Origin of the sequence: Pseudonocardia sp. (genome assembly GCF_035305885.1) — a bacterium.
Lineage (GTDB): Bacteria > Actinomycetota > Actinomycetes > Mycobacteriales > Pseudonocardiaceae > Pseudonocardia.
Map to the genome: position 1 here is coordinate 1 of NZ_DATGOP010000135.1, position 51,912 is coordinate 51,912.

The window sequence follows — 51,912 nt, forward strand, 5'->3', positions numbered from 1 at the left end:
GGCACTGTCGGATCGCACAAGTGACGCCGGGTCGACGCGGGCGGGTTTCGTCGCTTCGGAGGGTGTCGGCTGCCACAGCCCGCGAGTCATCGTTTCGGCGTCTGGTCCTGCCACCCAGCGCGCACAGCGAGGTGCCCATGCCGCGACGTCCCCACCCCGTCGACGAGGTCCTGCCCGTCGGCAAGCTCGCCGTGTACGGGTTCCAGCACGTGCTCGCGTTCTACGCGGGCGCGGTCATCGTGCCGATCCTGCTCGCGGGCGCGATCGGCCTGTCCGACCTGGAGCTCGTCCACCTGATCAACGCCGACCTGTTCACCTGCGGGATCGCCTCGATCATCCAGGCCGCCGGGATCTGGAAGATCGGCGTGCGGCTGCCCCTGCTGCAGGGGGTCACGTTCACCGCCGTGTCGCCGATGATCGCGATCGGGCTCGCCGCGGGCGGCGGCACGGACGGGTTGCTCGTCATCTACGGCGCGGTGATCGTCGCCGGCCTGGCGACGTTCCTGATCGCGCCGTTCTTCGGGCGCCTGATCCGCTTCTTCCCGCCGGTCGTCACCGGCTCGGTGATCCTGATCATCGGCCTCGCCCTGCTGCCGGTGGCCGCCACCGACGCCGTGGGCGGCGGCTCCGACCCGCAGCCGGGCAACCCCCGCTACCTGGCCTACGCGCTCGGCACCCTGGCGCTGATCATCGCGATCCAGCGGTTCTTCCGCGGGTTCCTGGCGACCGTGGCGGTGCTGATCGGGCTCGTGGTCGGCACCCTCGTCGCGTGGCTGTTCGGTGACGCGCACTTCGACGCCGTGGCCGAGTCGCCGTGGGTCGGTGTTACCACCCCGTTCCATTTCGGGTGGCCGCAGTTCAGCTTCGCCGCGATCGTGTCCATGATCGTGGTCATGCTCATCACCGCGGTGGAGACCACCGGGGACGTCTTCGCCACCGGCGAGATCGTGGACAAGCGGGTCGGCCGCGAGGACGTCACCCGCGCGCTGCGCGCCGACGGGCTCGCGACGACCATCGGCGGCGTCTTCAACTCCTTCCCCTACACCTGCTTCGCCGAGAACGTCGGGCTGGTGCGGCTCACCCAGGTCAAGAGCCGTTGGGTCGTGGTCGCCGCGGGCGTGTTCATGATCGTGCTCGGGCTGCTGCCCAAGGCGGGCGCGATCGTGGCGGGGATCCCGCACCCGGTGCTCGGCGGCGCGGCGCTGGCCATGTTCGCGACGGTCGCCGTCGTCGGCATCCAGACGCTGTCGCGGGTCGACTTCCACGACCACCGCAACGTGGTGATCGTCGGCTCGAGCGTGGGGCTCGCCATGTTCGTCACCGCGCAGCCCGACGTGGCGACCGCCGTGCCGGGGTGGGCGCAGATCATCCTCGGCTCCGGCATCACGCTCGGCAGCCTCACCGCGATCCTGCTCAACGTCGTGTTCCACCACCTCGGCCGGGGCCGCGGGCCCGCCGTGGCGGGCACCCCCGGCGAGGGCACGGTGCGGCTGGAGGAGGTCAACCGGATGAGCCGCGACGAGTTCGTCACCACGTTCGGCCGGCTGTTCCAGGGCAACTCCCAGATCGTGGGCCGCGCCTACGACCGGCGGCCGTTCTCCGACACCGCGAGCCTGCGCGCCGCGTTCCAGGAGGCGCTGTTCTCCGCGCCGGTCGAGGAGCAGCGCGCGCTGATGGCCTCGTACCCGGACCTCGGCGCCGACGGCGTCGCCGACGGCGACGAGGGCGAGGAGTCGGCCCGCGACCAGGCGAGCGCCGGGCTCACCCGCCTCGCCGACGAGGAGCACGAGGAGCTGGCGCAGCTGACCGCGGCGTACCGGGAGCGCTTCGGCTTCCCGTTGATCGTCTGCGTGCGCGACTCCGGCTCCAGCGAGCGGGTGCTCGCCGAGGGGCGCCAGCGCCTGGCCAACTCCCCGGCGCAGGAGCACGCCGCGGCGCTCATCGAGATCGCGAAGGTGGCGAGCCACCGGTTCGCCGACCTCGTCGCCGACGCCAACCCGATCGCCACCGCGCGCACGAGGGCGTTCGGCCGATGATCCTCGAGCAGTGGAACGCCCTCGACGCGGCCGAGGCCGAGCGGGAGCTGCTGCAGGTGTGCTCGGCGCCCCGTTGGGCGCGGGAGGTCGCGGCGAGCAGGCCGCACCCGGACCTCGCGTCGCTGCAGGCCGCCGCGGAGGCCGCGCTCACCGACGCCGACCTGGACGAGGCGATGGCCGGCCACCCCCGCATCGGCGACCGCAACGCCGAAGGCGCGTCCCGGCGCGAGCAGAGCGGCGTGGCCGGCGCCGACCCGGCCGTGCTCGCCGAGCTCGCCGAGGCCAACCGCGCCTACGAGGAGCGCTTCGGCCACGTCTACCTGGTGTGCGCCACCGGCCGCAGCGCCGAGGAGCTGCTCGGCATCCTGCGGGCGCGCCTCGGCAACGACCCCGCCACCGAGCGGGCCGTCGCGCTGGCCGAGCTGGCCGCGATCAACCGGCTGCGCATCGCGCGCCTGATCAACGAGGAAGCCGCATGACCCTGTCCACGCACGTCCTCGACGCGACCCGCGGAACGCCGGCCTCCGGCGTCGCCGTCCGGCTCGCGACGACGGACGGCCACGAGCTCGCCTCCGCCGTCACCGACGCCGACGGGCGCGTCCGGGAGCTCGCCGCCGAGCTCCCGGCGGGCGACTACCGGCTCACGTTCGCCACGGGGGAGTACTTCGCGGCGAACGGGCAGCAGGGGTTCTACCCCGAGGTGGTCGTCACCTTCACCGTGTCCGACCCGGGGCAGCACCACCACGTGCCGTTGCTGCTGTCCCCCTACGCCTACTCGACATACCGCGGGAGCTGAGATGGGAATCGTGCTCGGAGCCAACCAGTACGGCAAGGCGGAGAACCGCCTCGTGCGGATCTACCGCGAGACCGCGCGGCACGAGATCCGCGACGTGACCGTGTCCACGGCGCTGCGCGGCGACTTCGCCGACGCGCACCTGCACGGCGACCAGTCCAAGGTGCTGCCCACCGACACGCAGAAGAACACCGCGTACGCGTTCGCGAAGGAGCACGGGCTGCGCGCGATCGAGGACTACGCGATCACGCTCGCCCGCCACTTCGTCGACGACGTCGAGCCGGTGCGCGGCGCGCGGATCTCGGTGGACGAGTTCGCCTGGGAGCGGGTGCCGGTCGGCGCGGAGGGGCACGACCACACGTGGGTGCGCCGCGGCCCCGAGGTGCGCACCACGGTCGTCGACGTCTCCGACGCCGGCACCGAGGTGGTGTCCGGCCTGCGCGACCTGGTGCTGCTCAAGTCCACCGGCTCGGAGTTCGCGGGCTTCCTCAAGGACCGCTACACCACCCTGGAGGAGACCCACGACCGGATCATGTCCACCTCGCTGGTGGCGCGGTGGCGGTACACCAGCCTCGAGATCGACTGGGACAAGACCTGGGGCGACGTGCGGCGGATCCTGTTGGAGCAGTTCGCCACCGTCCACTCGCTCGCCCTGCAGCAGACGCTCTGGGAGATGGGGCGTGCGGTGCTCGAGGCGCACCCGGAGGTCGCCGAGATCAGCCTGCAGGCACCGAACAAGCACCACTTCGTCGTGGACCTGTCGCCGTTCGGCCTGGAGAACCCCAACGAGGTCTTCTACGCCGCCGACCGCCCGTACGGGCTGATCGAGGCGACGGTCACCCGCGACTGACCCCGCCCCCGGCCGGGCGTCAGCGGAGGTCGGCCAGCAGGTCCTCGTGCGTCACCGTCCAGGCCGCGGGCCCGATCGGGGCGGAGAACAGCACCACCTCACCGTCGAAGCGGGGGCGCGCCCACGGCAGGACGCTGCGGGCGAGCCCCAGCATCGCCGCGTTCTCCGGCAGGATCGCGCCACGCAGCTCGGTGTAGCCGATCTGCTCGGCGAGCGCGGCGACGGCGGTGAGCAGCCGCCTGCCGACCCCGCGCCGGTGCCAGGCGTCCACCACGGCGACGGCGACGTCGGCGGTGCCGTGCCCGGGCCCGAAGACCTGCGCGATGCCGATCGGCCCCCCGCCGTCGACCTCGGCGACCACGGCGGCGTGCCGCGCCCCGTCGATGTCGACCAGGCGGGCCCGCACCGCGTCCGAGAGGTGCGGCACGGGGGCGTGGAAGCGCAGGTAGCGGCTGCGCGGGGAGAGGCCGGCGAAGACCGCGTCGACGGCGGCCTCGGCGCGGGCCCGCTCCAGCGGCTGCACGACCGGGGCGCTCATGCCGGGCGCCGGGCGGTGCGAGCGTCGGTCACGAACCGCACGGCCTCGTCGATCACGGCCGGGTCGCGCAGCAGCCTGCGGTGGCCCAGGCCCGAGGTTTCCACGAGCCGCGCCCCCGGCCACGCCTCGGCGATCGCGCGGCCGTGCTCGGGCCCGACCTCGCGGTCGCGCGCGTCGTGCACGACGAGCGTGGGCGGCACGGGGGCGAAGCGCGGCAGCGACGGCACGTGGAAGCTCTCCCAGGGCATCCCGACCCGCCGCGCGACCTGCTGCTCCAGCCCGGCCCGCACCCGCGGGCCCGCGCCGATGCCGGCCACGAAGCGGTCGAGCACCCAGCGCGGGTCGGCCGCGGGGGCGAGCAGCACGAGCGCGTCCGGGCGCAGGCCGCGGCGCACGGCGTGGGCCGCGACGGCGCCGCCCATCGAGTGGGCGATCACCGCGTGCGGCCTGCCGTGCTCGGCGACGACGGCGAGCAGCGCGTCGGCGAGCTCCGGGATCGTGGTCGAGCGCGGCCCGTGGGCGCCGCCGGGGGAGGCCCCGTGGCCGGGGCCGTCGAAGGCGATCACCCGGTGCCCCGCGGCGACGAGCGGCGCGACGAACCCGCCCAGCTGTTCGACCCGCCCGCCCCAGCCGTGCACGAGGTAGACCGGCTCGCCGCTGCCCCAGGCGAGGGCGTGCAGGGGACGGCCCGCCGGCTGCACCCGGATCGCGGTGCCCGGCGGCAGCGCGGGCAGCCGTTCGCGCGGGATCGGCCGCGGGATCGTGAACCACAGCCGGGTCGCGAGCCGGGTGGCGAGGGCGGGGGCCCACCGCTCACCCCAAGAAAAGAAACGAACGATCGTGCTTTTTTGTGGCGACACGGATGCGGTCCCTCCGGTCGGCGTGGTGTCAGGCGGTGCGGTGTCGGACGGTGCGGTGTCGGACGGGGTGGTGTCGGACGGGGCGGTGTCCGGCGGTGCTGGTCAGGTCGAGGCGGCCTCGAGGAGCCGGTCGAAGGCGGTGCGGGCGCGGTCGGCGGCGCGCGGGTCGCCGAGCAGCCGGCTCGCCACGTGGAAGGCGAGCATCACGCCCTGCAGGTCCTGGGCGAACTGCTGCGGGTCGGCGTCCGGCCGGAAGTGGCCCTCGCCGATCCCGCTGGCGAAGACCGTGGCGAGGGTCTCGGTCCAGTCGCGCTGCACGCGGACGAGGTGTTCTCGCACCGGGCCGGGCTGGTCGTCGAGCTCGAAGGAGGCGGCGGTGAGCGGGCAGCCGCCGTCGGCGGAGTCCCAGGCGAGCCACCGTTCGAACAGGTCGCGCACGCGGGGGATGCCCCGCGGTGCCTTGAGCGCGGGCCGGATGACCTCGTCGATGATCCGGTCCTTGCTGTGCTCGAGCACCTGGATCTGCAACGACTCCTTCGAGCCGAAGTGCGCGAACAGGCCGCTCTTGCTCATGCCGGTCTGGGTGGCGAGCGAGCCGATGGTGAGCCCGCCCAGGCCGACGCGGCGCGCCAGCCGGCCCGCCTCGTCGAGGATGGCCCCGCGGGTCGCCTCCCCCTTGCTCACAGGTGCCTGTTTAGCACGACCGTTCGTTCTAAGTCGACCCCCGTTCCGACGAACGGCGCGTCCGTCGCAACGACAGGGGCTCGGCGCTACAGGGACCGCAGCGCGAGGTAGACGTCCACCCGGTCGGCGAGCTGGGACAGGTCGCGGCCGGTGAGCTCCTCGACCCGCCCGATCCGGTACCGGACGGTGTTGACGTGCAGGTGCAGCCGCTGCGCCGCCCGGCTCCACGACCCGGAGCAGTCGAGGAACGCCTCGAGGGTCTCGCGCAGCCCGGCGCCGGTGCGCGCGTCGTAGTCGAGCACCGGCTCCAGCACGCGGACGGCGAACGCGCGCCGCACCTCGTCGGGCACGGCCGCGAGCAGCGCGACGTGCGAGGTGACCTCGGCGCCGGTCACGACGTGCACGGGCCCGGGGCGGCGGGCGGCGAGCTCGCGCGCGTGGCGGGCCTCCTGCAGGGCGCCGGAGAGGGCCTCGATCGGCGCGGGGCGGCTCACACCGACCGTGAGCCGGTCCGGCCGCAGCCCGGGGGCGAGCCGGCGCAGGGCCGCGTCGAGCACGGCGTCGGCCGGCGTGTCGGCGGGACCCGCGGGCATGAGCGCCACCGCGAGCCCCTCGTGCACCCCGACCGTCGGGGGCCCGACGTGGGTCACCGCGTCGACGAGGACGGAGCGGGCGGCCTGCACGCGCTCGGGCGACTCGAAGCCGGCGACCGCGATGACCAGCGGCGCGTCCGCGTCGAGCCCCGCCTGCCGCAGCCGCACGGCCACCTCGGGCCGCTGCGCCGCGCCCGCGGCGATCAGCTCGATGGCGCCCTCGGCGATCTCGCGGGCGATCCGCAGCCCCTCGCCGCGGCGGGCGCGGTCGAGCGCCGTGATCGCCACCAGCTCGCCGACGGTGTCGCCGACCTCGGTGTCCCAGGTGGTGCAGTCGCCGTCGGCGGCCACGAACCACGACGTGATCCGCTCCTCCGAGGCGGGGCCGACCGGGAACACCGAGCGTCGGGCGCCGGGGACGACGGCGGGCAGCCGGTCGGCGGTGAGGAACGTGCGCACGGCCGCGTCGAGGTCGGCGTCGCCGAGCGGGGACGGCCCGGCCACGACGGCCCGTCCCGTCGCCGACAGCACCCGGATCGCCACGCCGGTGGCGGCGGACACCTCGGCGGCCAGCTCGTCGAGCCCGAGCCCGCCCGCGACGGCCGACAGCAGCCGCCGCTGCCGGCCGAGGGTGAGCGCGAGCCGGTCCCCGCGGGCCGCCGTGAGCGCGCCGACCACGACCTCGGTGACCGCCGCGAACGACACCTCCTCCGGCACGGCGAGGAGCGGGAGGCCGTGCCGGCGGCAGGCGTCGACGAGGTCCTCGGGGATGCCGTGGAACACCGCCTCGCCCGCGGCGAGCGCGGCCGCGCCCGCATCGGCAACGGCGGCGACGAACCGCTCGCTGTCGCCCGGGTCGCGCCGCCACACCAGGCCGCTGATCACCAGCTCCCCGCCGGACAGGTAGCGGGCCGGGTCGATGAGATCGGTGGTGTAGACCCAGCGCACCGGCCGGTCGAGGGCGTCGGGGTCGCCGCCCGCGTGCAGCAGGCGCAGCCCCAGTCCGGGGTGCGCCAGCAGGTCGCGCAGCTGCATTGGAGGAACCTACAACCCATTCGGGGTCCTGGGTCGGGCGATTCGTCACGTCGGCGACTTCTGCCCGTCGCAGCGGAGGGCTGTACTTCTCGGCATGGACTTCCTCGCGCCGACGACGTGGGCCGATGCCCTTGCGGCGAAGGCCGAGCACCCGGACGCCGTGCCGGTGGCGGGCGGCACCGACGTGATGGTCGAGATCAACTTCGACCGGCGCCGGCCGCCCGCGCTGCTCGACCTCACCCGCGTGCCCGACCTGCAGGAGTGGGGCACCGAGCCGGACGGGCGGGTGCGGCTCGGGGCCGGTGTCACCTACACCCGGATCATCGAGGAGCTGGCCGACCGGCTGCCCGGGCTCGCGATGGCCGCCCGGACGGTCGGCTCGCCGCAGATCCGCAACCGGGGCACGGTCGGCGGCAACCTGGGCGCGGCCTCACCCGCGGGCGACAGCCACCCGCCCCTGCTGGCGGCCGACGCCGAGATCGAGGTCGCGTCGGTCCGCGGGGTCCGGCGCATCCGGGCGGCGGAGTTCTACACCGGCGTCAAGCGCAACGCCCTCGAGCCCGACGAGCTGATCGCGGCCGTGCTGATCGCCCCCGCGAGCGGGCCCCAGCAGTTCTGCAAGATCGGCACCCGGAACGCGATGGTGATCTCGGTGTCGGCGTTCGGGCTGGCGATGAACCCGGAGCGCCGGGTGGTGGGCACCGGGATCGGCTCGGCCGCCCCCACCCCGCGGCGGGCCGACGCCGCCGCGGAGTTCCTCGCGGGCGAGCTCGACGCGGCGGGCCTGTGGGAGTCGCGCGGGCCGTTGCCCGACTCGCTCGCGGTGGAGTTCGGGCGGAAGGTCCGCGACGCCGCCGCCCCGATCGACGACGTGCGCGGCACCGCCGCGTACCGCCTGCACTCCCTGTCGGTGATGGCGCGCCGCGCCGCCACCTGGGCCTGGGACGACTACCGGAGGGCCGCCTGATGCGCATCGAACTGACCGTGAACGGCGAGCGGCGCGAGGCCGACGACGTGTGGGAGGGCGAGAGCCTGCTCTACGTCCTGCGCGAGCGGCTCGGCCTGCCCGGCTCGAAGAACGCCTGCGAGCAGGGCGAGTGCGGCTCCTGCACCGTCTACCTCGACGGCACTCCGGCGTGCGCGTGCCTGGTCCCGGCGGGGCAGGCGGTCGACCGGGAGGTCACCACCGTCGAAGGGCTCGGCTCCGGCGAGGACCTGCACCCCGTCCAGCAGGCCTTCCTGGAGTGCGGGGCCGTGCAGTGCGGCTTCTGCACGCCCGGCCTGATCGTCTCCACCCACGACCTGCTGCAGCGCAACCCGCACCCGTCCGACCCGGAGATCCGGGAGGCGCTCGCGGGCAACCTGTGCCGGTGCACGGGCTACGAGAAGATCATGGATGCCGTGCGGACCGCCGCGGAGCGCGCGTCATGATCATCGAAGGCGCGCACGTCGTCACCGTCGCCGGTGCGGAGTACCCGGACGGGTACGTGGTCGTCGAGGGCAACCGGATCACCGCGGTGGGCCCCGGCCGGGCGCCGCAGCGCTCCGGCGAGGTCGTCGACGGCCGCGGCTGCCTGCTCACCCCCGGCTTCGTCAACCTCCACAACCACCTCTACCAGTGGGTGACCCGCGGCCTCGCCGTCGACGCGACGCTGTTCGAGTGGCTGACCACGCTCTACCCGGTGTGGGCGGGCATCGACGAGCGCGCGGTGCACGTCGGGGCGACCGGGGCGCTGGCCCAGCTCGCGCGCACCGGCTGCACCACCAGCACCGATCACCACTACGTCTTCCCGCGCGAGGGCGGCGACCTGCTGGCCGCCGAGATCGCCGCGGCCGGCGAGGTGGGGCTGCGCTTCCACCCCACGCGTGGCTCGATGGACCTCGGCAAGAGCGCGGGCGGCCTTCCGCCCGACCACGTCGTCGAGGACCGCGACGCGATCCTCGCCGCCTCCGAGGAGGCGATCGACCGCTGGCACGACCCGTCGCCCGGAGCGATGGTGCGGATCGGGCTCGCGCCGTGCTCGCCGTTCTCGGTGACCGGCGAGCTCATGCGCGAGTCCGCCGAGCTCGCCCGCCGCCACGGCGTGCGGCTGCACACCCACCTCGCCGAGACCATCGACGAGGAGGAGTTCTGCCGCGAACGCTTCGGCTGCACCCCCCTCGAGTACGTCGAGAGCCTCGGCTGGATCGGCGAGGACGTCTGGTTCGCCCACGCCATCCACCTCGACGACGCCGCCGTGAAGCGCATCGGCGACACCGGCACCGGCGTCGCCCACTGCCCGTCCTCCAACGCCCGCCTCGGTGCCGGCATCGCCCGCACCCGCGACCTGCGCGACGCGGGCGCCCGGGTCGGCCTCGGCGTCGACGGCGCGGCGAGCAACGAGGCGGGGAGCCTCCTCGAAGAGGTCCGCCACGCCGTGCTGTTCGCCCGGGCCGTGGGCGGGCCGACCGCGCTGTCGGTGCGCGACGGGCTCGAGCTCGCCACCCTCGGCGGCGCCACCGTCCTCGGGCGGGCCGACGAGCTCGGCACGATCGAGCCCGGCAAGCTCGCCGACCTCGCGCTCTGGCGGATCGACGGCCCGGCCCACGCCGACGTCGCCGATCCGGTCGCCGCGCTCGTGCTGGGCGCACCACCGCCGCTCGAGCTGCTGCTCGTGGACGGGCGCCCCGTCGTCGAGCGCGACCGGGTGCTCACCGTGGACACCGACGAGCTCGCCCGCGAGGCCCGGGCCGTCCACCGCGACCTGTTGGAGAAGGCATGACCAGCACCGAGACGGCGAGCCGCACCTCCGGCCGCATCGGCGACAGCCCGCTGCGCCCCGACGGCACGCTCAAGGTCACCGGGGAGTTCGCCTACGCCAGCGACCTGTGGCACGAGGACATGGTCTGGGGCGTGACCCTGCGCAGCCCGCACCCGCACGCCCGCATCCGCTCGATCGACGTCGCCGAGGCCCTCGCCGTGCCCGGGGTGACCGCGGTGCTGACGGCCGACGACGTGCCCGGGCAGAACGCGGTCGGGCTGGAGCACGCCGACACGCCGGTGCTCGCCTCCGGGGTGGTGCGCTACCACGGGGAGCCGGTCGCGCTGGTCGCGGCCGACCACCCGGAGACCGCGCGCCGCGCCGCGCAGCGGATCACGGTGGACTACGAGCCGCTGCCCGCGGTCACCGACCCGCGCAAGGCCCTCGACCCCGACGCGCCGCAGGTGCACCCCGGGGGCAACCTCGTGCGGCACGTGAAGGTCCGCCGCGGCGAGGACAACCCCACCGCTCCGGTCGTGGTCTCGCTCGACTTCGAGGTCGGCATGCAGGACCAGGCCTTCCTCGGGCCGGAGTCCGGGCTCGCCGTGCCGGCCGAGGACGGCGGCGTCGACCTCTACGTCGCCACCCAGTGGCTGCACGTCGACCAGCGCCAGGTCTGCCAGGCGCTCGGGATGGGGCCGGACAAGGTGCGGCTGCACCTGGCCGGGGTCGGCGGGGCGTTCGGCGGGCGCGAGGACCTGTCCATGCACGTCCACGCCTGCCTGCTCGCCCTGCACACCGGCAAGCCGGTGAAGATGAGCTACTCGCGCGAGGAGTCGTTCTTCGGGCACGTGCACCGCCACCCGGCGTGGCTGCGCTACGAGTTCGGGGCCGAGCGCGACGGCACGCTGGTCTACGCGAAGGCCGACCTGCTCTTCGACGGCGGTGCGTACGCCTCGTCGACCCCCGCGGTGGTCGGCAACGGTGGCACCCTGGGGCTGGGCCCGTACCGGATCCCGAACGTGCGCGTCGACGCCCGCGGCGTCTACACCAACAACCCGCCCTGCGGGGCCATGCGCGGGTTCGGTTGCGTGCAGGCCGCGTTCGCGCACGAGGCGCTGATGGACGAGCTCGCCGACGCCGTCGGGGTCGACCGGGTCGAGATCCGCGCCCGCAACGGCATGCGCGAGGGCGACGTCAACATCACCGGCCAGCTCATCGACTCGGCCGCTCCGGTGGCCGAGCTGATCCGCAAGGTCCGCGACCTGCCCCTGCCGCCCGAGCCGGGGCCGGAGCGGGACCTGCGCGACCTGCCGGGCGGGGTCTCCAACACCACGCACGGCGAGGGGGTCGTGCGCGGCGTCGGCTACGCGGTGACCTACAAGAACGTCGGGTTCTCCGAGGGCTTCGACGACTACTCGACCGCCCGGGTGCGGCTGCAGGTCACCGGCGGCGAGCCGGTCGCCACCGTGCAGACCGCCGCCGCCGAGGTCGGGCAGGGCCTGGTCACCGTCGAGCAGCAGATCGTGCGCACCGAGCTGGGCGTCGACCGGGTCGTCGTGGCGCCGAAGGACACGAGCGTCGGGTCCGGCGGCTCCACGTCGGCGTCGCGCCAGACCTACGTCACCGGCGGCGCGGTGAAGGCCGCCTGCGAGGCGGTGCGGGCCGCGGTGCTCGACCGCGCGGCCCGGCTGCTGGGGCGCCGCGGCCTGCGCCTCGACGGCGACAAGGTCGTCGACGCCGGTGGCGAGGTCCTCGCCGACCTCGTGGACGTGCTCGGCGACGAGGTGATCGAGGAGACCGTCGAGTGGCGCCACCGGCCCACCCACCCGGTCGACCCGGAGACCGGACAGGGCAACGCCCACGTCCAGTACGCGTTCTCCGCGCACCGGGCCGTGGTCGACGTCGATGTCGAGCTGGGCCTGGTCAAGGTCGTCGCGCTGGACACCGCGCAGGACGTCGGGAAGGCGATCAACCCCGACGCCGTGGTCGGCCAGATCCAGGGCGGCAGCGCCCAGGGCATGGGGCTCGCGCTCATGGAGGAGGTCGTGGTCTCCGACGGCATCGTCCGGAACCCGTCCTTCACCGACTACCTGATCCCGACGATCCTCGACATGCCGCCGATGAAGATCGAGGTCCTCGAGTACGCCGATCCGCACGCGCCGTACGGTGTGCGCGGGGTCGGCGAACCGCCGACGATCTCCAGCGGCCCCGCCGTCGCGGCCGCGATCCGGGCGGCGACGGGGCGCGCGCTGCGCCGTGTCCCGATCCGGCCCGAGCACATCACGGGGGTTTGAGTGCCACGCATGTTCCTGAACGGGACCGCCATGTCCGGCGGGGCCGACCACCACCTCGTGGGCGACGCCCCGCTGGTGGCCCGCACGAGGACGGCCCCGCGCTACCGGTTCCACGCCGTCGACGGGCGCTACCCGGCCCTCGAGGACGTCGGCGAGGGCGGCGCGGCCGTCGAGGGCGAGGTCTACGACCTGTCCTACGAGCAGCTGCGCGAGGTGCTGCTGCCCGGCGAGCCGGACGGGCTGGAGCTGGGCGTGGTCGAGCTCGCCGACGGCAGCGGGTCGCTCGCGATGGTCCTGCGCCGCGAGTACCCGAAGCTCCCGCCGCTGGAGGACATCTCCGAGCTGGCCAGCTGGCGGGCCTACCAGGAGCGGCGGCGGTGATCGTCTTCCGGGCGCGGCGGGCCGTCGTCGAGGGCGTCGAGCGGCCGGCCGCCGTGCTGGTGTCGGGGGAGCGGATCGAGGCCGTCCTGCCGGTCGACGCCCCCGCCGACGCGCGCGAGGTCGTCCTCGCCGACGACGAGGTGCTGCTGCCCGGGCTGGTCGACACGCACGTGCACGTCAACGAGCCGGGCCGCACCGAGTGGGAGGGGTTCGCCACCGCCACCCGGGCCGCGGCCGCGGGCGGCGTCACGACGATCGTCGACATGCCGCTCAACTCGCTGCCGCCCACGGTCGACGTGGCCGCGCTGCAGACCAAGCGGGCGGCCGCCGAGGGGCAGTGCGCCGTGGACGTCGGGTTCTGGGGCGGCGCGGTCCCGGGTAACGCGGGCGAGCTCGCGAAGCTGCACGCCGAGGGCGTCTTCGGCGTCAAGTGCTTCCTGCTCGACAGCGGGGTCCCGGAGTTCCCGCCGCTCGACGAGGGCGGCCTGCGGGCCGCGCTCGCGGCGGTGGCCGAGCACGACGGGCTGCTGATCGCCCACGCCGAGCACGCGGACGCGATCCGGCCCGTGTCGGGGCGCCGCTACGCCGACTTCGTCGCCTCCCGCCCGCCCGAGGCGGAGCGCACCGCGATCGCCACGCTCCTGCGCCTCGCCCGCGAGACCGGGGCCCGGGTGCACGTGGTGCACCTGTCGGCGGCCGCCGCGCTGCCGCAGCTCGCCGCCGCCCGCGCCGAGGGCGTCCCGGTGAGCGTCGAGACGTGCCCGCACTACCTCGCGCTCACCGCCGAGGAGGTGCCCGACGGCGACACCCGCTTCAAGTGCTGCCCGCCCGTGCGCGAGGCGGCCAACCGCGACGCGCTGTGGCAGGGGCTCGCCGACGGGGTGATCGACATGATCGTCTCCGACCACTCGCCGTCCCCGCCGGAGCTCAAGCGGCTCGAGGTCGGCGACTTCGGCGAGGCGTGGGGCGGGATCGCGTCGCTGCAGGTCGGGCTGCCGGTCGTGTGGACGGAGGCCCGCCGGCGCGGGCACGGCCTGGCCCAGGTCGTCGGGTGGATGGCCCAGGCGCCCGCGGCCCGCGTCGGCCTGCGGCGCAAGGGGCGGATCGCCCCGGGCGCCGACGCCGACCTGGTCGTCTTCGCCCCGGACGAGCCCTACACCGTGGGCGAGCTGCACCACCGGCACGCGGTCACCCCGTACGCGGGGCGCCCGCTCACCGGCGTGGTGCGCCGGACCTGGCTGCGCGGCGCCCCGGCCGACGGGACGCCGCGGGGGCGGCTGCTGCGACGGGGGGAGGACTGATGGCGGACTTCCGCGAGCTGCCGGACCTGGCGCTGCGGTCGCTGGGCGGCGCGGTCGTGTACGCCAACGACGAGGCGTTCGCCGCGAAGGAGAACCTGATCACGCCCGGCCGTCCGGTGTTCGACCCGGCTGCGTTCGGCTCGCAGGGCAAGGTCTACGACGGCTGGGAGACCCGCAGGCGGCGCGAACCGGGCCACGACGAGGCGGTCGTGCGGCTCGGGGCGCCCGGGGTGGTGCACGGCGTCGTCGTCGACACGGCCTGGTTCACGGGCAACTACCCGCCCGAGGTCGCCGTCGACGGCGCCCGCGCCGACGGCCCGGTCGTCGATCCCACCTCGCTTCCGTGGGAGGAGCTGGTGCCCCGCTCGCCGGTGGCCGGCGACAGCGAGAACGCCTTCGCCGTCGACCACCCGCGCCCGGTCACCCACGTCCGGCTGCGGATCTTCCCCGACGGCGGCGTCGCTCGGCTGCGGGTGCACGGCGAGGCCCTGCCCGACCCGGAGCTGCTGGACGCGCTCGGCACCGTCGACCTCGCCGCGCTGGAGCACGGCGGCCGCGTCGTCGCCTGCTCGAACGCCTTCTACGGCTCCCCGAACAACCTGCTGCTGCCCGGGCCCGCCCGCTCGATGGGCGAGGGCTGGGAGAACGCCCGGCGCCGCGACGACGGCAACGACTGGGTCGAGGTCGCCCTCGTCGCGGAGGCCCGGCTGGTGCTGGCCGAGCTCGACACGAGCTGGTTCCTGCACAACGCACCCGGCTGGGCGGCGCTGCACGGCCGCACCGCCGACGGCGCCGAGGTCGAGCTGCTGCCGCGCACCGCGCTGCAGCCCGACACCCGCCACCGCTTCCGCGTGCCGGACACCCCGGTCGCGCAGGTCCGGATGGACGTCTACCCCGACGGCGGCATGGCCCGCCTGCGGCTGCACGGCCGCCTCACCGAGGCCGGCCGCGCGGACCTGGCCACCCGCTGGTCCCGACCCTGATTGCAGGATGGCCACCATCACGTCACCCGATCGCAGGAAGGTGGCCGTGCTGCAACCAACCCCCACCCGGAGGTCACGTCGGTGAAATACACCGTCAACTGCTCGATCCTCTTCACCGAGCTGCCCCTGCTCGAGCGCCCGGCCGCGGCGAAGGCCGCCGGGTTCGACGCGGTCGAGTTCTGGTGGCCGTTCCCGACCGCCGCGCCCTCCGACGCGGAGGTCGACGAGTTCGTGCGCGCGATCGAGGACGCGGGCGTGCAGCTCACCGGCCTCAACCTGGCCGCGGGGGACATGCCGGGAGGGGACCGCGGGCTCGCGTCGTGGCCGGGGCGGGAGACCGAGTTCCGCGACAGCATCGACATCGCCGCCGCCATCGGCAAGCGGCTGGGCACCCGCGTGTTCAACGCCCTCTACGGCAACCGCATCGAGGGCGTCGACCCGCGCGACCAGGACGACCTCGCCGTGCAGAACCTCTCCCGCGCCGCGGCGCTGCTCGACGGCACCGTGGTCATCGAGCCGCTCTCCGGCGCCGACCGCTACCCGCTGCGCACCGCGGCCGACGCGCTCGCCGTGGCCGACCGGCTGGGCGTGCCGAACGTGGCGCTGCTGGCCGACCTGTACCACCTCACCGTCAACGGCGACGACGTCGCCGCCGTGATCCGCGACCACGGGTCGCGGATCGGGCACGTCCAGATCGCCGACGCCCCCGGTCGCCACGAGCCCGGCACCGGCGAGATCCCGTTCGACGAGCACTTCGCCGCGCTCACCGCGGCCGGCTACACCGGCTGGATCGGGCTGGAGTACGTACCGTCCACCGACAGCGACCACGCCTTCGACTGGCTCCGGAAGGAAGAGCAGCAGTGACCACGATCGCGTTCATCGGCCTGGGCATCATGGGCGCCCCCATGGCAGGCCACCTGATCGACGCCGGCCACGACGTGGTCGGCTACAACCGCTCCCGCGCGAAGGTGGACCGCCTCGTCGAGCGCGGCGGGCGCGCCGCGGCCAGCGTGGCCGACGCCGTGCGCGACGCCGAGGTCGTGATCACGATGGTCCCGGACAGCCCGGACGTCGAGTCCGTCGCGCTGGGCGACGACGGGATCTACGCGACCGCCAAGCCCGGCACCCTGCACATCGACTGCTCCACGATCCGCCCCGACGTCGCCCGCTCGCTCGCCGCGGCGGGGGCCGAGCGCGGCATCCGCGTCGTCGACGCGCCGGTCAGCGGCGGCGAGGCCGGTGCGAAGGAGGGCACGCTGTCGATCATGGTCGGCGGCGCCGCCGAGGACGTGGAGGCGGCCCGGCCGTATCTCGACATCGTCGGCGGCACCGTCGTGCACGTCGGCCCCGCCGGGGCGGGCCAGACGGTCAAGGCCGCCAACCAGCTCATCGTCGCGGGCAACATCGAGCTGCTCGCCGAGGCGCTGGTGTTCCTGGAGGCCCACGGCGTCGACACCGAGGCCGCCACCACCGTGCTCGGCGGCGGGCTCGCCGGCAGCACCGTGCTGCAGCGCAAGGCCGCGGGCATGCGGGCCCGCGAGTTCGCCCCCGGCTTCCGCATCGACCTGCACCACAAGGACCTCGGCATCGTCACCGCCGCCGCCCGCGAGGCCGGCGTCACCATCCCGCTCGGCGCGCACGTCGCCCAGCTGGTGGGCGCGCTGCGCGCCATGGGGCACGGCGACCTCGACCACAGCGCGCTGCTGCTGCTGGTCGAGAAGCTCTCGGGGAGGAGTACGCCATGACCCGGATGCGCGCCGTCGACGCCGCCGTCGCGATCCTGCGCCGCGAGGGCGTCTCGCACCTGTTCGGGGTGCCCGGCGCGGCGATCAACCCGTTCTACGACGCGGTCCGCCGCGACGGCTCCCTCCAGCACGTGCTCGCCCGGCACGTGGAGGGCGCGGCGCACATGGCCGACGGCTACAGCCGCGCGGCGGCCGGCAACATCGGGGTCTGCGTCGGCACCTCCGGCCCGGCGGGCACCGACATGGTCACCGGCCTGTACGCCGCCGCGGCCGACTCGGTGCCGCTGCTCGCGATCACCGGGCAGGCCCCGGTCGCGCGGCTGCACAAGGAGGACTTCCAGGCCGTCGACATCGCCGCGATCGCCGCCCCCGTCACCAAGTGGGCGGTGACCGTGCGCGAGCCGGGGCAGGTGCCCGGGGCGTTCGCCCAGGCGTTCCACCTGATGCGCTCCGGGCGCCCCGGCCCCGTGCTGATCGACCTGCCGCTGGATGTCCAGCTGGCCGAGATCTCGTTCGACGTCGACACCTACGCGCCGCTTCCGGTGCACCGGCCCGCCGCCACCCGCGCCCAGGCCGAGCGGGTCCTCGACCTGCTCGACGCGGCGCAGCGGCCGATCATCGTCGCGGGCGGCGGGATCATCGGCGCCGACGCCTGCGCCGAGCTCGTCGAGCTGGCCGAGCTGCTGGACGTGCCGGTCGTGCCGACGCTGATGGGCTGGGGTGCGATCCCCGACGACCACCCGCTCATGGCGGGCATGGCGGGGCTGCAGACCGCGCACCGCTACGGCAACGCCACCCTGCTCGCCTCGGACTTCGTGCTCGGCGTCGGCAACCGGTGGGCCAACCGGCACACCGGCGGCCTGGACGTCTACCGCGCCGGCCGCACGTTCGTGCACGTCGACATCGAGCCGACGCAGGTCGGGCGGGTGTTCGCCCCTGACTACGGGGTGGTCTCCGACGCCGGGGTGTTCCTGCGGGAGATGCTCGCCGCCGCGCGCGGCCGCACCCACCCGGACCGCAGCGCGTGGGTGCGCGAGTGCGCGGGCCGCAAGGGAACGATGCAGCGCCGCACCCACTTCGACGACATCCCGATCAAGCCGCAGCGGGTGTACGAGGAGTGCAACCGGGCGTTCGGGCCCGAGACCCGCTACGTCACCACGATCGGGCTGTCGCAGATCGCGGCCGCCCAGTTCCTGCACGTCCAGCGGCCCCGGCACTGGATCAACGCGGGCCAGGCGGGCCCGCTCGGCTGGACCGCCCCGGCCGCGCTCGGCGTGCGCGCCGCCGACCCGGACGCGTTCGTGGTGGCCGTCTCGGGCGACTACGACTTCCAGTTCATGATCGAGGAGCTCGCGGTCGGGGCCCAGTTCAACCTGCCCTACCTGCACCTCGTGCTCAACAACTCCTACCTCGGGCTGATCCGGCAGGCCCAGCGCGCCTTCGACATGGACTACTGCGTGCAGCTCGGCTTCGACAACGTCAACGCCCCCGGCCTGAACAAGTACGGCGTCGACCACGTCGCGGTCGCCGAGGGGCTGGGCTGCAAGGCGCTGCGGGTGACCGACCCCCGCGAGCTCGCCGGCGCGTTCGCCCGGGCGCGGCAGCTGATGGACGTGCACCGGGTGCCGGTGGTGGTCGAGGTGATCTGCGAGCGGGTCACCAACATCGCCATGGGCACCGAGATCGACGCGGTGCAGGAGTTCGAGGAGCTCGCCACCACCCGGGCCCACGCCCCGACCGCCACGGTGCCGCTCCAGACCTGAGGCGCCCGCGCCACCATCCGACGGACGGCGCGTCGGTCGGATGGGTTCCGACGAACGCGCCGCTCGTCGGGAAAGGGAGAGGCTCAGCCGGGCTCGGAGACCGGGCGGAACCAGCGCCCGGCCGCGAGCCGCTTGTCGCTCGCCCGCATGCCCCGCAGGTGGGGCGCGAGGATCGGCAGGTCGGCGAGCACGGCCGGGGTGAGCTGCGCGCCGGTGGCGGGCCGGGCGACGAAGTGGCCCTGCACGAGGTCGCAGCCCTGGCGGCGCAGCTCGTGCAGCTGCCCGGCCCGCTCCACGCCCTCCGCGACGGTGCGCAGGCCGAGGTGGCGGGCGAGGTCGAGCAGCCCGCGCAGGAACCAGCGCTGCTGCTCGTCGTGGTCGATCTGCGCCACGAAGAACCGGTCGATCTTCACCGTGTCCACCGGGGTGCGGGCGAGGCGGGCGAGCGTGGAGTAGCCGGTGCCGAAGTCGTCGAGGGCGATCCGCACGCCGAGCTCGCGCAGCCGGTGCATCACGTCGACCGCGTTGGCGGGCCGGTTGTTCACGGCCGTCTCGGTCATCTCCAGCGCGAGCTGGCCGGGGGAGATGCCGTAGCGGCGCAGCACGCTCGCCACGCGGTCGGGCAGGCCGCTGTCGCCGAACTCGGTCGGGTCGACGTTGACGGCGATGCGCAGCCGCCGGTGGGGGAGCCCCGCGTTCCACAGCCCGAGCTGGGCGCAGCCCTGCTCGAGCATGAGCGCGGTGAGCTGGCCGGACAGGCCGGCCTGCGCGCAGGCGGGGATGAACGTCGACGGGGGGACCGGCTCGCCCTCGTAGGTCCAGCGGGCGAGCACCTCCATGGCGGCGATCCGCCCGGACACCGGGTCGACCACCGGCTGGTAGATCGCCTGCACGTCGCCGCGGCGCAGCGCGTCGGCGAACGCCTCCGGCAGCGGCTTGCGGGGCCGCCGCCCCGCGTGCCGTCCGTTGCGGTCGGCGCCGTCGAGCACGGCGCCGTGCGCGGCGACGTCCCCCTTGCCGGACGCCTTCACCGTGTACATGGCGACGTCGGCGCGGTGGACGAGCGTGGCCGCGCGGGTTGCCGCGTCGGCGCCGGAGTCCTCGCCCGCCTCGACGGTGGCCACGCCGATGCTCGCCATCACCGTCACGGACCGGCCGTGCACGTGGAACGGCTCGCGCAGCGTGTCCAGCAGCCTGCGCGCGGCGGCCGTCGCGTCGTCGCCCTGCTCGACCAGCACCGCGAACTCGTCGCCGCCGAGGCGGGCGAGGGTGTCGGCGCTGCGCAGGGCGCCGCGCAGGCGGCCGGCCACCCCGACCAGCAGCGCGTCGCCCGCGGCGTGCCCGAGCGTGTCGTTGACGGCCTTGAACCCGTCCAGGTCGATGAAGGCCACCGAGACCGGCTGGCGGGTGCGCTCGGCCCGGTCGAGGGCGTGCTCGAGCCGGTCGAGGAACAGCGCGCGGTTGGCCAGGCCGGTGAGCGGGTCGTGGAAGGCGAGGTGGTGCAGCTCCACCTCGCGCTGCTGGATGGCGCGGGTGAGCTCCTGGTTCTCCCGCACCGTGAGGTACTGGCGCGCGAGCACGAGCAGCACCAGCGCGGCGATGCCCGACACCTCCACCGCATCCAGGCCCGCGCCGCTCACCGCCTCGACCGCGAGCAGCACGGCGGCGGCCGCGAGCGGCACGTAGGGCAGCGCGCTCGCCCGGGCCGACTCGGCGGCGGCGGGCGCGGGGTCGGCCTGCGCCGCGCGGTCGCCGCGCACCAGCGTCGCGGCGATCCCGATCAGGCAGAACCCGATCCGCCACCCCCAGTCGACGAGCGAGCCGGCGGCGTAGGTGCCCATCGCGACCTGGTAGGCGAACCCCGCGTCGGCGGCGGCCACCCCGAGCACGGCGACGCCGAGCAGGGCGAAGCGGGGGAGCACGTCGCGGGTCTGGGTGAGCGTGAGGACGGTGACCGTGAGCAGCACGGCGTCGGCCACGGGGTAGGCCACCGACACGGTGGCGGTGAGCAGCGACCCGTCGGAGGTGCCGATGACCGACTCGAGCACCGTCACCCACGCCAGCAGCCCGAAGGCGGAGCCGACCAGCAGCGCGTCCAGCACGCGGCGCGGCGCGGCCAGGCCGGAGTCCTGCGGGGAGAGGAAGGCCAGCCCGGCGAGCGCGGCGACCGGGAATCCCAGGTAGCCGAGGTCGGCGACGGACGGGAACGGCGTGGTGGAGCCGAGCAGGTCCTCATTGACCGTCCACACCACCTGGCCGGCGGCCCACGACCAGCAGGCGGCGGTGAGCGCGGCCCAGCCACGACGGGCGCGCCCGCAGCTGCGGCGGGCCGCGGTGAGGCCGCCCATCCCGCCTCCGACGGCGAGCAGCAGCAGGCCGAGGTTGCCCACCAGCTGCCCGGCGGTGCCGTCGAGCACCGCGTCGAGCACGCCGAGCAGCACGAGCAGCGCCGCGGCCGCAACCGCGGCGGCGGTCGCCCCGTGCGGCCGCCCCGCGCCCGGCGGTGCGCTCATCGACTCCCCTGTCTCGCGTCGGTACCGGTGACCTGTGGAGACGCCCAGTCAATCCGGCCCGCTGACGGGCTCGTCACCGGGGTCCCCCGATTCACCCGATCCCGTGACGCGCGGTGAGCGGTCGGTCACGTCCGCTGCGCGAGCAGTAACCCGATCGACTCGCTCGACAGCACCCGCTCGATGCCGAGCACGGCCGCGCCCGCGAGTCCGGCGAACTCGCCGAGCACGCTGTTGGTGAGCACCAGGTTGCGCGTGGCGAGCGGCAGGGCGCGCTGGTAGGCGACGCTGCGCACGCCGGCCAGCAGCTCGTCGCTCGCCGCGGAGAGGCCGCCGCCGATCGTCACGCGGGCCGGGTTGTAGAAGTGCACGAGCGTGGCGACGAGCTCGCCGATCAGCGCGGCCGCGTCGCGGACGGCGGCCACCGCGGCCGCGTCGCCGCGCTCGAGCAGCGCCCGGACCTCCGCGGTCGTGATCGGCCGGCCCGGTGCCCCGAGCCGCCGCGCGATCGCCCCCGCCGACGCCACCGCCTCGATGCAGCCGACGTTGCCGCAGACGCACGGCTCGTCCGGGGCGCCGCGCACGCGGACGTGCCCGATGTCGCCCGCCGCCCCGTCCGCGCCGTGGTGCAGCGTGCCCTCCCGGCTGACCAGCCCGCCGCCGATGCCGGTGCCGACCTTCACGAACAGCAGCGGGACCTGGTCCGCGGGCAGCGCCCGCGCCTCGCCGAGCGCGCGGAGGTTCACGTCGTTCTCCAGGACCGCAGGGCAGCCGAAGGTCTCCGACAGCCGGGCGGCCACCGGGTAGGCGTGCCACCCGGGCATGATCGGCGGCCGGACCGGGACGCCCTGGGTGGTGTCCACCGGCCCGGGCAGGCCGATCACGACCGCGCGCACGGGGACCTGCTCGGGCACGTTCGCGCGCAGCTGGGTGAGCTGCGTCTCGACCGTTCGGAGTACCGCGTCCGGTCCGTCGTTCATGTCGACGGGCACCTCGGTGCGGGCGAGCATCCGCTGGCTCAGGTCGACCACCGCGAGGTGCGCGCTGGTCGCGCCGACGTCGGCGAGCAGCACGTGGCCGCCGCGCGGGGAGAGCGCGAGCCGGTCGGCGGGCCGTCCGCGCCCCGCGGTGGGGCGGGTGCCGTCGACGTGGAGCAGGCCGCGGGCGAGCAGCTCGTCCACGGCGGTGCTGACGGTGGTGCGCGCGAGGCCGGCCGCGAGCGCGAGGTCGGCCTTGCTCTGGGCGGCGCCGGAGGCCACCAGCCGGGCGACCGTGCTGAGCGTGACCGCGGTGTCGGTCCGGCCGACGAGCGGGGGCGTGGCCAGCCGCAGCGGCGGCAGTGGCGAGGGGGCGAGCGAGGGGTGCATCACGGTCCGATATCGACGGAAATATGACGAAAAGAGACATTATTCCGTCGTTGTACGGCACTGGTCAATGCTCCTAGGTTCCCCCGCGGGGGAGCCGCCACGACGAGGTGCGACAACATGACTGCAGAGCCGCTGCTCGCGATGCGCGGCATCGTGAAGCAGTTCCCGGGGGTGCGCGCGCTCGACGGCGTCGACCTGGACGTCGCCGCGGGCGAGGTGCACTGCCTGCTGGGCCAGAACGGGGCGGGCAAGTCCACCCTGATCAAGGTGCTGGCCGGGGCGCACACGCCGGACGCCGGCGAGATCGTCTGGGAGGGCAGGCCGGTCTCGTTCGCCTCCCCGCAGGCCGCGCACGCCGCCGGCATCGCCACGATCTACCAGGAGCTGGACCTGGTGCCCGGCCTGTCGGTCGCGGAGAACATCGTGCTCGGCCACGAGCCGTCGCGGCTGGGCTTCAGCCGGCCGCGCGCCGCCGAGGAGCTCGCCCGGCGCCTGCTCACCCGGCTCGGGCACCCCGAGATCCCGCCCCGCCGCGAGCTGGGCCGGCTCTCGGCCGCGGGCCAGCAGGTGGTCAGCATGGCGCGCGCGCTCGCCCGCGACGCCCGGCTGATCGTGATGGACGAGCCGTCCGCGGTCCTGGACCCCGAGGAGGTCCAGAACCTGTTCCGCGTCATCCGCGAGCTCACCGCCGACGGCGTCGCGGTCGTCTACATCTCGCACCGGCTCGAGGAGATCCGCGAGATCGGCGACCGCGTGACCGTGCTCAAGGACGGCCGCACGGTCGCGCGCAACCTGCCCGCGCGCGAGACCCCGACCGCCGAGGTGATCCGGCTGATGACCGGCCGCTCCATCGAGTACGTCTTCCCGGAGCGCAACCAACCCTCCGACGAGGTCGTGCTGGAGGTCGAGGGGCTCACCCGGCCCGGCGAGTTCGCGGACGTGTCGTTCACCGTGCGCGCGGGGGAGATCGTCGGGCTCGCCGGCCTGGTCGGTTCGGGGCGCTCGGAGATCCTCGAGACCGTCTACGGGGCGCGCAAGCCGACCGCGGGCACGGTGCGGGTGCGCGGCCGGGAGATCCGCCCCGGGTCGGTGCCCGCCGCGGTCCGGGCCGGGATGGGCCTCGCGCCCGAGGAGCGCAAGAGCCAGGGCCTGCTGCTCGCCGAGCCGGTGTTCCGCAACGTCACCCTGCCGGGGATGGACCGCTACGCCCGCGGCGGGTTCCTCGGCCCGCAGGCCGACCTGGACCCGGCGGCGCGGGTCACCACCCAGCTCGACGTGCGGCCCCCGGACGCCACCCGCCCGGTCCGCACGCTCTCGGGCGGCAACCAGCAGAAGGTCGTGCTCGCGCGCTGGCTGCTGCAGGGCTGCACGGTGCTGCTGCTGGACGAGCCGACCCGCGGCGTCGACGTGGGGGCGCGCAGCGAGATCTACGGCCTCGTGCACCGGCTCGCCGCGGAGGGGGCGGCGATCCTGCTGGTGTCCAGCGAGGTGCCCGAGGTGCTCGGGCTCGCCCACCGGGTGCTCGTGGTCCGCGAGGGCCGGGTCGTGCACACCGCACCCGCGGACGAGCTCGACGAGGCCAGGGTGCTCGACCTGGTGATGGAAGGGAGCAGGACGTGAGCGAGCCGACCACCGCCCCGGCCGCCGACGAGCACGCCCGCGTCGAGGAGGCCGCCGCCCGTGCGGCGGAGCCGCAGCCGTCGGCGCTGGGCAGGCTGTTGGAAGGCGGCGCGGGGCGCAACCTGGGCCTCGTCGCGGTGCTGGTGCTGCTGGGGATCGTCGGTGTCGTCACCGCCGACACGTTCCTGACCACCGCGAACCTGCTGACCGTGCTCACCCAGGCGTCGATCATCGGCGTGCTGACGGTCGGGGTGACGTTCGTGATCATCGGCGGTGGTATCGACCTGTCGGTCGGGAAGGTGATGGCGCTCGCCTCGGTGTGGGCCACCACCGTCGCGACCCAGTCCTACGGGCCGGCCGTGATGGTGTTCTGCGCGGTCGCGGTGGGCGTCGGGTGCGGGCTCGTCAACGGCCTGCTCATCGCCTACGGCCGGATCGTGCCGTTCATCGTCACGCTGGCCATGCTGATCTCCGCCCAGGGCCTGGCCGAGCGGATCTCCGGGCGGCGCAGCCAGATCGTCACCGATCCGGTGATCGCAGGCATCGCCAACACCCGCCTGCTGGGCATCCCGCTGCTGGTCTACATCTTCGCCGCGGTGGTGGCCGTCGGCTGGGTGGTGCTCAACCGCACCACGTTCGGCCGCCGCACGTTCGCCATCGGTGGCAACCCGGAGGCCGCGCGGCTCGCCGGCATCGACGTGAAGCGGCACACGATCTTCCTCTACATGGTGTCCGGCCTCTGCTGCGGCATCGCGGCGATCATGATCGCCTCGCTGACCACCACCGGGTCGAGCACCCACGGCACGCTCTACGAGCTCGACGCCATCGCCGCGGTGATCATCGGCGGCACCCTGCTGTCCGGCGGCCGCGGCACGCTGATCGGCTCGATCCTCGGCGTGCTCGTGTTCACGACGATCACCAACCTGTTCGTGCTCAACAACCTCGCCACCGAGGTCCAGAACATCGCGAAGGGCGCGATCATCGTCGCCGCCGTGCTGATCCAGGCCCGTGCGCAGCGCTCGGCGGCGACCGGCTGATCCATCGAAGGGGAGATGACCATGTCCGAACCCACGCGGGGCCTGCAGCGGCGCAGGTTCCTCACGGGCGCGCTCGGCGTCGGGGCCGGTGCGGCGCTGACGGCGTGCACGAGCAACGAGCCCGCGGGCGGCAGCGACGCGCCCGCGGTCGCGCCCGCGCCCGCCGGCGCCAACAGCGAGCCCGGCCGCCCGGTCACCATCGGGTTCTCCGCCCCGGCCGCCGACCACGGTTGGATCGCGGCGATCGCCAACAACGCGCAGGCGCAGGCCGAGCAGTACCCGGACGTCACGCTCGAGGCCGTCAACCCGACCAACGACATCGCCCAGCAGATCGCGGCCGTCGAGACGCTCATCAACCGCGGCGTCGACGCGCTCGTGATCCTGCCCAACGACGGCAGCCAGCTCACCCGCGTCGGCCAGCAGGCGATGGAGGCCGGCATCCCGGTGATCAACCTGGACCGGATCTTCGACTCGCCGCTCGCCTATCGCACCTGGATCGGCGGCGACAACTACGGCATGGGCGTGAGCGCGGGCCACTACATCGGCAGGCGGCTGCGCGAGGCCGGCGTGAGCAACCCGATCATCGGCGAGGTTGCGGGCATCGACAACCTGCCGCTCACCCAGCAGCGCAGCCAGGGCTTCGCCGACGCGCTCGCCACCTACGGGTTCAGCGTCGGCCCGCGCCAGGCCGCCGACTTCACCGCGCAGGGCGGGCAGCGGGTCATGGCCAACCTGCTGCAGGCGGCACCGCGGCTGGACGCGGTGTGGAACCACGACGACGACCAGGGGATCGGCGTGCTCGCCGCGATCAACCAGGCGGGCCGCGACGAGTTCTTCATGGTCGGCGGGGCGGGGTCGGCCAACGCGATGCGGGAGATCCAGGCCGACACCGGCGTGCTGAAGGCGACGGTGACCTACAGCCCGTCGATGGCGGCCTCGGCCATCTCGCTGGCCCGGCTCGTCGCCCAGGGGCGAGGCATGAGCGACCTCGCCGAGCAGGAAGTGCCGGCGTCGATCACCCTGGCGTCGGCAACCATCACCAAGGAGAACGTGGCGGACTACATGCACCTCGGATTCGAATCATGACCGACGGCACGACGCTCGGGATCGGGATGGTGGGCTACGCCTTCATGGGCGCCGCCCACTCCCAGGCGTGGCGCACGGCGGGGCGGTTCTTCGACCTCCCGCTGCAGCCGGACATGGCCGTGCTGTGCGGCCGCACCGCCGACGCCACGGCGGCGGCCGCGCAGCGGATGGGCTGGCGGCACACCGAAACCGACTGGAAGGCCCTGCTCGGGCGCGACGACGTGCAGCTGATCGACATCTGCACGCCCGGTGACACGCACGCCGAGATCGCCATCGCCGCGCTCGAGGCGGGCAAGCACGTGCTGTGCGAGAAGCCGCTCGCCAACACCGTCGACGAGGCCAAGGCGATGGTCGCCGCGGCGGAGAAGGCCCGCGCGAACGGCGTGCGCAGCATGGTGGCCTTCAACTACCGCCGGGTGCCCGCCGTCGCACTCGCGCGGCGGCTGGTCGAGCAGGGGCGGATCGGCGAGATCCGCCACGTCCGCGCCGTGTACCTGCAGGACTGGATCGTCGACCCGGAGTTCCCGCTGGTCTGGCGCCTGCAGAAGGACAAGGCCGGCTCGGGCGCGCTGGGCGACATCGGCGCGCACATCGTCGACATGGCCCAGTACGTCACCGGCGACCGGCTCACCGGTGTCTCGGCGCTCACCGAGACGTTCATCAAGGAGCGGCCGCTGCCCGCCGCCTCCAGCGGGCTGTCGGCGTCCGGCTCGACCGAGCGGGGCGAGGTCACCGTCGACGACACCGCGGTCTTCATCGGCCGGTTCGCGGGCGGCGCCGTGGCCTCGTTCGAGGCCACCCGGTTCGCCACCGGCCGCAAGAACGCGCTGCGCATCGAGGTCAACGGCAGCAAGGGCTCGCTCGCGTTCGACTTCGAGTCGATGAACGAGCTGTCGTTCTACGACGGCACCGAGGACCCGGAGACCGCGGGCTTCCGCCGGATCTACGTCACCGAGCCGACGCACCCGTACGCGGGTGCCTGGTGGCCGCCCGGCCACGGCCTCGGCTACGAGCACTCGTTCACCCACGAGATCGTCGACCTTGTCCGCGACATCGCCGCGGGCACCGATCCCACCCCGTCGTTCGCCGACGGGCTGCAGGTCCAGCAGGTGCTGGACGCCGTGGCCCGCTCCGCGGAGGGCGGCAGCCGCTGGGAACCGATCGCAGGAGAGGACTGATGGCGCGACCGATCACGCTGTTCACCGGACAGTGGGCCGACCTGCCGTTCGAGGAGGTCGCCCGGCTGGCGTCGGAGTGGGGCTACGACGGCCTGGAGATCGCCTGCTGGGGTGACCACTTCGACGTACGGGCCGCGGTCGAGGACGACTCCTACCTCGCCGGCCGCAAGGAGATCCTCGACAAGTACGGCCTCAAGGTCTACGCGATCTCCAACCACCTCAACGGCCAGGCCGTCTGCGACGACCCGATCGACGAGCGGCACCGCGCCATCGTGCACCCGCGCGTCTGGGGCGACGGCGACCCCGAGGGCGTGCGGCAGCGGGCCGCCGAGGAGATGAAGTACACCGCCCGCGCCGCGGCGAAGCTCGGCGTGAAGACCGTCGTCGGCTTCACCGGCTCGAAGATCTGGAAGACCGTCGCGATGTTCCCGCCGGTGCCCGAGTCGATGATCGAGGACGGCTACCGCGACTTCGCCGACCGCTGGAACCCGATCCTCGACGTCTTCGACGAGGTCGGCGTCCGGTTCGCCCACGAGGTCCACCCGTCGGAGATCGCCTACGACTACTGGACCACCGTGCGCGCCCTCGAGGCCGTCGGGCACCGCGAGGCCTTCGGCCTCAACTGGGACCCCAGCCACTTCGTGTGGCAGGACCTCGACCCGGTCGGCTTCCTCTGGGACTTCAAGGACCGGATCTACCACGTCGACTGCAAGGACGCGAAGCGCCAGGTCGGCAACGGCCGCAACGGCCGCATGGGCTCGCACCTGCCGTGGGCCGACCCGCGGCGCGGCTGGGACTTCGTCTCCACCGGCCACGGTGACGTCCCGTGGGAGGCCTGCTTCCGGATGCTCAACACGATCGGCTACGACGGCCCGATCTCGATCGAGTGGGAGGACGCCGGCATGGACCGCCTCGTCGGCGCCCCCGATGCGCTGGCGTTCGTGAAGCGCACCGCCTTCGACCCGCCGGCCGCCGCCTTCGACGCGGCGTTCAGCAGCAGCTCGTAGGCTCGGCCCGACCCCGGTCGGCACGGCCCCTTCCCGCAGCCTCTCTGTGGGAGGGGGCCGTTCTGCGTCGGTTCGGGTTCCGGGGAACTCGACCACGGTGCCCGGCTCGCCTCGAGCGGGTGGTTGCGTCGGGTCCACCAACGAGAAGCGTGGTTGCGGTGGCCGCGGTACCCGAGCAGCGGTACCGGGCCTGGGGCACGCCAGTTGGCGATGAGCCCGGTGTGGTTGGGGTGCTATTCGTCTGCGCGTGTCAATGCGCCCCGCCGTTACGGGAGGCCCGGCGCAGCTGCGCGTGCAATGGCGGCGAGGGTTGCACGGAACCCGCGAGACCGGTGCCGGACCTCACCCCAGCACCAGCCCGACCCCCCACCACGCCACCCCGGCGACCAGCAACCCCGCCACCACGCTGCCGACCAGGTTCGCCACCGCGACCCGCGTCGCCCGTCCTTCGACCAGGGCGAGGGTCTCGTACCCGAACGTGCTGTACGTCGTCAGCGCCCCGCAGAACCCGACCCCCAGCCCCGCGCGCACCGCCTCCGGCACGGCCCCCGGCGGCAGGGCCGCGACGGCGCCGGTCAGCGCGCCGAGCACGGCCGAGCCGGCCACGTTGACGGCGAACGTCCCCCACGGGAACCGGCCCCGGTACCGGGCCTTGACGGCCTGGTCGACCAGGTAGCGCAGCGGCGCCCCCACCGCGGCGCCGACGGCCACCCACAACACGGACGCGACGGTCACGGCCCGCCCCCCGCGCGCCACCGGGGCCGCCCGGCCACCAGGCGGGTTCCCACGACCCCGACCCCGCACGCCAGCACGGCCAGCACCGGGGTCACCACCGCGTAGCCGAGCGCGGCGAGCGGCCCGGACGCGTGCAGCAGGGTCAGGGTCTCGACCGTGGCGGTGGAGAAGGTGGTGTAGCCGCCGAGCACCCCCACCCCGAGGAACGGGCGCAGCAGCCGGTGCGGCGTCACGAGCTCGGTGACCACCACCATCAGGACGCCGATCAACAGGCAGCCCGACACGTTGGCCACCAGCGTGGCCCACGGCCAGTCCGCGGGCCCGTGCGGCAGCGCGACCGCGAGCCCGTAGCGGGCCTCGGCGCCCAGCACGCCCCCGGCCGCGATCGCGGCGAGCAGGCCGGCCGTCCCGTGCGCGCGCTCGGGCACCCCGCCACCTCCTGCCGTTCGTCCGCGATCTCCGGCGCGGAGGCTACCGCCGGCCCTCACCGGGCGAGCGCGGCGATCGCCTCCAGCCGCCGCTCCAGCTCGACGATGCGGCGCTCGTCGGCCACCAGCATCGCCAGCACGTCGCCGAACGCCTCGACGACGTGGATCTCGGCCGCCGCGAGCGGGTCGCGCCTGCCCAGCACGAACAGCGCGCCGAGCGGGGCGCCGTCGCGGTGCACCGCGACCGCGACCCCGTGCCCGGTGGAGCGCGCCTCCGGGAAACCCGTCTCCGCCGCGTCGAACGGGCACGCGCGCCGCGCGCCGAGCGCCTCGGTGACCGGCGGGGGCGGCGGCGCCGCGGCGAGGCGCTCGGCGAGCCAACGCGGGATACCGAAGCCGGCCGTGAATCGCGGCTCGCCGGACGCGAGCAGGTAGAGCCCCGCGCTCTCGGTCTCCAGCGCGTGGGCGAGCGGGCGCAGGGCGCTGCGCACGGTGGCCGCGATCGCGGGGGCGTCCGCGTCGGTGCACGAGCCGGGGTCGGGCGGGTCGCTCGCCGCGGGCTCCCATGTGCCCGCGCCCGTGCGTTCGGCGAACCTGCGCAGCTCGGCCGGGTCGTAGCGGCGGTGCCCGCCGGGGGTGCGCTGCACGGCCAGCAGCCCGGCTTCCTCGGCCGCCAGCAGCGTCGTGCGGCTGAGCCCCAGCACGCGGCTGGCCTCGCTCACGGTGAGTCGCCGTCCGACCGCCACACCGCCCTCCGATCAAACCGTGCCCATGTTTTCGGGCGGGATCTGTCCGAGCCATCTCGAGACGATTTGAACCGTCACCCACACGAGTGGTACTCCTCACATGGCGGGCGGTCAACGGCGGCGCCCGCCATCCGAATGGGCGCAGTTCTGGACGGTTCCGCCGGGTTCGCGCGCCAGGAGGTGACCGTGGTCGACCCGCGCGAGGCCACCGTTCCCGACCTCACCGGGCAGGTCGCCCTCGTCACCGGTGCCGCCCGCGGCCAGGGCCGCTCCCACTGCCTCGCGCTCGCGGCGTGCGGGGCCGACATCGCCGCCCTCGACGTCTGCCGCGACCTCGACGTCCCCCGCTACCCGCTCGCCACCCGCGCCGAGCTCGACGAGGTCGTGGCCGCGGTCGAGGGTGTCGGCCGCCGGGCGCTGCCGCTGGTCGCCGACGTGCGCGACGGGGGCGAGGTGGCCGCGGCGGTCGCCGCGGTCGGGGACGCGTTCGGCCGCCTCGACATCCTGGTCAACAACGCCGCGGTGGTGACGAGCGCGCCGTTCTGGGAGCTGTCCGAGGCGCAGTGGACGGCCGTGGTCGACACGAACCTCTCCGGCGTGTGGCGCACCACGGCGGCAGCCGTCGATCTCCTGCGCCGATCCCCGCGCGGCCGGATCGTCAACATCGCCTCCACCGGCGGGGTGCGCGCGGTGCCGGAGTTCGCGCACTACGTGGCCGCGAAGCACGGCGTCGTGGGGCTCACCCGGGCGATGGCGATCGAGCTGGCGGGCGCGAACGTCACGGTCAACGCCATCGCGCCGGGCGCGGTCGACTCGCCGATGCTCGCCGGCCTCGCCGACGAGCTCGGCCTCACCCCCGCCGACGTGCACAAGCGCTGGCTGCACGACCAGCTGCTCGCGGAGGTGATCGGCCCCGACGAGGTCACCGGGGCGCTGGTGTGGCTGCTCTCCGACGCGGCACGGCACGTCACGGGCCACTGCCTCGCGGTGGACGGAGGTGCGTTGGCCCGCTGAAGCGGTTCGTCACGACGAGCTCGAGGAGGAGCGGATGGGCAGGTTCGACGGCAAGGTCGTGCTGATCACCGGTGGCGCCCGCGGGCAGGGCCGCTCGCACGCGGTGCGGTTCGCCCAGGAGGGCGCGGACGTGGCGTTCTGCGACATCGCCTCGCAGCTGGGCACGGTGCCCTACCCGATGTCGACGCCCGAGGACCTCGCCGAGACGGTGAAGCTGGTCGAGGACCTCGACCGCCGCTGCATCGGGGTCACCGCCGACGTGCGCGACCGCGCGCAGGTCGACGCGTTCGTCGAGCAGGCGCGCACGGAGCTGGGGCGGATCGACTTCCTGCTCGCCAACGCCGGCATCTTCACCTTCTCCACGGTGGCGGAGATGGACGACGCCACCTGGCGGGAGATGATCGACACCAACCTCACCGGTGTCTTCCACGCGATGCGGGCCGTGCTGCCCACGATGATCGAGCAGCGCTACGGCCGGATCGTCGCCACCTCGTCGATGGCCGGGAAGATGGGCTACGCCAACGTCGCCCACTACTGCGCGGCGAAGTGGGGCGTGATCGGCCTGGTCAAGTCCGTGGCCCAGGAGGTCGCCCCGCACGGGATCACCGTCAACGCCGTCTGCCCCACCGGCGTGGACACCACGATGATCCAGAACGAGGCCGCCTACCGGCTGTTCCTGCCCGACGCGGACAAGCCCACGCGCGAGGACGCCGCGCCCGCCTTCCAGAGCCTCAACGCCATCCCGGTGCCGTGGGTGGAGCCGGTCGACATCTCCAACGCGATGGCGTTCCTGTGCTCCGACGAGGCCCGCTACATCACCGGGGAGACCATCGCGGTCGCCGCCGGGCAGAACGCCGCCAACGCCGGATAGGAGGAGAGGTCGTGGCAGGACGCCTGGAGGGCAAGGTCGCGCTCGTGTCGGGGGCGGCGCGGGGGCAGGGCCGCTCGCACGCGGTGCGGCTGGCGCAGGAGGGCGCGGACGTCATCGCGTTCGACGCGTGCCGGCAGCTGGACACGGTGCCCTACGGGCTCGCCACCGCCGAGGACCTCGCCGAGACCGTCAAGGCGGTCGAGGACCTCGACCGGCGCATCGTCGCCCGCACCGCCGACGTGCGCGACACGGCGGCGGTGCGGGCGGTGGTCGAGGAGGGCGTGCGCGAGTTCGGGCGCCTGGACGTCGTGTGCGCCAACGCCGGCATCGTCTCCTTCGCCGACAACGCCTGGTCGCTCACCGACGAGCAGTGGGACGAGATGATCGCGGTGAACCTCACCGGCGTGTGGAAGACCGTGAAGGCCGCGGTCCCGGCGATGATCGAGGCGGGCGGCGGCGGCTGCATCGTGCTCACCAGCTCGACGGCCGGTGTGAAGGGCATGGCGGGCATCGGCCACTACGTGTCGGCCAAGCACGGCGTGGTCGGCCTGATGCGCACGCTCTCCGTCGAGCTCGCCCCGCACAACATCCGCGTCAACACCGTGCACCCGACGGGCGTCAACACGCCGATGGTGATCAACGACTACACCGCGCAGTTCACGGCGACCGAGAGCGGGCAGAGCAACATGCAGAACCTGCTGCCGGTCGAGTTGGTGGAGCCGGTGGACATCTCCAACGCCATCGTGTGGCTCGCCTCCGACGAGGCCCGCTACGTCACCGGGGTCTCGCTGCTGGTCGACGCGGGGTTCCTGCAGAGGTGAGGAAAGGAGGAGACGACGTGGCAGGACGACTGGAGGGCAAGGTCGCCCTCGTGTCGGGGGCGGCGCGGGGGCAGGGCCGCTCGCACGCGGTGCGGCTGGCGCAGGAGGGCGCGGACGTCATCGCGTTCGACGTGTGCCGCGACCTCGACACCGTGCCCTACGCGCTGGCCACCCCCGCCGACCTCGAGCAGACGGTCAAGGCGGTCGAGGACCTCGACCGCCGGATCATCGCCCGCACCGCCGACGTCCGCGACCTCGCCGCGGTGCAGCGGGTCGTGGACGAGGGCGTGCGGGAGTTCGGCCGGCTCGACGTCGTGTGCGCCAACGCCGGCATCGCCGGGATGGCCGAGAACACCTGGTCGATGACCGAGGAGCAGTGGGAGGAGATGATCGCGGTCAACCTCACGGGCGTGTGGAAGACCGTGAAGGCCGCGGTCCCGGCGATGATCGAGGCGGGCAACGGCGGGTGCATCGTGATCACGAGCTCGACCGCCGGGATCAAGGGGATGCCGCGCACCGCGCACTACGTCGCCGCGAAGCACGGCGTCGTCGGGCTCATGCGCACGCTTGCCAACGAGCTGGCCCCGCACATGATCCGGGTCAACACGGTGCACCCCACCGGCGTGGACACGCCCATGATCAGGAACGACTACATGGCCGCCCAGCTCGCCGACCCGGCGACCGGGGTGAACCTGCAGAACGCACTCCCGGTGGAGATGGTCCAGCCGGTGGACATCTCCAACGCCATCGTGTGGCTCGCCTCCGACGAGGCCCGCTACGTCACCGGGGTGTCGCTCCCGGTCGACGCCGGGTTCCTGCAGAGGTGACGGGGTGCCGGTGAGCGCCGCCGCGCGGCGCGACGAGATCGCCGCAGGGATCGTCGGCAGGCGCCGCGAGCTCGACCTCGTGCTCGCGGCCGTGTCGGCGGGCCGCGACGTCCTCCTGGAGGGCCCGCCCGGCACGTCGAAGTCGACGATCCTGCGGGCGATCACCGCGAACTGGGGCGTGCCGTTCGTGCTCGTCGAGGGCAACGCGGAGCTCACGCCCGCCCGCCTGGTCGGCCACCACAACCCGGCGCGGGTGCTGCGCGAGGACTACTCGGCCGACAACTTCGTGCCCGGCCCGCTGGTCTCGGCGATGCAGGACGGCGGGTTCCTCTACATCGAGGAGCTCAACCGGGCACCGGAGGACACGTTGAACGTGCTGCTCGCGGCGATGGCCGAGCGGGAGGTGGTCGTGCCGCGCGTCGGCACGATCACCGCCCGGCCCACGTTCCGGGTGCTGGCGTCGATGAACCCGTTCGACGACGTGGGCACCGCCCGGATCTCCGACTCCGTCTACGACCGCTGGTGTCGGCTGGCCATCGGCTACCAGGACGAGGCCGAGGAGCGGGCGATCGTGCGCGCCCGCACCGGCAGCACGGACGAGGCGCTGGTGGCCGACGCGGTGGCGATCACCCGCGCCACCCGCGGGCACCCCGAGCTGCGGCGCGGGTCGAGCGTGCGCGGCGCGATCGACCTCGTCGCGATCGCCACCGAGCTCGCCGCGCTGGGCGGCTACGCCGACGACCGGCCGCGGCTGGTGCTCGACGCCGCCCTGCTCGCGCTCTCGGCCCGGATCGCGGTGGACGAGACCCTCGACGCCACCCCGGAGGAGGTGATCACCCGCATCTGGGAGGACCATTTTTTCTCGCACCCCGGCGCGCGGCGCCGGGCGGCCACCGGGTAGAGGTCGACAACGCGGTTCGGCTGCCGGGCGGCGAGCGGCCGCAGCGCGGTCTCGCCCCGCTGCGACGCAGGCCGAAGCAGCTCACGGCCCCTCCAGCGCTGTTCCACTCCGGGGCGGGAGCGCCGCTCGTCGGGACCGGGGACCGGGGCGACGGGGACGCCGCGGGCCCGGTCGGCGGGCAGGGCGTGCTCGTGACCGGCCAGCCCGCGCGGCTGCGCGACGTCGCCGAGCTGTTCGAGGACACCACGCCCGACCGCGAGGTCACGGCGATGGCCCAGCGGATCGCGCGCCGGCTCGCCCTGCGGCGCCGGGCGCGGGAGCGGCGCGCCGAGCGCGGGGCGGGCAGGCCGGTGTCGGTGCCCTACCGCTACCGCAGCGACGACATCGACCTCGACCGCACCATCGAGGTGCTCACCGAGCGCCCGGTACCCGAGGACACCGACATCGTCGTGCGCGAGCCGATGCGCACCCGCCGCGACGTCGTGCTCGTCGTCGACGTCTCCGGGTCGATGAAGGGCGAGAAGGTGCGGATCGCGGCGGCCACGGTCGCCGCGCTGTCGGAGGAGGCCACCGCGCGGGGCGACCGGCTCGCGCTCGTGGCGTTCTGGTCGGACGCCGCGCTGCTCAAGCCGCTCGACGCGCACGTCCCGGCGGGGCGGCTGCTCGACCAGCTGCTGCGCATCCCGGCGCGCGGGCTCACCAACGTCGGGTTCGCGCTCGCGGTGGCCAACGCCGAGCTCGCCCGATCGCCCGCTCGCCACCGCGCCGCCGTGCTGCTGTCGGACGCCGTGCACAACGCGGGTCCCGACCCGCGCCCGCTCGCCCGCCGCTTCCCGCGCCTGCACGTGCTGCTCGAGACCGACGGCGAGCACGACGCCCCGCTCGCGGCGGACCTCGCCCGGCTCGGGCGCGGCGGGCTCGCGGCCGTGGCGACGCACCGCGACGTCGCGCCCGCGCTCAACCGGCTGCTGGCGTGAGGCCGATCCGGTAGAGCGCGAACGGGGCGTCCGGGTGCACCCCCTCCCGCCCGGCGACGAGGCCGGGGCGGCGGATCGCGCGGTCGTAGCGCATGCCGAGGCGCTCCACGACCGCGCGGGAGCGGCGGTTGTGCACCTCGGTGAACGCGACGACCTCGGTGGCGCCGAGCACCTGCGCCGCGAAGCGCAGGGCCTCGGCGCCCATCTCGGTGGCGTAGCCGCGCCCCCACAGCGGGGTGCGCACGGCCCAGCCCACCTCCAGGACGGGCTCGCCGTCGAGCGCGGTGCGCGACAGCCCGCCGCGGCCGACGAGGCCGCCGGTCGTGCGGTCGTGGGCGATCCACTTGTGCACGCCGTCGAGCCGCCACCGCTCACCGATGTGCGCGGCGAGGTCGCGCGCGGCGGCAGGGGAGAGGGCGGGGCCGGCCCACTGGGCGATGCCCGGGTCCTGGTAGAGCCGGTGGAGCTCGTCGGCGTGCGCAGGCCCGATCGCGGTGAGCCGCAGCCGGGCGGTGCGCCGTTCCAGCGGTCCTCCTGATCTCGACTCGGCGACGTCGGTTGGCTCCCGGCGCCGCGGTGACCTAACGTCAGCCTGTTCGGCGACGGAGGCGGGACGATGGTTGCAGTGGATGCGGATTCCACGCCACGCAAATCCCGTCGCCGGTGGCGTCGGGGGCGGGGCGGAGCGGAGTCGATGGCCACCTTGGCGCAGGCCCGCCGGATCGCGTCCGCGGTGCGCGGCGGGCTCACCGGTCCGGACGCCGGCAGCGCGGCCCGCGGACTGCGGCGCCTGCTGGACGCCGACGCCGTGGGCATCGGGGGCCTGCACGGCCCGCTGGTCTGGTCCGGGCGGGCGCCCGAGGGCGCGGACGCCCTCGTCGAGGCCGTCCTGGGCAGCGACTCCCGCGCGGGCCGGCGCGGGGTCGTCGCGCTGCCCGTGCACGCCCGCGACGAGCTGGCCGGGGTGCTCGTCGTCGCGGGACCGGTGGCGTCCGGGGCCGCCCGGGAGGCGGCGCTGTGGCTGGGGGAGTCCCTCGAACGGGCGCGGCTCGAGGAGAGCGCGGCGGTGGCCGAGCAGGCCGAGCTGCGGGCCCTGCGCGCGGAGATCTCGCCGCACTTCGTCTACAACAGCCTCACCGCGATCGCGTCGTTCGTGAACTCCGACCCGGAGCGGGCGCGGGACCTCATGCTCGACTTCGCCGAGTACACCCGCCACAGCCTCGCCCGTCACGGCGACTACACGACGGTGGCGGGCGAGTTCCGCGCGATCGAGGCCTACCTCGCGCTGGCCAGGGCGGTGCTGGGGGACCGGCTGAAGGTGCAGGTGCGCATCGCGCCCGAGATCCTGCCGGTCGCGCTGCCCTACCTCACGCTCCAGCCGCTGGTGGAGAACGCCGTGCGGCACGGCGTCGAGCTGCCGGGGGGCGGCGGGCTGGTGCAGGTGAGCGGCGAGGCCGACGGCACCGACTGCGTGATCACCGTGGAGGACGACGGCCCCGGCATGGACCCCGAGTACGCCGCCGCGGTGCTCGCCGGGCAGGGTTCACCGGGCAGCATGGGACTGCTGAACGTCGACAGGCGGCTGCGCACCGTGTTCGGTCCCGGATACGGTCTGGTGATCGAGACGGGAAAGGGCGCAGGCACCCGCGTGGTGCTGCGGCTGCCGCGGTTCCAACCTGGGGTGGTGGTGTCATGACCCGCCGCATGCGGGTGCTCGCGGTCGACGACGTCGAGCCGGCGCTGGCCGAGCTCAGCCGGCTGCTGCGCGAGGCGCCCGACGTCGGCGAGGTGGCCGAGGCGCGGGACCCGATCACCGCGCTCAAGCTGATCCAGGCCGGCCCGCTCGACGCCGTGTTCCTGGACATCTCGATGCCCGGGATGAACGGCCTCGAGCTCGGGTCGCTGCTGTCGCGGATGACCGACCCGCCGGTGGTGGTGTTCGTCACCGCCTACGAGGAGCACGCCGCGTCGGCCTACGGGATCGGCGCGGTGGACTACCTGCTCAAGCCGATCAGCGCGGAACGGCTGGCCGCGGCGCTCCAGCGGGTGCAGCGCTTCCGCGCCGCGGAGGCCACCCCGGCACCCGCCCCGGTCGACGCGCTGCCCGCCGTGCCGGTCGAGCTCGCCGGCCGCACCCGCTTCGTGCGGCGCGACGACGTCCGCTACGTCGAGGCGCACGGCGACTACGTGCGCCTGCACACCCCGTCCGGCGCGCACCTGGTGCGGATCCCGATCTCCCGGCTCGAGGAGCACTGGCAGCACGCCGGGTTCAGCCGGGTCCACCGCAGCTACCTGCTCGCCATCGGGGCGGTCCGGGAGCTGCGCAGCGACCTGTCGGGCGGGTTGCTCGCCCACACCGACGTCGGGGACGTGCCGGTGAGCCGCCGCCACGCCCGCGAGCTGCGGGAGCACCTGCTCGAAGCGGCCACGCGCGGCGCGTTCGGGCCGCCGGGCCAGCGGGCGCGATGAAGAATCCGCGGCGCGTCGCCGTCACGAGCCCGCAGACCCGGGTGGCGCTGGCCGGCAGGCGCCACGGCGCGCCCGTGGCGCCCCCGCACCTCGCCCCGGCCGACGCCGAGCGGGCCCGGCGCATCCACGACCGGCAGCTGCGCTACGCGCTGATCGCGCTCGGGCTGCTGGCCGCGCTCCTGCTGGGGCTGCCGCTCCTGCTCGCGGCGCTCCCCGCGCTCGACGCGGTGCGGCTCGCGGGCGTCCCGGTGTCGTGGCTCGCCGTGGCCGTGCTCCCGTTCCCGCTGATGGCTCTCCTGGCCTGGTGGCACCTGCGCAAGGCCGAGCGCGTGGAGCGCTCGTGGCCGGTCGGGGGGCGGGTGGCCCGGTGATCCTCGCGATCGTGCCGGTGCTCCTGGTCACGTTGCTGATCGGCGCGCGCGGCGTGGCCGCCATGCGCACCACGTCGGACTTCCTCGTGGCCTCGCGGCGGATCTCCCCGACGATCAACGCGGCCGCCGTGTCCGGGGAGTACCTGTCGGCGGCGTCGTTCCTGGGGATCGCGGGCCTCGTGGTGAAGGACGGCGTCGGGTCGCTCTGGTACGGCGTGGGGTTCGCGGCGGGCTACGTGGCGATGCTCGCGCTCGTCGCCGCGCCGATGCGGCGCACCGGCGCGCTCACCGTGCCCGACTTCGCCGACGCCCGGCTGGGTTCGCCCGGCCTGCGCAAGCTGTCGGCCGCGGTGGTGCTCGTGATCGGCTGCCTCTACCTGGTGCCGCAGTTCACCGCGGCGGGCCAGGTGCTCGGCGTGGTGAGCGGCAGCCCGTACTGGGTGGGCGTGGTGATCGCGGGCGCCGCCGTCAGCATCACGCTCGCGCTCGGCGGGATGCGCGCCGCCACCTACGTGCAGGCGTTCCAGTTCTTCCTGAAGCTCGCGCTGTTCATCGTGCCCGCGGTGTGGCTGGTGCTGCAGGTCGGCCCGGACACCCGCCGCGACGCGCTGACCCCGGTCGAGTTCAGTCGCTTCGAGCAGGCGACGCCGGTGGAGTTCCAGCTGGACACCACGCTCACCCTGACCGAGCCCACCCGGGTGTCGGTGGGCGGGGGTGCGCCCGAGGAGCTCCCGCCCGGCGAGTACCGCGTGGAGGCAGGGGCCACCTGGGAGTTCGCGGCCGGGGCCGCGGTGCCGCACGTCGGGTCCGGGCCGCCGCCCGGGGACGCCGACTGGGCGCGCCCGCTGCTCGACGCCGACGGCCACCCGCTGCTCGCGACGTGGTCGGTGCTGGTGGCCACCGTGCTCGGCACGATGGGCCTACCGCACATCCTCATCCGGTTCCACACCAGCCCGGACGGGCGCGGGGCCCGCCGCACGGCCGCGATCACGGTGGCCCTGCTGGGCGTGTTCTACCTGTTCCCCGGGGTGTACGGGCTGCTCGGCGCGGTGCTCCTGCCCGAGCTGTACCTGTCCGGGGGCACCGACACGGTGGTCGTCGCGCTGCCCGCCCGGGTCCACGACGGGTTCGCGGGCACGCTGTTCACGGCGGTGCTCACCGCCGGGGCGTTCGCGGCCTTCCTGGCGACGTCGCTCGGCCTGCTGCTCGCCGTGTCCGGGGCCCTGTCCCACGACCTGGTGCCGAGCACGTTGCGCCGGCTGCGGCTCACCCCGATCGTCGCGGCGCTCGCGGTCGTCCTGCTCGCGCTCCCGGCGGCCCGGCTCGACGTCGGGGTGCTCGTGACCTCGGCGTTCGCGGTGGCCGCGTCGACGTTCTGCCCGCTGCTCGTGCTCGGCATCTGGTGGCCGCGGCTCACCGCGCGCGGCGCGATCGTGGGGATGACGGCCGGGCTGCTCGCGTCGGCCGGGGTGATCGTGATCAACCTGTTCCTCGGTGTCCCGCAGGGCCTCACGGGGATCCTGCTCGGCCAGCCCGCGCTGTGGTCGGTGCCGCTCGCGTTCGCGACGATGGTGCTGGTGTCGCTGCGCGGCCGTCCGCCTGCGTGGGCGTCGGCGGCGATGCTGCGGCTGCACCTGGACGAGACCGAGACCGGCCGCCGATGAGTTTTCCCGCCTCCGCCGGTCACACGGGTATGACATCGACGCAGATCTCGCACGCGGTGACCACGGCCCGGACGGGCGACCAGGCGGCGTTCGCGGCGCTCGCCGAGCCCCACCGGCGGGAGCTGCACGTGCACTGCTACCGGATGCTCGGCTCGTTCACCGACGCCGAGGACATGGTTCAGGAGACCTTGCTGCGGGCGTGGCGGCGGCGCGAGACGTACGAGGGCCGCTCGACGTTCCGGGCGTGGCTGTACCGCATCGCCACGAACGTCTGCCTCGACCACCTGGAGCGGCACCCGCGCCGCCCCGGCGGGGACGGCGAGGTGACGTGGCTGCAGCCGTTCCCGGACCGGTTGCTGGAGCAGGCCGCGCCGCCGGACGCGGAACCGGACGCCGCCGTGGTGGCGCGGGAGACGATCGAGCTGGCGTTCCTGGTGGCCGTGCAGCACCTGCCGCCCCGCCAGCGGGCGGTGCTGATGTTGCGCGACGTGCTCGGTTGGTCGGCGGCGCAGACCGCTGCCGTGCTCGGGTCGAGCGTCGCTTCGGTGAACAGCGCCCTGCAGCGGGCCCGGGCGACGCTGCGCGAGCACCTGCCGCGGCGGCGTTCGGAGTGGTCACCCGCGGGGCCGACCGCGCAGGAGCGCACCGTCCTGCAGCGGTTCGTGGAGGCGTGCGAGCGCGCCGACACGGACGCGCTCGCGGAGCTGATGCGCGAGGACGCGGTCTTCGCGATGCCGCCGCAGCCGGAGATCATCCGGGGCCGTGACGCGGTCATCGAACTGTGGTCGTCCGCGCTGGCCGGCCCGACCGCCTTCGGCGAGTTCCTGCTGGTGCCGGTGTGGCTGAACCACCAGCCCGCGGCCGCGAACTACGTGCGCCGGCCGGGCGAGGAGCGGTTCCGGGCGCTCGCGGTGGACGTGCTGCGCGTCGAGGACGGGGTGATCACCGAGGTGCTCTCGTGGGAGCACACGGACGAGTTCCCGGTGTTCGACCTGCTCGGCCTGCCGACCTCGCGGTGAGCGGGGGCAGCCGTGGACGACGAGCCGGTGACGTTCCTCGGCAGGCCGCTCGGCCCGTCGTTCCGGACCCGAACCGTGACGATCCGCCCGGGTGGGAGCCGGGACTACGACGAGCGGGAGTGGCGGGACGCGCTGGTCGTCGTGGAGTGCGGGGCGGTGCTGGTGGAGTGCCTCGCCGGGGGCAGGCGGACGTTCGAGGCCGGGAACGTCCTGTGGCTCACCGGGATCGGCGTGCGGGCGTTGCACAACGAGGGCGCTGAGAGCGCGGTGCTCGTCGCGATCTCCCGGCGCGAGGCCTCCTAGCCGCGCAGGCCGAGGGCGGTGATGGCCGAGGTCAGCGCCTTCGCGACGGACTCGACGGCGTCGCCGACGCGGGAGAGCGCGGATCCGCCGTCGGAGCGGCCCTTGTCGGAGTCGCCGTCGTCGTCCTTGTCGTCGCCGTCCTTGTCCTTGCCTTTGTCCTTGTCGCTGTCCTTGTCGCTGTCCTTGTCGTCGTCGTCCTTGTCCTTGCCTTTGTCGTCGTCGCTGTCCTTGTCCTTGTCGCTGTCCTTGTCGCGATCCTTGTTGCCGTCGTCGGAGTCCCGGTCGTCGGAGTCGCTGTCCGAGTCGCGGCTGGAGCTGCGGTCGGAGTCGCGGTCGGAGTCGCTGCCGGAGTCGCTGCCGGAGTCGCGGTCGTCGTCGGAGCTGCCGCCGCGGTTACCCGAGTCGCTGCCCGAGTCGCTGTCAGATCCGCTGCCCGAGTCGCTGTCAGAACGGCGCGCGTCGGAGTCGCGGTCGGAGCCGCTCGACGACGAGCCGGTGTCGGCGGGGCCGCCGGAGCTGCTCTCGCCGCCCGTGCCGCCGCTGCGGCTGCCGCCTTCGGTCTGGCCGCTCGGGGCGGGCGCGGCCGCCTGCGGTTCCTCGTCCGCCGGTCCCTGGGCGGGGGGCTCCTCGGCGGCCGGCGGTTCCTGAGCCGGTGGTTCCTGGGCCGGTGGCTGCTGCTCCGCCGGTGCCTCCTGGGCAGCGGGGGGTTCCTCGGCCGGGGGTTCCTCGGCCTCCGCCGCCGGGGCGGACTCGCCGGGCGTGCCCGGTTCCTCGGCGGTGTCCGGCTCGTCTGCCCCGCCGGGCGTGCTGTCGGGCTCGTCGCCGCCCCCCGGCGTGCTGTCGGGCTCGTCGTCGCTCCGGGTGTTCACCTCGCCCTCGGACTCGCCGGCGCCCGGCTCGTCGTCGGTGTCGTCCGACGCGTCGGCGGGCGGCGAGTCCGCGTCCCGCGGGTCCGGGTCGGGCCGGGTCTGGCCGCCGGGTTGGGTGTCCTCGCCGCCGGTGCCGGGCGCCGGGCTGGCCTGGTCGCCGGGGGCGGGGCTGTCGGGACCGCCCGGCTGGGGTGCGCCGGTCTGGGGACCGCCCGCCTCGGGGCCGGCCGGCTGGGGAGCGCCGCTGTCGGGCCCGGCGGTCTGGGGCCCGGCGGTCTGCGGGCCGGCATCGGGGGCGACGGCCGCGGGTGGTCCCTGCTCGCCGGGCTCGCCCGGGGCGCCCTCACCGCCCGGGAACGGGGGCGAGGCGAGGATGCTCTCGTCGGCCGGGCGGTCGCCGCCCGACCGGTCGGGCTCATACGGCTCGACGTCGACGGGGTAGTTCGGGCCGAGCTCGGCGGAGAGCTGCTGCTGCTCGCGGGCGAGGTCGTCGCGGCCCTCCGCGGGCCGGACGACGGGCAGGTCGGCCGCGGCGGCCTCGATCAGGCGGGCGGCCTCGTCGGGGCGGCCCTCGCGCAGCGCGGCCCGCGCCTTCTGGAGGTTCTCGTTGATGGTGATCGCGGCCTCGACCGACCGCGCCCGCTCCGTGTAGAAGACCTCGGCGACCGGCCAGAGGACGCTCCCCGGCTCGGCTTCGGACGCGCCGACCGCGATCCCGGAGCTGGCGAGGGCGATGAGGGCGGCCGCGACGCCGAGCCGGTACGCGTACGGGGAGGTGGCAGCGCGGTGGCGGCCCCGCCGCATCGGGGTGACGACGCCGGCGGTGTCGCCGGGCGCATCGGTGTCCGCGCCGTCGGTGTCCGCGCCGTCCGTGTCCGCGAAGTCACCGTCGTCGGACACGGCGGTGGCGCTCGCGGCGCCGGCAGCGCCGGCGGAGGCCGTGCCGGCCCCGACGGCCTCGGGGCGGACCTCGGCCACCCAGGCCGCGAGCATGGCGACGAGCTCGTCCTCGGTGCCTCGGGCCGAGGCGGGCACGTCGCGCGGCGCCTCCAACCCCGCGGCGATCCGCTCGACGAGCTCGTTGTCGGCGCGCAGTGCCGCGACGTCGAGGGGGTGCTCGTTGTCCGGGGGTAGGGGACGCCGGGTCTCGGCGTCACCCCTGTCGGGGAGATCGTTCTCGTCTCCGAGCCGCACCCCGACCTCCGTTTCTCGTTGGTGGTGCCGGCCGGGTAACCGGCGACAAGACTACCCCGGTGACCTTCGCGCCCCGGGGTGTCCCGTAGGGAGTCGTTCGCGGGCGTGCGGATGTTTCGCGACCGGGTGTTTTCGGCCGGTTACCCGCCGCTCGTCACCCGGAGGCCCACCGCTCGTAGCAGGTCCACGCCTGCAGCTCCAGACGGGTCGTGAACCGGCGCATCTCCCCGCTGAACGGGTCCCGGAACTCCAACGTGGACGCGAGCAGCTGCAGGGGGCGCCGGAAGTCGTCGAGCGGTTTCTCGGTGAGCTCCGGGTAGAAGTCGTCGCCGAGGATGGGGATGCCGAGCCGGTTCATGTGCACCCGCAGCTGGTGGGTGCGGCCGGTCTCGGGCACGAGCCGGTAGCGGCCGAGCCCGCCGGAGCGGGCGAGCAGCTCCACGTGCGTGACGGCGTTGACCGGGCCGGGCTCCTCGTACGCGCGGATCACCCCGCGCTTCTTGACGATCCTGCTGCGCACCGTGCACGGCAGCTCGAGGGTCGGGTCGTAGGGCGCGACCGCCTCGTAGGTCTTGCGCACCCGCTGGTCGCGGAACAGCGTCTGGTAGGCGCCGCGCCGCTCCCTGCGGATGACGAACATGAGCAGGCCCGCGGTGGGCCGGTCCAGCCGGTGGGCGGGCGAGAGCGCGGGCAGGTCCAGGTCGCGGCGCAGCCGGACGAGGGCCGTCTGGAGGATGTGCCTGCCGCGCGGGATCGTCGCCAGGAAGTGCGGCTTGTCGACGACGAGCAGGTCGTCGTCGCGGTGCACGATCCCGATCTCGAACGGCACCGGCGCCTCGTCGGGCAGGTCCCGGTGGAACCACAGGAACTCCTCCGGGACGTACGGCGCGTCCGGTGCGATCGGCCCGTCGCGGCCGACGATGCGCTCCTCGCGCAGCATGGCGTCGATGCGCGCCGGGTCGACCGTGGGCAGCCGGTCGACCAGGTGGTCGCGCATCGTCGCCCAGCGCGGCCCGTCGGGCGACACCGCGGGCGTGCGCAGCCGCACCGGATCGAGCCCGTGCCGCTGGGGGAGCGGTGAGGGTGTCTTGCGCCTCAGCGCTGCCTCCGCTCGGGTCGGGGCATCAGATCTCGGCGCGGATGCGGGTGAGGATCGCCTCGGTGTTCTCGGGCGGCTCGACCTGTGCGCACAGCCGGTCCATCACGGCTGCGTAGTGCTCGACGTCGGAGCGCTTGTCCAGGTACAGCGCGCTGGTGAGCTGCTCGAGGTAGACGATGTCCGGCAGGTCCGGCTCGGCGAAGCGCAGGATCGCGAACGGCCCGCCCGCCGCGGCGTGGCCGCCGTAGGAGAACGGCGCCACCTGCAGCGAGACGTTGGGCAGCTCGTTCATCTCGATCAGGTGGGTGAGCTGCGCGCGGCTCTGCTCGGGGCCCACCAGCTGCCTGCGCAGCGCCGCCTCGTCGACCACGGCCCACAGCGTGGGCGGGTTCGGGCCGGTGAGCAGGGCCTGCCGCTGCATCCGCAGCTCGACCCTGCGCTCGACCTCGACCGGGTCGCTGTGGCCGAGCATCGTGACCGCGCGCGCGTAGTCGCGGGTCTGCAGCAGGCCCGGGATGAACTGCAGCTCGTAGTTGCGGATCACCGAGGCGGCCTGCTCGAGCCCGAGGTAGGTCTCGAACCAGCTCGGCAGCAGGTCGGAGTAGCGGTGCCACCAGCCGGGCGTGTTGGCCTGCCTCGCGAGCTCGAGGAACTGCTCCCGCTCGGCGGGGTCGCGCACGCCGTAGCAGGTGAGCAGGTCGGCCACGTCGCGTTCCTTGAAGCCGACGCGGCCGAGCTCCAGCCGGCTGATCTTCGCGGGCGACGCGCGGATCGCCTCGCCCGCGCGCTCACGGCTGACGCCCGCCGCCTCGCGCTTGCGCCGCAGGGCCCCACCGAGGCCGATGCGGAGCACGGTGGGGCCGGTGGGGGTCCCCTTCGGTGCCCGGCCGCCGGAGCGGTCGAGGACCGACTGGTCGAGTGAGCCGGACTCCACGTCGTCTGGCACGACGATCATCAGGTTCCCCCGGGAGTGTCATTGGGCGCGTTCGGGTGCATGCGCACTGTAGTGAGCACTCTCACTCTGCCGTGCATCGGCACGTACGGCAAGCGTGCGCATCTGCGCGTTCAGCAGGCCAGGTCGTCGAGCTCCCCGCTCCTCGCGGCTCGGACGAAGGCGGCTACGGCGTCCCTGGTGCCGATGAGCACAGGACCGGACGGGAACCGCGAGTTCCGCAACGCGACGTCCCCACCTGCGAGTACGGCCAGCTCGACGCAGTTCCCGCTGGGGTTGCTCGCCGTGCTCTTGCGCCACTGCACGGTCTCGTAGTTGTCTTTCAGAGCGAGTTGCACGTGCAGATGCTCATGCACTGGCACTTGCGGATGCAAGTTAGGGAGGCCACGATCGGATGCGACACGCGCCACCCGAAAGGGTGGGCGCCCGCAGCGGAACGGGGGAGCGCATGAGTTACTCCTGGGGGGCCAGCCACGGTTCGGCGCGCATGGGCGGCGTCGCGTTCGAACGGGCGCGGGCCACCCTCCGGGGTGCGGGCGCGCCACACCGGCCCGCCGACCTCGCGGCGCCGCTGTCCGGGCCACCCGGTCGACGCCCCGAGGTCGAGGACGTGATGCCCGAGCAGCAGCGCGTCGCCGACGAGCTGGCCCCGATGGTCGAGGTGTGGCAGCGGTTGCTCGCCCAGCACGTACCGGACCGGGCTGGGCGCTGTCGCACCTGCACCAAGGGCGGCACCGGCCTGCCCACCACGCCGTGGCCGTGCGTGATCCACGGGATCGCCGACATGGCCCGCCGCACGTACGACGCCCGGCGAGGCCGCGCCGCCGCCTCGTAGCCCCACGGCGACGGCGCGGTCCCGCCCGCCTGCGCCCGGACCCCGCCCCGGCAGCCACCTCGTGTGCCGGGTGCCGGGCGCTTCCGGGCGGGCCTCCGACCCGCGGCCGCGGATCGTCAGTGCAGCCGGTCCGCGGTCGTGCCCGACCCCGCCGGCGCGGCTCATGCGGATGGCTCAGGCGCGCCGGGCTGCGCGCTCCCTCAGCACGTACCGCTGCAGCTTGCCCGTGCTCGTGCGCGGGAGCTCGGTGACGAACTCGACCAGCCGCGGGTACTTGTAGGGTGCGATCGTCTGCTTCACGTGGTCCTGCAGCGCCGCTGCGTCGCGCACCGCGCCCTCACGCAGCACCACGTACGCGGTGACCAGCGCGCCGCGCTCCTCGTCCGGCGTGCCCACCACCGCGCAGTCCACGACGTCCGGGTGCCCGATGAGCGCCTGCTCCACCTCGGGGCCGGAGATGTTGTAGCCCGAGGAAATGATCATGTCGTCGCTGCGGGCGAGGTAGGTGAAGTAGCCGTCGGCGTCGCGCACGTAGGTGTCGCCGGTGAAGTTCCAGCCGTAGCGCACGTAGGTGGTCTGCCGGTCGCCGTCGAGGTAGCGGCAGCCGGTGGGGCCCTTCACCGCGAGGTTGCCCGGCGTGCCGTCGGGCACCGGCCTGCCCTCGTCGTCGAGGATGGTGGCCTGGTAGCCGGCCACCGGGCGGCCGGTGCTGCCGGGGCGGATGTCGTCGTCGGCCGCCGAGATGAACACGTGCAGCATCTCGGTGGAGCCGATCCCGTCGATGATCCGCAGGCCGGTGGCCTCGTGCATCGCGTGCCAGATGCTCGCGGGTAGCGTCTCGCCCGCCGAGACCAGGCGGCGGGCGCCGGCGAGGCGGTCGGCCTTGCCCGCGGCCAGGATCGCGCGGTACGCCGTCGGGGCGGTGAAGACCACGGTGGCGCCGTGCTCGGCCACGGCGTCGGCGAGCTGGGGCGGCGTCACCCGGTCCAGCAGCACCGTGCTCGCGCCCGCCCGGAGCGGGAACACCACCAGTCCGCCGAGCCCGAACGTGAACGCGATCGGAGGCGTGCCGGTCACCACGTCCGACGGCTGGATCTGCACGACGTGGCGGGAGAACGTGTCGGCGATCGCGAGCACGTCGCGGTGGAAGTGCATCGTGGCCTTGGGGCGGCCGGTGGTACCGGAGGTGAACGCCATGAGCGCCACGTCGTCGGCGGCGGTGTCGACGGGGGTGAAGCCGCCGTCGTGGGAGTCGAGCAGGCGGGCGAGCTCGCCGTCTCCGCCGTAGGAGACGGTGCGCAGGCCGGGCGGCACGGCGTCGAGGAAGCCGTGGTGGACCAGTGCGACGGACGGCCTCGCGAGCTCGCAGATGGTGTCGAGCTCGGTGCGGCGCAGCATCGGCATGGTGGCGACCGCGACCCCGCCCGCCAGCAGCACGCCGAGCCAGCACGCCACCTGCCACGGCTCGTTGGGTCCGCGCAGCAGCACGCGGTTGCCCGGCACGAGGCCGAGGTCGTCGGTGAGCGCGGCGGCGATCTGCGCGGCGTGGTGGCGCAGCTCGCCGTAGGTCCACGCGAGCCCCGACCCGCTCATGCACCGGTGGTCGTCGGGCGGGCCCGAGAGCAGCTCGCGGGCGGCGTTGAGCTGCTGCGGGTAGTCGAGCTCCGGCAGCTCGAACACGAGCTCGGGCCACTGCTCCCGGGGCGGCAGATGATCGCGGCAGAACGGGTCCGTGTGGGCGCTGGCCATGGCGAACCTCCCGCCGGAAGTATCGCGCCTTGCTGACGATAGTCAATACTTCGCTATGGATGCGCTGATCGACTACGGCGCTGATCTACAGCTCGGAGAGCGGGACGGCCGGGTCCTCCAGCCGGGCGGGGTCGACCGGCGCGCCGGCGCGGACGATCCGCTCGATCTCCTCGGCCACGTCCCAGACGTTGACGTTCATCCCGGCCAGCACGCGCCCGTCCGCGAGCCAGAACGCGATGAACTCACGCGCCGCCACGTCGCCGCGGAACACGACCCGGTCGTAGCGGCCCGGCTCGGCGTGGCCGGTGTACTCCATGCCGAGGTCGTACTGGTCGGTGAAGAAGTACGGCACGCGGTCGTAGCGGACCTCCTGGCCGAGCATGGACCGGGCCGCGGCGGGCCCGCCGTGCAGCGCGTTGTCCCAGTGCTCGACCCGAAGCCGCCGCCCCAGGAGGGGGTGGTCGACGTTCGCGACGTCGCCCGCGGCGTGGACGTCCGGGTCGGACGTGCGCAGCGCGGCGTCGACCAGCACGCCGCTGTCGACGGCCAGCCCGGCGACCTCGGCGAGCTCTGTGGCGGGGGAGATGCCCACGCCCACGACCACGGCGTCGGCGGGCACGGACGAGCCGTCCTCGAGCGTCACCGACGCGACGCGGCCGTCCCGCCCGACGATCTCGCGCACGCCCGTGCCGAGCCGCAGCTCGACCCCGTGGCTCGTGTGCAGGTCCGCGAAGACCTGCGCGGCCTCGTCGCCGAGCACCCGCCGCAGCGGCAGCCGGTCGATCTCGACGAGCGTCACGGCCGCGCCGCGCGTGCGGGCCGCGGCCGCCACCTCCAGGCCGATCCAGCCGCCGCCGACGACCACCACCCGGGCGCCCTCGACGAGCGCGTCCCGCAGCGCGTCGGAGTCCTCGATGCGGCGCAGGTGGTGCACGCCCGCGAGGTCGGTGCCCGGGACCGGCAGCGTGCGCACCACCGAGCCGGTGGTGAGCAGCAGCTTGTCGTAGCCGAGCCGCTCGCCGTCGGCGAGGGTGACGGTGTGCGCCGCGGGGTCGATCGCCTCCGCCCGCACCCCGGTGCGCAGCTCGATGCGCTGGCCGTCGTACCAGGCCTCGTCGTGCACGAACGCCGCGGACCGCTCCTCGCTGCCGATCAGGTAGCCCTTCGACAGCGGGGGCCGCTCGTAGGGCAGCCACGGCTCCTCGCCGACGAGCACGACCCGGCCGGTGAACCCCTCCTCGCGGAGGGTCTCCGCCGCCTTCGCGCCCGCGAGGCTCGCGCCGACGATCACGAACGTCCGGTCGTCCCCTGCGGTCATGGCCCCACCTGCCGCCTGTCGTCGTAGCGCACATTCGAGCACGCGCGGCTACCGGTCGCCACCGGTGCGCGGTTGAGTGGGCCGATGGGCGGGACGCGCGACGCCGAGCGACTGGTGTTCTTCACCGACGCGGTGGTCGCCATCGCGATCACGCTGCTGGTGCTGCCGCTGGTGGACGCGGTGGGGGAGGCGGTGGACGAGCGGCACAGCTCGGTCGAGGTGGTCACGGGCAACGTGCGGCAGATCTTCAGCTTCCTGCTGAGCTTCGTGGTGATCGCCCAGCTGTGGACCGCGCACCACCGCCTGTTCCAGGGGGTCTCGACCGTGGGCGGCGGTGTCGTCGTGCTGAACATGCTGTGGGTCCTGACGATCGTCGCCCTGCCGTTCCCCACGGAGATGGTCGGCGGGTACGGCGACGACCGGTTCACGGTCGTGCTCTACATCGGCACGATCCTGGCCAGCAGCGCCTGCCTCACCGCGCTCGGCGTCACCGTCCGCGGCCGGCTCGCCGGGGACGGTGCGAGCATGACCGTGCTGCTCGCGCTCGCGCTGCTGGTGGCCGGGCTCGTTCCCGGGGTGGCGTACTGGTCGTTGCTGCTGCTGTTCCTCGGGCCGCTGGTCGGGCGGCTGTGGCCGCCGCCCGCGTCCTCGTGAGGCCCGCGCGGACCCCGTAGGCGGTCTACCATCCCGAAGGGTGAGGCGGCCTGAGCGATGAGGCGGCGCAGCATCGACCTGTGGTCGCCCGCGATCGGCGCCTCGGGCACCGTCGTCGCCTACGGCCACTGGGGGCGGCCCGTGCTGGTGTTCCCGGCCGAGGCGGGCCGGGCGGGCGACTTCGAGGCGCACGGCATGGTCGACGCCGTCGCCGACCTGATCCACGACGGCCGGGTCAAGCTCTACTGCGTCGACAGCTACGACTCGCAGTCGTGGTCGGACCGGACGGTCCCCCTCGAGGAGCGCGCCCGCCGGCACGGCCGGTACGAGTCCTGGATCGTCGACCAGGTGGTGCCGTGGATCCACGAGGACTGCGGCGGGCCGCTGCCGATCCTCACCACCGGCCCGAGCATGGGCGCGTTCCACGCCGCGAACTTCACGCTCCGCCGCGGCGACCTGTTCCCCACCGCGCTGTGCCTGTCGGGCAACTACGACATGAGCGCCCTGTACGGGTGGGGCGAGCAGGGCGAGGCGTTCTACTTCCAGAACCCGGTGGCCTACGTGAGCAACCTGCACGGCGACCACCTGGAGTGGCTGCGCCGGCAGGTGTGCCTCGTGCTCGTCGTCGGGCAGGGGATGTGGGAGGACACCACCGGCGCCGAGGCGAGCACGCGGCGGCTGGCCGGCCTGCTCGCCGAGAAGGGCATCGCGCACGAGCTCGACGTGTGGGGGCACGACGTGTCCCACGACTGGCCGTGGTGGCGCCGCCAGCTCGCCCACCACCTGCACCGCTTGACCTAGCCCGACACCGAGCCGGTGAGAAGGAGGAGGGCCGTTGAACCGACACCTGATCGGGCTGCTGCTCGGCACCGAGGAGGACTGGCCCACCGCCTTCGAGGCGATCGTGCGGCGGATGGGGGCGGTGCGCGCGCGGGCGGGCGAGGAGCACGCGTTCGACGTCGAGCGGATCACCATCGAGCCGTTCGACCTGCGCGCCAAGCCCCGGTACGGGCTCGTCATCGACCGGCTCGCCTACTGGTACTACGTCCCGCGCGAGTGGCTGAAGAAGATCGCGTTGATGGACGACGTGTACCTGCTCAACAGCCCGTTCACGTTCCAGTCGATGGAGAAGCACGCCGCGTACTGCGCGATGATGCGGCTCGGGCTGAAGGTGCCGGACACGGTGCTCGTGCCGTTCAAGGACCCGCCCGACCACGCCAAGTTCGCCTACACCGCTTCCCGCTACAACCAGCCGTTCGACCTCGAGGCCATCGCCGAGGAGATGGGCTACCCGCTGTTCATGAAGCCCTACGACGGTGGCGCGTGGGTCGGGGTGACCCGCATCAACGGCCCCGACGACCTGCGCGCCGCCTACGACGCGTCCGGCCGGCGGCTCATGCACCTGCAGAAGGCCGTGGAGGGCTACGACGTGTTCGCCCGGTCGCTGTCGATCGGTGCGGAGACGATGGTGATGCGGTTCCGCCCCGACCTGCCCATGCACGACCGGTACGCGGTCGACCACGAGTTCCTCACCCCCGAGGTGGGCGAGGAGGTCGTGACGATCTCCCGGCTGATCAACGCGTTCTTCCGCTGGGAGTTCAACTCCTGCGAGAACCTGGTCGCAGGCACCGAGGTGCACCCGATCGACTACGCCAACGCCTGCCCCGACGTCGCGCTGACCTCGCTGCACT

51 protein-coding genes are annotated in these 51,912 nt (G+C 74.3%); 35 read left to right on the forward strand and 16 right to left on the reverse strand.

Annotated elements, in window-relative coordinates:
- Positions 1-137 precede the first annotated feature (137 nt).
- From uraD (VKZ81_RS30960) to pucL, 4 genes are read left to right on the forward strand one after another with little or no spacing between them, the layout of a single operon-like run.
- On the forward strand, positions 138-2,036 hold the full coding sequence (gene uraD, locus VKZ81_RS30960; protein ID WP_324245286.1) for a 2-oxo-4-hydroxy-4-carboxy-5-ureidoimidazoline decarboxylase: 1,899 nt from the start codon (positions 138-140) through the stop codon (positions 2,034-2,036).
- A complete protein-coding gene (gene uraD / locus VKZ81_RS30965; protein WP_324245287.1) occupies positions 2,033-2,515 on the forward strand; it encodes a 2-oxo-4-hydroxy-4-carboxy-5-ureidoimidazoline decarboxylase in 483 nt (160 codons plus the stop codon). Before uraD (VKZ81_RS30960) ends, uraD (VKZ81_RS30965) begins: the two co-directional genes overlap by 4 nt.
- Complete coding sequence (gene uraH, locus VKZ81_RS30970) at positions 2,512-2,832, forward strand: hydroxyisourate hydrolase (RefSeq protein WP_324245288.1); 321 nt, start codon at positions 2,512-2,514, stop codon at positions 2,830-2,832. Before uraD (VKZ81_RS30965) ends, uraH begins: the two co-directional genes overlap by 4 nt.
- 1 nt (position 2,833) lies before the next feature.
- Entirely contained in the window at positions 2,834-3,679 is an 846-nt protein-coding gene (gene pucL / locus VKZ81_RS30975) for a factor-independent urate hydroxylase (RefSeq protein WP_324245289.1), read from the forward strand.
- 19 nt (positions 3,680-3,698) lie between these two features.
- Here pucL and VKZ81_RS30980 read toward each other — a convergent pair whose 3' ends face one another.
- From VKZ81_RS30980 to VKZ81_RS30995, 4 genes are all read right to left on the reverse strand, one after another.
- Positions 3,699-4,217, reverse strand: coding sequence for a GNAT family N-acetyltransferase (locus tag VKZ81_RS30980; RefSeq protein WP_324245290.1), 519 nt, complete (start codon positions 4,215-4,217; stop codon positions 3,699-3,701).
- Positions 4,214-5,077 (reverse strand): alpha/beta fold hydrolase, encoded by an 864-nt coding sequence (locus tag VKZ81_RS30985; protein WP_324245291.1) that lies wholly within the window; start codon positions 5,075-5,077, stop codon positions 4,214-4,216. The genes VKZ81_RS30980 and VKZ81_RS30985 overlap by 4 nt, the downstream gene beginning before the upstream one ends.
- A gap of 102 nt (positions 5,078-5,179) precedes the next feature.
- Complete coding sequence (locus tag VKZ81_RS30990; protein WP_324245292.1) at positions 5,180-5,761, reverse strand: TetR/AcrR family transcriptional regulator; 582 nt, start codon at positions 5,759-5,761, stop codon at positions 5,180-5,182.
- 86 nt (positions 5,762-5,847) lie between these two features.
- Positions 5,848-7,389, reverse strand: a complete 1,542-nt coding sequence (locus VKZ81_RS30995; protein WP_324245293.1) for a PucR family transcriptional regulator — start codon at positions 7,387-7,389, stop codon at positions 5,848-5,850.
- A gap of 94 nt (positions 7,390-7,483) precedes the next feature.
- Between VKZ81_RS30995 and VKZ81_RS31000 the strand changes: the two genes are divergently transcribed.
- From VKZ81_RS31000 to gcl, 10 genes are all read left to right on the forward strand, one after another.
- Positions 7,484-8,356 (forward strand): FAD binding domain-containing protein, encoded by an 873-nt coding sequence (locus tag VKZ81_RS31000; protein ID WP_324245294.1) that lies wholly within the window; start codon positions 7,484-7,486, stop codon positions 8,354-8,356.
- Entirely contained in the window at positions 8,356-8,820 is a 465-nt protein-coding gene (locus VKZ81_RS31005) for a (2Fe-2S)-binding protein (protein ID WP_324245295.1), read from the forward strand. The genes VKZ81_RS31000 and VKZ81_RS31005 overlap by 1 nt, the downstream gene beginning before the upstream one ends.
- A complete protein-coding gene (locus VKZ81_RS31010; RefSeq protein ID WP_324245296.1) occupies positions 8,817-10,151 on the forward strand; it encodes an 8-oxoguanine deaminase in 1,335 nt (444 codons plus the stop codon). The genes VKZ81_RS31005 and VKZ81_RS31010 overlap by 4 nt, the downstream gene beginning before the upstream one ends.
- Positions 10,148-12,427: a xanthine dehydrogenase subunit D gene (pucD, locus tag VKZ81_RS31015; protein ID WP_324245297.1), complete on the forward strand. Its 2,280-nt coding sequence runs from the start codon at positions 10,148-10,150 to the stop codon at positions 12,425-12,427. The genes VKZ81_RS31010 and pucD overlap by 4 nt, the downstream gene beginning before the upstream one ends.
- A gap of 9 nt (positions 12,428-12,436) precedes the next feature.
- Positions 12,437-12,808, forward strand: a complete 372-nt coding sequence (locus VKZ81_RS31020) for an allophanate hydrolase-related protein (protein WP_324245298.1) — start codon at positions 12,437-12,439, stop codon at positions 12,806-12,808.
- A complete protein-coding gene (gene allB, locus VKZ81_RS31025; RefSeq protein ID WP_324245299.1) occupies positions 12,805-14,109 on the forward strand; it encodes an allantoinase AllB in 1,305 nt (434 codons plus the stop codon). The genes VKZ81_RS31020 and allB overlap by 4 nt, the downstream gene beginning before the upstream one ends.
- Positions 14,109-15,092, forward strand: coding sequence for an allantoicase (gene alc / locus VKZ81_RS31030; RefSeq protein WP_324245300.1), 984 nt, complete (start codon positions 14,109-14,111; stop codon positions 15,090-15,092). The genes allB and alc overlap by 1 nt, the downstream gene beginning before the upstream one ends.
- Positions 15,093-15,173: 81 nt before the next feature.
- Complete coding sequence (locus VKZ81_RS31035) at positions 15,174-15,956, forward strand: hydroxypyruvate isomerase family protein (protein ID WP_324245301.1); 783 nt, start codon at positions 15,174-15,176, stop codon at positions 15,954-15,956.
- Positions 15,953-16,837 (forward strand): 2-hydroxy-3-oxopropionate reductase, encoded by an 885-nt coding sequence (locus VKZ81_RS31040; RefSeq protein ID WP_324245302.1) that lies wholly within the window; start codon positions 15,953-15,955, stop codon positions 16,835-16,837. Before VKZ81_RS31035 ends, VKZ81_RS31040 begins: the two co-directional genes overlap by 4 nt.
- Positions 16,834-18,600 (forward strand): glyoxylate carboligase, encoded by a 1,767-nt coding sequence (gene gcl, locus VKZ81_RS31045; protein ID WP_324245303.1) that lies wholly within the window; start codon positions 16,834-16,836, stop codon positions 18,598-18,600. Before VKZ81_RS31040 ends, gcl begins: the two co-directional genes overlap by 4 nt.
- An 83-nt stretch (positions 18,601-18,683) precedes the next feature.
- On the opposite strand, the gene VKZ81_RS31050 is transcribed toward gcl, so the two are convergent.
- Entirely contained in the window at positions 18,684-21,113 is a 2,430-nt protein-coding gene (locus tag VKZ81_RS31050; RefSeq protein WP_324245304.1) for a putative bifunctional diguanylate cyclase/phosphodiesterase, read from the reverse strand.
- A 125-nt stretch (positions 21,114-21,238) separates the two neighbouring features.
- Positions 21,239-22,477, reverse strand: a complete 1,239-nt coding sequence (locus VKZ81_RS31055; protein WP_324245305.1) for an ROK family protein — start codon at positions 22,475-22,477, stop codon at positions 21,239-21,241.
- 117 nt (positions 22,478-22,594) lie between these two features.
- Here VKZ81_RS31055 and VKZ81_RS31060 point away from each other — a divergent pair, with 117 nt between their 5' ends.
- The 5 genes from VKZ81_RS31060 to VKZ81_RS31080 all read left to right on the forward strand — a co-directional run bounded on the left by VKZ81_RS31060 (position 22,595) and on the right by VKZ81_RS31080 (position 28,405).
- The gene (locus VKZ81_RS31060; protein WP_324245306.1) at positions 22,595-24,097 is read left to right on the forward strand and encodes a sugar ABC transporter ATP-binding protein; all 1,503 of its coding nucleotides are present in this window, start codon (positions 22,595-22,597) and stop codon (positions 24,095-24,097) included.
- 86 nt (positions 24,098-24,183) lie between these two features.
- Complete coding sequence (locus tag VKZ81_RS31065) at positions 24,184-25,134, forward strand: ABC transporter permease (RefSeq protein ID WP_324245333.1); 951 nt, start codon at positions 24,184-24,186, stop codon at positions 25,132-25,134.
- Positions 25,135-25,155: 21 nt separating this feature from the next.
- Entirely contained in the window at positions 25,156-26,220 is a 1,065-nt protein-coding gene (locus tag VKZ81_RS31070) for a substrate-binding domain-containing protein (RefSeq protein WP_324245307.1), read from the forward strand.
- Positions 26,217-27,398, forward strand: coding sequence for a Gfo/Idh/MocA family protein (locus tag VKZ81_RS31075; protein WP_324245308.1), 1,182 nt, complete (start codon positions 26,217-26,219; stop codon positions 27,396-27,398). Before VKZ81_RS31070 ends, VKZ81_RS31075 begins: the two co-directional genes overlap by 4 nt.
- Positions 27,398-28,405, forward strand: a complete 1,008-nt coding sequence (locus VKZ81_RS31080; RefSeq protein WP_324245309.1) for a sugar phosphate isomerase/epimerase family protein — start codon at positions 27,398-27,400, stop codon at positions 28,403-28,405. The genes VKZ81_RS31075 and VKZ81_RS31080 overlap by 1 nt, the downstream gene beginning before the upstream one ends.
- A gap of 342 nt (positions 28,406-28,747) precedes the next feature.
- Here VKZ81_RS31080 and crcB read toward each other — a convergent pair whose 3' ends face one another.
- Genes crcB through VKZ81_RS31095 form a run of 3 tightly spaced genes read right to left on the reverse strand, consistent with a single transcriptional unit; the run spans position 28,748 to position 30,290 of the window.
- Positions 28,748-29,140 (reverse strand): fluoride efflux transporter CrcB, encoded by a 393-nt coding sequence (gene crcB, locus VKZ81_RS31085; protein WP_324245310.1) that lies wholly within the window; start codon positions 29,138-29,140, stop codon positions 28,748-28,750.
- A complete protein-coding gene (locus VKZ81_RS31090; protein WP_324245311.1) occupies positions 29,137-29,568 on the reverse strand; it encodes a fluoride efflux transporter FluC in 432 nt (143 codons plus the stop codon). The genes crcB and VKZ81_RS31090 overlap by 4 nt, the downstream gene beginning before the upstream one ends.
- A gap of 56 nt (positions 29,569-29,624) precedes the next feature.
- Entirely contained in the window at positions 29,625-30,290 is a 666-nt protein-coding gene (locus tag VKZ81_RS31095) for a MerR family DNA-binding transcriptional regulator (RefSeq protein WP_324245312.1), read from the reverse strand.
- Positions 30,291-30,500: 210 nt separating this feature from the next.
- On the opposite strand from VKZ81_RS31095, the gene VKZ81_RS31100 reads away from it, so the two are divergent.
- From VKZ81_RS31100 to VKZ81_RS31125, 6 genes are all read left to right on the forward strand, one after another.
- Positions 30,501-31,328 carry an SDR family oxidoreductase gene (locus VKZ81_RS31100; protein ID WP_324245313.1) on the forward strand — a complete coding sequence of 276 codons (828 nt, stop codon included), beginning with the start codon at positions 30,501-30,503 and terminating at the stop codon, positions 31,326-31,328.
- 34 nt (positions 31,329-31,362) lie between these two features.
- Positions 31,363-32,199, forward strand: a complete 837-nt coding sequence (locus VKZ81_RS31105; protein ID WP_324245314.1) for a mycofactocin-coupled SDR family oxidoreductase — start codon at positions 31,363-31,365, stop codon at positions 32,197-32,199.
- An 11-nt stretch (positions 32,200-32,210) separates the two neighbouring features.
- Positions 32,211-33,020, forward strand: coding sequence for a mycofactocin-coupled SDR family oxidoreductase (locus tag VKZ81_RS31110; protein WP_324245315.1), 810 nt, complete (start codon positions 32,211-32,213; stop codon positions 33,018-33,020).
- 17 nt (positions 33,021-33,037) lie between these two features.
- Positions 33,038-33,847, forward strand: coding sequence for a mycofactocin-coupled SDR family oxidoreductase (locus VKZ81_RS31115; protein WP_324245316.1), 810 nt, complete (start codon positions 33,038-33,040; stop codon positions 33,845-33,847).
- A 4-nt stretch (positions 33,848-33,851) separates the two neighbouring features.
- A complete protein-coding gene (locus VKZ81_RS31120; protein WP_324245317.1) occupies positions 33,852-34,748 on the forward strand; it encodes an AAA family ATPase in 897 nt (298 codons plus the stop codon).
- 191 nt (positions 34,749-34,939) lie between these two features.
- Complete coding sequence (locus tag VKZ81_RS31125; RefSeq protein WP_324245318.1) at positions 34,940-35,725, forward strand: vWA domain-containing protein; 786 nt, start codon at positions 34,940-34,942, stop codon at positions 35,723-35,725.
- Here the strand turns inward: VKZ81_RS31125 and VKZ81_RS31130 are convergent.
- Positions 35,706-36,437: a GNAT family N-acetyltransferase gene (locus tag VKZ81_RS31130; RefSeq protein WP_324245334.1), complete on the reverse strand. Its 732-nt coding sequence runs from the start codon at positions 36,435-36,437 to the stop codon at positions 35,706-35,708. The two genes, VKZ81_RS31125 and VKZ81_RS31130, sit on opposite strands and share 20 nt — an antisense overlap.
- On the opposite strand from VKZ81_RS31130, the gene VKZ81_RS31135 reads away from it, so the two are divergent.
- Genes VKZ81_RS31135 through VKZ81_RS31160 form a run of 6 tightly spaced genes read left to right on the forward strand, consistent with a single transcriptional unit; the run spans position 36,420 to position 41,551 of the window.
- The gene (locus VKZ81_RS31135) at positions 36,420-37,421 is read left to right on the forward strand and encodes a sensor histidine kinase (protein ID WP_324245319.1); all 1,002 of its coding nucleotides are present in this window, start codon (positions 36,420-36,422) and stop codon (positions 37,419-37,421) included. The two genes, VKZ81_RS31130 and VKZ81_RS31135, sit on opposite strands and share 18 nt — an antisense overlap.
- Complete coding sequence (locus VKZ81_RS31140) at positions 37,418-38,194, forward strand: LytR/AlgR family response regulator transcription factor (protein ID WP_324245320.1); 777 nt, start codon at positions 37,418-37,420, stop codon at positions 38,192-38,194. The genes VKZ81_RS31135 and VKZ81_RS31140 overlap by 4 nt, the downstream gene beginning before the upstream one ends.
- On the forward strand, positions 38,191-38,565 hold the full coding sequence (locus VKZ81_RS31145; RefSeq protein WP_324245321.1) for a hypothetical protein: 375 nt from the start codon (positions 38,191-38,193) through the stop codon (positions 38,563-38,565). The genes VKZ81_RS31140 and VKZ81_RS31145 overlap by 4 nt, the downstream gene beginning before the upstream one ends.
- Entirely contained in the window at positions 38,535-40,229 is a 1,695-nt protein-coding gene (locus VKZ81_RS31150) for a sodium/solute symporter (RefSeq protein ID WP_324245322.1), read from the forward strand. The genes VKZ81_RS31145 and VKZ81_RS31150 overlap by 31 nt, the downstream gene beginning before the upstream one ends.
- Positions 40,230-40,258: 29 nt before the next feature.
- Complete coding sequence (locus VKZ81_RS31155; RefSeq protein WP_324245323.1) at positions 40,259-41,248, forward strand: RNA polymerase subunit sigma-70; 990 nt, start codon at positions 40,259-40,261, stop codon at positions 41,246-41,248.
- 12 nt (positions 41,249-41,260) lie between these two features.
- A complete protein-coding gene (locus VKZ81_RS31160) occupies positions 41,261-41,551 on the forward strand; it encodes a hypothetical protein (RefSeq protein ID WP_324245324.1) in 291 nt (96 codons plus the stop codon).
- Here the strand turns inward: VKZ81_RS31160 and VKZ81_RS31165 are convergent.
- The 4 genes from VKZ81_RS31165 to VKZ81_RS31180 form a co-directional block, all read right to left on the reverse strand.
- On the reverse strand, positions 41,548-43,614 hold the full coding sequence (locus VKZ81_RS31165; RefSeq protein ID WP_324245325.1) for a hypothetical protein: 2,067 nt from the start codon (positions 43,612-43,614) through the stop codon (positions 41,548-41,550). The genes VKZ81_RS31160 and VKZ81_RS31165 overlap by 4 nt on opposite strands.
- A 154-nt stretch (positions 43,615-43,768) precedes the next feature.
- On the reverse strand, positions 43,769-44,713 hold the full coding sequence (locus VKZ81_RS31170; protein WP_324245335.1) for a pseudouridine synthase: 945 nt from the start codon (positions 44,711-44,713) through the stop codon (positions 43,769-43,771).
- 25 nt (positions 44,714-44,738) lie between these two features.
- Positions 44,739-45,668 (reverse strand): Sco1979 family transcriptional regulator, encoded by a 930-nt coding sequence (locus VKZ81_RS31175; RefSeq protein WP_324245326.1) that lies wholly within the window; start codon positions 45,666-45,668, stop codon positions 44,739-44,741.
- 110 nt (positions 45,669-45,778) lie between these two features.
- On the reverse strand, positions 45,779-46,003 hold the full coding sequence (locus tag VKZ81_RS31180) for a DUF397 domain-containing protein (protein ID WP_324245327.1): 225 nt from the start codon (positions 46,001-46,003) through the stop codon (positions 45,779-45,781).
- Positions 46,004-46,113: 110 nt separating this feature from the next.
- Between VKZ81_RS31180 and VKZ81_RS31185 the strand changes: the two genes are divergently transcribed.
- Positions 46,114-46,500 (forward strand): hypothetical protein, encoded by a 387-nt coding sequence (locus VKZ81_RS31185; protein WP_324245328.1) that lies wholly within the window; start codon positions 46,114-46,116, stop codon positions 46,498-46,500.
- Between the two features lie 174 nt (positions 46,501-46,674).
- On the opposite strand, the gene VKZ81_RS31190 is transcribed toward VKZ81_RS31185, so the two are convergent.
- Positions 46,675-48,249: an AMP-binding protein gene (locus tag VKZ81_RS31190; protein ID WP_324245329.1), complete on the reverse strand. Its 1,575-nt coding sequence runs from the start codon at positions 48,247-48,249 to the stop codon at positions 46,675-46,677.
- A gap of 85 nt (positions 48,250-48,334) precedes the next feature.
- Positions 48,335-49,567 carry an NAD(P)/FAD-dependent oxidoreductase gene (locus VKZ81_RS31195; RefSeq protein ID WP_324245330.1) on the reverse strand — a complete coding sequence of 411 codons (1,233 nt, stop codon included), beginning with the start codon at positions 49,565-49,567 and terminating at the stop codon, positions 48,335-48,337.
- Between the two features lie 84 nt (positions 49,568-49,651).
- On the opposite strand from VKZ81_RS31195, the gene VKZ81_RS31200 reads away from it, so the two are divergent.
- The 3 genes from VKZ81_RS31200 to VKZ81_RS31210 all read left to right on the forward strand — a co-directional run.
- Positions 49,652-50,221, forward strand: a complete 570-nt coding sequence (locus tag VKZ81_RS31200) for a TMEM175 family protein (protein ID WP_324245331.1) — start codon at positions 49,652-49,654, stop codon at positions 50,219-50,221.
- Positions 50,222-50,278: 57 nt separating this feature from the next.
- Positions 50,279-51,022, forward strand: a complete 744-nt coding sequence (locus tag VKZ81_RS31205) for an esterase family protein (protein WP_324245332.1) — start codon at positions 50,279-50,281, stop codon at positions 51,020-51,022.
- 34 nt (positions 51,023-51,056) lie between these two features.
- Positions 51,057-51,912 (forward strand): ATP-grasp domain-containing protein (locus VKZ81_RS31210; protein WP_414709522.1); only part of this gene is annotated, 856 nt, incomplete at its 3' end.

Excerpts from the sequence above, each read along its gene's own strand:
- uraD (WP_324245286.1), top strand. The coding sequence starts at position 138 with ATGCCGCGACGTCCCCACCCCGTCGACGAGGTCCTGCCCGTCGGCAAG.
- uraD (WP_324245287.1), top strand. The coding sequence starts at position 2,033 with ATGATCCTCGAGCAGTGGAACGCCCTCGACGCGGCCGAGGCCGAGCGG.
- uraH (WP_324245288.1), top strand. The coding sequence starts at position 2,512 with ATGACCCTGTCCACGCACGTCCTCGACGCGACCCGCGGAACGCCGGCC.
- pucL (WP_324245289.1), top strand. The coding sequence starts at position 2,834 with ATGGGAATCGTGCTCGGAGCCAACCAGTACGGCAAGGCGGAGAACCGC.
- VKZ81_RS30980 (WP_324245290.1), bottom strand. The coding sequence starts at position 4,217 with ATGAGCGCCCCGGTCGTGCAGCCGCTGGAGCGGGCCCGCGCCGAGGCC.
- VKZ81_RS30995 (WP_324245293.1), bottom strand. The coding sequence starts at position 7,389 with ATGCAGCTGCGCGACCTGCTGGCGCACCCCGGACTGGGGCTGCGCCTG.
- VKZ81_RS31000 (WP_324245294.1), top strand. The coding sequence starts at position 7,484 with ATGGACTTCCTCGCGCCGACGACGTGGGCCGATGCCCTTGCGGCGAAG.
- VKZ81_RS31005 (WP_324245295.1), top strand. The coding sequence starts at position 8,356 with ATGCGCATCGAACTGACCGTGAACGGCGAGCGGCGCGAGGCCGACGAC.
- VKZ81_RS31010 (WP_324245296.1), top strand. The coding sequence starts at position 8,817 with ATGATCATCGAAGGCGCGCACGTCGTCACCGTCGCCGGTGCGGAGTAC.
- pucD (WP_324245297.1), top strand. The coding sequence starts at position 10,148 with ATGACCAGCACCGAGACGGCGAGCCGCACCTCCGGCCGCATCGGCGAC.
- VKZ81_RS31020 (WP_324245298.1), top strand. The coding sequence starts at position 12,437 with ATGTTCCTGAACGGGACCGCCATGTCCGGCGGGGCCGACCACCACCTC.
- alc (WP_324245300.1), top strand. The coding sequence starts at position 14,109 with ATGGCGGACTTCCGCGAGCTGCCGGACCTGGCGCTGCGGTCGCTGGGC.
- gcl (WP_324245303.1), top strand. The coding sequence starts at position 16,834 with ATGACCCGGATGCGCGCCGTCGACGCCGCCGTCGCGATCCTGCGCCGC.
- VKZ81_RS31050 (WP_324245304.1), bottom strand. The coding sequence starts at position 21,113 with ATGAGCGCACCGCCGGGCGCGGGGCGGCCGCACGGGGCGACCGCCGCC.
- VKZ81_RS31055 (WP_324245305.1), bottom strand. The coding sequence starts at position 22,477 with ATGCACCCCTCGCTCGCCCCCTCGCCACTGCCGCCGCTGCGGCTGGCC.
- VKZ81_RS31060 (WP_324245306.1), top strand. The coding sequence starts at position 22,595 with ATGACTGCAGAGCCGCTGCTCGCGATGCGCGGCATCGTGAAGCAGTTC.
- VKZ81_RS31070 (WP_324245307.1), top strand. The coding sequence starts at position 25,156 with ATGTCCGAACCCACGCGGGGCCTGCAGCGGCGCAGGTTCCTCACGGGC.
- VKZ81_RS31075 (WP_324245308.1), top strand. The coding sequence starts at position 26,217 with ATGACCGACGGCACGACGCTCGGGATCGGGATGGTGGGCTACGCCTTC.
- VKZ81_RS31080 (WP_324245309.1), top strand. The coding sequence starts at position 27,398 with ATGGCGCGACCGATCACGCTGTTCACCGGACAGTGGGCCGACCTGCCG.
- VKZ81_RS31105 (WP_324245314.1), top strand. The coding sequence starts at position 31,363 with ATGGGCAGGTTCGACGGCAAGGTCGTGCTGATCACCGGTGGCGCCCGC.
- VKZ81_RS31135 (WP_324245319.1), top strand. The coding sequence starts at position 36,420 with ATGGCCACCTTGGCGCAGGCCCGCCGGATCGCGTCCGCGGTGCGCGGC.
- VKZ81_RS31140 (WP_324245320.1), top strand. The coding sequence starts at position 37,418 with ATGACCCGCCGCATGCGGGTGCTCGCGGTCGACGACGTCGAGCCGGCG.
- VKZ81_RS31145 (WP_324245321.1), top strand. The coding sequence starts at position 38,191 with ATGAAGAATCCGCGGCGCGTCGCCGTCACGAGCCCGCAGACCCGGGTG.
- VKZ81_RS31155 (WP_324245323.1), top strand. The coding sequence starts at position 40,259 with ATGACATCGACGCAGATCTCGCACGCGGTGACCACGGCCCGGACGGGC.
- VKZ81_RS31175 (WP_324245326.1), bottom strand. The coding sequence starts at position 45,668 with ATGATCGTCGTGCCAGACGACGTGGAGTCCGGCTCACTCGACCAGTCG.
- VKZ81_RS31185 (WP_324245328.1), top strand. The coding sequence starts at position 46,114 with ATGAGTTACTCCTGGGGGGCCAGCCACGGTTCGGCGCGCATGGGCGGC.
- VKZ81_RS31190 (WP_324245329.1), bottom strand. The coding sequence starts at position 48,249 with ATGGCCAGCGCCCACACGGACCCGTTCTGCCGCGATCATCTGCCGCCC.
- VKZ81_RS31195 (WP_324245330.1), bottom strand. The coding sequence starts at position 49,567 with ATGACCGCAGGGGACGACCGGACGTTCGTGATCGTCGGCGCGAGCCTC.
- VKZ81_RS31200 (WP_324245331.1), top strand. The coding sequence starts at position 49,652 with ATGGGCGGGACGCGCGACGCCGAGCGACTGGTGTTCTTCACCGACGCG.
- VKZ81_RS31205 (WP_324245332.1), top strand. The coding sequence starts at position 50,279 with ATGAGGCGGCGCAGCATCGACCTGTGGTCGCCCGCGATCGGCGCCTCG.